Source organism: Chitinophaga varians (assembly GCF_012641275.1).
In the GTDB taxonomy this organism is placed as follows: Bacteria; Bacteroidota; Bacteroidia; order Chitinophagales; family Chitinophagaceae; genus Chitinophaga; species Chitinophaga varians_A.
In genome coordinates this window covers 1,672,470-1,730,140 of the sequence record NZ_JABAIA010000001.1, presented here as the reverse complement: position 1 = coordinate 1,730,140, position 57,671 = coordinate 1,672,470, and the positions used below count along the sequence as shown (strand labels likewise).

General features: G+C 49.7%; 45 protein-coding genes (2 of these 45 cut by a window edge). 25 read left to right on the top strand and 20 right to left on the bottom strand.

The features are described 5' to 3' along the window. The 3 genes from HGH92_RS06960 to HGH92_RS06950 all read left to right on the top strand — a co-directional run. A protein-coding gene (locus HGH92_RS06960) for a hypothetical protein (RefSeq protein ID WP_168870005.1) crosses the window boundary here: on the top strand, positions 1-345 show its 3' portion. It extends 24 nt beyond the left edge of the window; the window shows 345 of its 369 coding nt (coding positions 25-369); the start codon falls outside the window, past its left edge; it ends in the stop codon at positions 343-345. Positions 346-549: 204 nt separating this feature from the next. Continuing rightward, positions 550-2,835 (top strand): TonB-dependent receptor, encoded by a 2,286-nt coding sequence (locus HGH92_RS06955; protein WP_168870004.1) that lies wholly within the window; start codon positions 550-552, stop codon positions 2,833-2,835. Between the two features lie 11 nt (positions 2,836-2,846). Further along, on the top strand, positions 2,847-4,055 hold the full coding sequence (locus tag HGH92_RS06950; protein WP_168870003.1) for a sialidase family protein: 1,209 nt from the start codon (positions 2,847-2,849) through the stop codon (positions 4,053-4,055). Positions 4,056-4,128: 73 nt separating this feature from the next. On the opposite strand, the gene HGH92_RS06945 is transcribed toward HGH92_RS06950, so the two are convergent. The 6 genes from HGH92_RS06945 to lnt all read right to left on the bottom strand — a co-directional run bounded on the left by HGH92_RS06945 (position 4,129) and on the right by lnt (position 12,451). After that, entirely contained in the window at positions 4,129-4,284 is a 156-nt protein-coding gene (locus HGH92_RS06945) for a hypothetical protein (protein ID WP_168870002.1), read from the bottom strand. Between the two features lie 156 nt (positions 4,285-4,440). Beyond that, positions 4,441-5,196, bottom strand: a complete 756-nt coding sequence (locus HGH92_RS06940; RefSeq protein WP_168870001.1) for an SDR family NAD(P)-dependent oxidoreductase — start codon at positions 5,194-5,196, stop codon at positions 4,441-4,443. A 99-nt stretch (positions 5,197-5,295) separates the two neighbouring features. Beyond that, positions 5,296-7,224 (bottom strand): gliding motility-associated C-terminal domain-containing protein, encoded by a 1,929-nt coding sequence (locus HGH92_RS06935; protein ID WP_168870000.1) that lies wholly within the window; start codon positions 7,222-7,224, stop codon positions 5,296-5,298. Between the two features lie 153 nt (positions 7,225-7,377). Beyond that, positions 7,378-10,029 carry a PKD domain-containing protein gene (locus tag HGH92_RS06930; protein ID WP_168869999.1) on the bottom strand — a complete coding sequence of 884 codons (2,652 nt, stop codon included), beginning with the start codon at positions 10,027-10,029 and terminating at the stop codon, positions 7,378-7,380. 36 nt (positions 10,030-10,065) lie between these two features. After that, positions 10,066-10,857, bottom strand: coding sequence for an alpha/beta fold hydrolase (locus tag HGH92_RS06925; RefSeq protein WP_168869998.1), 792 nt, complete (start codon positions 10,855-10,857; stop codon positions 10,066-10,068). Continuing rightward, positions 10,838-12,451 carry an apolipoprotein N-acyltransferase gene (gene lnt / locus HGH92_RS06920; RefSeq protein WP_168869997.1) on the bottom strand — a complete coding sequence of 538 codons (1,614 nt, stop codon included), beginning with the start codon at positions 12,449-12,451 and terminating at the stop codon, positions 10,838-10,840. Before lnt ends, HGH92_RS06925 begins: the two co-directional genes overlap by 20 nt. 751 nt (positions 12,452-13,202) lie before the next feature. Between lnt and HGH92_RS06915 the strand changes: the two genes are divergently transcribed. Then, complete coding sequence (locus HGH92_RS06915; protein WP_168869996.1) at positions 13,203-16,256, top strand: SusC/RagA family TonB-linked outer membrane protein; 3,054 nt, start codon at positions 13,203-13,205, stop codon at positions 16,254-16,256. A gap of 23 nt (positions 16,257-16,279) precedes the next feature. After that, a complete protein-coding gene (locus HGH92_RS06910; RefSeq protein WP_168869995.1) occupies positions 16,280-17,680 on the top strand; it encodes a SusD/RagB family nutrient-binding outer membrane lipoprotein in 1,401 nt (466 codons plus the stop codon). A 70-nt stretch (positions 17,681-17,750) separates the two neighbouring features. Here HGH92_RS06910 and guaB read toward each other — a convergent pair whose 3' ends face one another. Both guaB and dprA read right to left on the bottom strand, forming a co-directional pair. Then, positions 17,751-19,223 (bottom strand): IMP dehydrogenase, encoded by a 1,473-nt coding sequence (gene guaB / locus HGH92_RS06905; protein ID WP_168869994.1) that lies wholly within the window; start codon positions 19,221-19,223, stop codon positions 17,751-17,753. A 131-nt stretch (positions 19,224-19,354) separates the two neighbouring features. Continuing rightward, positions 19,355-20,455, bottom strand: a complete 1,101-nt coding sequence (gene dprA, locus HGH92_RS06900; protein ID WP_168869993.1) for a DNA-processing protein DprA — start codon at positions 20,453-20,455, stop codon at positions 19,355-19,357. Positions 20,456-20,545: 90 nt separating this feature from the next. Here dprA and HGH92_RS06895 point away from each other — a divergent pair, with 90 nt between their 5' ends. Next, a complete protein-coding gene (locus HGH92_RS06895) occupies positions 20,546-21,358 on the top strand; it encodes a 5'-nucleotidase, lipoprotein e(P4) family (RefSeq protein ID WP_168869992.1) in 813 nt (270 codons plus the stop codon). 125 nt (positions 21,359-21,483) lie between these two features. Here the strand turns inward: HGH92_RS06895 and HGH92_RS06890 are convergent, their stop codons facing one another. The 4 genes from HGH92_RS06890 to pckA form a co-directional block, all read right to left on the bottom strand. Next, a complete protein-coding gene (locus tag HGH92_RS06890; protein WP_168869991.1) occupies positions 21,484-23,373 on the bottom strand; it encodes an OmpA family protein in 1,890 nt (629 codons plus the stop codon). 90 nt (positions 23,374-23,463) lie between these two features. Continuing rightward, a complete protein-coding gene (locus HGH92_RS06885) occupies positions 23,464-24,090 on the bottom strand; it encodes a 7-carboxy-7-deazaguanine synthase QueE (protein WP_168869990.1) in 627 nt (208 codons plus the stop codon). Between the two features lie 36 nt (positions 24,091-24,126). Continuing rightward, complete coding sequence (gene folD / locus HGH92_RS06880) at positions 24,127-25,014, bottom strand: bifunctional methylenetetrahydrofolate dehydrogenase/methenyltetrahydrofolate cyclohydrolase FolD (protein WP_168869989.1); 888 nt, start codon at positions 25,012-25,014, stop codon at positions 24,127-24,129. A 293-nt stretch (positions 25,015-25,307) separates the two neighbouring features. Further along, complete coding sequence (pckA, locus tag HGH92_RS06875; protein ID WP_168869988.1) at positions 25,308-26,909, bottom strand: phosphoenolpyruvate carboxykinase (ATP); 1,602 nt, start codon at positions 26,907-26,909, stop codon at positions 25,308-25,310. A 330-nt stretch (positions 26,910-27,239) separates the two neighbouring features. On the opposite strand from pckA, the gene HGH92_RS06870 reads away from it, so the two are divergent. From HGH92_RS06870 to HGH92_RS06850, 5 genes are all read left to right on the top strand, one after another. Further along, entirely contained in the window at positions 27,240-28,529 is a 1,290-nt protein-coding gene (locus HGH92_RS06870) for an aminopeptidase P N-terminal domain-containing protein (protein ID WP_168869987.1), read from the top strand. A 148-nt stretch (positions 28,530-28,677) separates the two neighbouring features. Beyond that, a complete protein-coding gene (locus tag HGH92_RS06865; RefSeq protein WP_168869986.1) occupies positions 28,678-29,445 on the top strand; it encodes a CDP-alcohol phosphatidyltransferase family protein in 768 nt (255 codons plus the stop codon). Positions 29,446-29,588: 143 nt separating this feature from the next. Next, positions 29,589-29,834: a phosphoribosylformylglycinamidine synthase subunit PurS gene (gene purS, locus HGH92_RS06860; protein ID WP_078668804.1), complete on the top strand. Its 246-nt coding sequence runs from the start codon at positions 29,589-29,591 to the stop codon at positions 29,832-29,834. Positions 29,835-29,931: 97 nt separating this feature from the next. Beyond that, positions 29,932-30,600, top strand: coding sequence for a 16S rRNA (cytidine(1402)-2'-O)-methyltransferase (gene rsmI, locus HGH92_RS06855; protein WP_168869985.1), 669 nt, complete (start codon positions 29,932-29,934; stop codon positions 30,598-30,600). Between the two features lie 139 nt (positions 30,601-30,739). Then, positions 30,740-32,626 (top strand): M1 family metallopeptidase, encoded by a 1,887-nt coding sequence (locus HGH92_RS06850; RefSeq protein WP_168869984.1) that lies wholly within the window; start codon positions 30,740-30,742, stop codon positions 32,624-32,626. Positions 32,627-32,680: 54 nt separating this feature from the next. On the opposite strand, the gene HGH92_RS06845 is transcribed toward HGH92_RS06850, so the two are convergent. The 7 genes from HGH92_RS06845 to HGH92_RS06815 form a co-directional block, all read right to left on the bottom strand. Continuing rightward, a complete protein-coding gene (locus tag HGH92_RS06845; protein ID WP_168869983.1) occupies positions 32,681-33,700 on the bottom strand; it encodes a patatin-like phospholipase family protein in 1,020 nt (339 codons plus the stop codon). Positions 33,701-33,866: 166 nt separating this feature from the next. Beyond that, positions 33,867-34,433, bottom strand: a complete 567-nt coding sequence (locus HGH92_RS06840) for a DinB family protein (RefSeq protein ID WP_168869982.1) — start codon at positions 34,431-34,433, stop codon at positions 33,867-33,869. A gap of 196 nt (positions 34,434-34,629) precedes the next feature. Next, positions 34,630-34,839, bottom strand: coding sequence for a hypothetical protein (locus tag HGH92_RS06835; RefSeq protein ID WP_168869981.1), 210 nt, complete (start codon positions 34,837-34,839; stop codon positions 34,630-34,632). Positions 34,840-34,860: 21 nt separating this feature from the next. Next, positions 34,861-35,247, bottom strand: a complete 387-nt coding sequence (locus HGH92_RS06830; RefSeq protein WP_168869980.1) for a hypothetical protein — start codon at positions 35,245-35,247, stop codon at positions 34,861-34,863. A gap of 18 nt (positions 35,248-35,265) precedes the next feature. Beyond that, positions 35,266-35,823: an RNA polymerase sigma factor gene (locus tag HGH92_RS06825; protein WP_168869979.1), complete on the bottom strand. Its 558-nt coding sequence runs from the start codon at positions 35,821-35,823 to the stop codon at positions 35,266-35,268. Between the two features lie 124 nt (positions 35,824-35,947). Beyond that, positions 35,948-36,577 carry a 16S rRNA (guanine(527)-N(7))-methyltransferase RsmG gene (gene rsmG, locus HGH92_RS06820; RefSeq protein WP_168869978.1) on the bottom strand — a complete coding sequence of 210 codons (630 nt, stop codon included), beginning with the start codon at positions 36,575-36,577 and terminating at the stop codon, positions 35,948-35,950. An 83-nt stretch (positions 36,578-36,660) separates the two neighbouring features. Further along, complete coding sequence (locus HGH92_RS06815) at positions 36,661-37,797, bottom strand: glycosyltransferase (protein ID WP_168869977.1); 1,137 nt, start codon at positions 37,795-37,797, stop codon at positions 36,661-36,663. Between the two features lie 111 nt (positions 37,798-37,908). Here HGH92_RS06815 and tgt point away from each other — a divergent pair, with 111 nt between their 5' ends. The 14 genes from tgt (at position 37,909) to HGH92_RS06745 (ending at position 57,657) form a co-directional block, all read left to right on the top strand. Next, positions 37,909-39,054, top strand: a complete 1,146-nt coding sequence (gene tgt, locus HGH92_RS06810; protein ID WP_211092609.1) for a tRNA guanosine(34) transglycosylase Tgt — start codon at positions 37,909-37,911, stop codon at positions 39,052-39,054. 38 nt (positions 39,055-39,092) lie between these two features. Further along, the gene (locus HGH92_RS06805; RefSeq protein WP_168869975.1) at positions 39,093-40,172 is read left to right on the top strand and encodes an LptF/LptG family permease; all 1,080 of its coding nucleotides are present in this window, start codon (positions 39,093-39,095) and stop codon (positions 40,170-40,172) included. A gap of 551 nt (positions 40,173-40,723) precedes the next feature. Continuing rightward, the gene (locus HGH92_RS06800) at positions 40,724-42,049 is read left to right on the top strand and encodes a citrate (Si)-synthase, eukaryotic (RefSeq protein WP_168869974.1); all 1,326 of its coding nucleotides are present in this window, start codon (positions 40,724-40,726) and stop codon (positions 42,047-42,049) included. A 107-nt stretch (positions 42,050-42,156) separates the two neighbouring features. Beyond that, positions 42,157-44,271, top strand: a complete 2,115-nt coding sequence (gene recG / locus HGH92_RS06795) for an ATP-dependent DNA helicase RecG (protein WP_317166409.1) — start codon at positions 42,157-42,159, stop codon at positions 44,269-44,271. A 164-nt stretch (positions 44,272-44,435) separates the two neighbouring features. After that, entirely contained in the window at positions 44,436-48,098 is a 3,663-nt protein-coding gene (locus tag HGH92_RS06790) for a gliding motility-associated C-terminal domain-containing protein (RefSeq protein WP_168869973.1), read from the top strand. Positions 48,099-48,104: 6 nt separating this feature from the next. Beyond that, positions 48,105-49,130, top strand: coding sequence for a PorP/SprF family type IX secretion system membrane protein (locus HGH92_RS06785; protein ID WP_168869972.1), 1,026 nt, complete (start codon positions 48,105-48,107; stop codon positions 49,128-49,130). A gap of 77 nt (positions 49,131-49,207) precedes the next feature. Continuing rightward, positions 49,208-49,789 carry a porin family protein gene (locus HGH92_RS06780; protein WP_168869971.1) on the top strand — a complete coding sequence of 194 codons (582 nt, stop codon included), beginning with the start codon at positions 49,208-49,210 and terminating at the stop codon, positions 49,787-49,789. A gap of 151 nt (positions 49,790-49,940) precedes the next feature. Further along, complete coding sequence (locus tag HGH92_RS06775) at positions 49,941-50,618, top strand: phosphonatase-like hydrolase (protein WP_168869970.1); 678 nt, start codon at positions 49,941-49,943, stop codon at positions 50,616-50,618. Positions 50,619-50,638: 20 nt separating this feature from the next. Beyond that, positions 50,639-51,769 (top strand): TIGR03364 family FAD-dependent oxidoreductase, encoded by a 1,131-nt coding sequence (locus tag HGH92_RS06770; protein ID WP_211092550.1) that lies wholly within the window; start codon positions 50,639-50,641, stop codon positions 51,767-51,769. 419 nt (positions 51,770-52,188) lie between these two features. Next, positions 52,189-52,887, top strand: coding sequence for a TIGR00730 family Rossman fold protein (locus HGH92_RS06765; protein WP_168869969.1), 699 nt, complete (start codon positions 52,189-52,191; stop codon positions 52,885-52,887). 128 nt (positions 52,888-53,015) lie between these two features. After that, positions 53,016-53,654: an O-methyltransferase gene (locus HGH92_RS06760; protein ID WP_168869968.1), complete on the top strand. Its 639-nt coding sequence runs from the start codon at positions 53,016-53,018 to the stop codon at positions 53,652-53,654. A gap of 39 nt (positions 53,655-53,693) precedes the next feature. Then, positions 53,694-55,193, top strand: coding sequence for a glucosaminidase domain-containing protein (locus HGH92_RS06755; protein ID WP_168869967.1), 1,500 nt, complete (start codon positions 53,694-53,696; stop codon positions 55,191-55,193). 52 nt (positions 55,194-55,245) lie between these two features. Continuing rightward, complete coding sequence (gene hpt / locus HGH92_RS06750; RefSeq protein WP_168869966.1) at positions 55,246-55,791, top strand: hypoxanthine phosphoribosyltransferase; 546 nt, start codon at positions 55,246-55,248, stop codon at positions 55,789-55,791. A 120-nt stretch (positions 55,792-55,911) separates the two neighbouring features. Continuing rightward, complete coding sequence (locus HGH92_RS06745; protein WP_168869965.1) at positions 55,912-57,657, top strand: YfbK domain-containing protein; 1,746 nt, start codon at positions 55,912-55,914, stop codon at positions 57,655-57,657. A gap of 3 nt (positions 57,658-57,660) precedes the next feature. Here the strand turns inward: HGH92_RS06745 and HGH92_RS06740 are convergent, their stop codons facing one another. After that, positions 57,661-57,671 carry the 3' end of a class I SAM-dependent methyltransferase gene (locus HGH92_RS06740; protein WP_247654839.1) on the bottom strand. 931 nt of this gene lie beyond the right edge of the window, so 11 of the gene's 942 nt are visible here — the last part of the coding sequence; the start codon falls outside the window, past its right edge; it ends in the stop codon at positions 57,661-57,663.

The window sequence follows — 57,671 nt, the reverse complement described above, 5'->3', positions numbered from 1 at the left end:
ATTTCTTTGGGCCTCTTGCTGCAGACTTTCAGCAAAAGCCTCATTGTGCTGCAGTTCAGGGCGCAACAGTCCTTTATTGCACAGGTGCTTTGCGAAAACCGCAATAAGCCCGAAATGCATTGTAATGGTAAATGTTACCTGAAAAAGAAACTGGATCGCGATGCCAGCCAGGACAAAAACAGCAACAGTAACAAGGAACGTTACGAAGTAATGTTTGTCAATGCCCTGCCTGAGCGGCTCACAGCGCCGTCTGCAGCACCTGTGGCGCACGTCATCTTCTATGCAGATCCATTCCTCGAAACTCCCGTCCAAACAATTTTCCACCCGCCGCAGTCCCTGAGTTGACCACTTGTTTCAGCATGCCTTTTTAGTTAGACAACCTGACGACCAAATGATCGTACGGCCTGTCTGCGTGCATGTTCCATCCTTTCCGGGCTAAAGTTCCGGATCAGATATCAGCAGGCTTTTCGACCAGCCTGATGAAGTCTGGTATTTCCTGACAAACCAAAGATGTGCGCCTGCGAAGGCATACATCCAACTGACGAACTGATGAAACAAATTTATTTACTGCTCATCGCCTGTTTGGCGATGCGGGCAAGTTATGCCCAGGAGCTGGCCGGGCGCGTGGCGGATGCAAGGACAAGGGAAGCCCTGCCCGGTGTAAGCGTGAACCTGATGGCAGCCGGAAAAGGCTGCACGAGTAATGCACAGGGACGGTACACATTGCCTGCTACAGCAGGCCCTGACTCCCTGAAAATATCCTATGTGGGTTATATCACCCGGAAAATAGCCGCGTCAGCGGCAGCCCAAATGCCGGTCATCTACCTGGAAGCGAGTTCTACCAACCTGAATGAAGTCATCGTTTCTTCTTCCAGGGAAAAACAACTGCGAACAGAGGCACCGGTGGCCATCAGCACCATTTCCCCGCAAACACTACAGGAAACCAAAGCCACTACCCTGGATAAAGTGCTCAATAAAGTCAGCGGCGTATACATGGTGGACCTGGGCAATGAACAACATACCATGGCTATCCGTCAGCCTATCGGTTATAAAAGCCTTTTTCTGTATCTCGAAGACGGTATTCCCATCCGCACCGTGGGAGACTTTAACCATAATGCCCTGATAGAAGTCAACATGGCGGCGCTGCGTAATATTGAGGTGATCCGCGGCCCGGCTTCCTCTCTGTATGGCAGCGAAGCCGTAGGCGGCGCAGTGAATTTTATCACGGCAGCGCCTACACTGGTGCCTACTGCCAAAGTGCAGCTGGAAGCCAGTAACTGGGGATATAAACGCACCGATTTCAGTGTGTCCGATACCAAAGGAAAAGCCGGCTTTTATGTAGGCGGTTATTATGCAGACCAGCGGAACGGCTATATGGACCACAGCGATTTTCATAAGCTCGCTGTCACCGCCCGTACGGACGTGCAGCTGAATGAAAACAACAAATGGACGACCACGGCCACACTGGTCAATTATAAAACAGACCAGACGGGCGGCCTCGACAGCACCCATTTTTACGCCAAAGACTATACGAACTTTCAGACATTCAGCTATCGCGAGGTAAAAGCATTGCGTATCCGCAGCACACTGGAGCATGCCTGGAATACCAGCAATCATACCAGTGTTACTGCCTTCTTCCGTCATAGTACCATCGGACAAAATCCTTTTTATGCGATAAAGGATATCCGTAACACCCTGAAGGCGAGAGGAGAAATCAACAGCGATGCATTTTACAGCTATGGGGTAATAGCGCAGCATAAAAAAGATTTTAACTGGCGGCAGGCATCGCTGATAGCCGGTGTGAGTGCGGATTACAGCCCCGCTACCTATCATGCCGATTACATCGATATCACAAAAAACGCCGCCGGTTATTATACCGGTTATCAGGCTACAGACTCCCTGTTGACCAACTACCGGGTGGGACTGCTGAATACGGCCGTATACACTCAGTTTGCGTTTGCCCCTGTGGAGAACATGCGGGTAGTGGCAGCATTGCGGTACGACAGGATGGATTATAACTTTGATAATTACCTGCCGCCATCTGCCTTTACCGGCGCTCCCAGTGAAAGAAACAATTTTAATGCACTGACGCCCAAGCTGGGGCTGACGTATAACCTGCAACACAATCGTGGTCTGTATGCCAACTATAGCAGAGGTTTTGCGCCGCCTAATATTTCCGAGCTGTACAGAGGGGTGAAAGTGCCGGTGCTGAAGTCCGCTACTTATGATAACTACGAAGCAGGTGGGTGGTTTGCTTTTGCTCAGCAGAAAGGTTATGTGGATGTAAGCATCTACCAGATGAAAGGTACGAATGAAATTGTGAGTGTGCGTGATGCGGACGGTTCTTACACCAACCAGAACGCCGGCGCCACCACACACCGCGGCATAGAATGGAATGCCCGATATACGCCGGTTAAATCAGTGTTCTTACGTACCAGCGGTACCTATGCGCGTCATATCTTCGACGCCTATACGGAGAATGGAAAAACATACGATCATAATGATATGAATGGTGCGCCTAAATGGATCACCAATACTGAGATCACCTGGAAACCTGTTTCCCTGAAAGGTTTTCGTATTGGCGGCGAATGGCAGCATATCAGCGGGTACTATATGGATGCAGCCAATACAGCCTGGTATAGGGGGTATGATTTGTTTAATATCCGTACCGGCTACCAATGGAAAGGATTTGAATGCTGGTTGAACTGTATGAATGCAGGCGACCAGTTATACGCTACTACCGCAGAAAAATCTGCGTATGGCAAGAGTTATCGTGTAGGTCCCCGGCAGACGTTCAATTTCGGCGTGGCTTATACATTTGTTGGCAGGAAATAAAAACACTGTACATGAAAAGAAGAATATTATATATCGCTATTGCTTTGCTGGGAATGGCTTCATGCCGGCCTAAAGAGGCAGTGCCGGCAGGTGCGGTGGTATTGTCGCAGGCGGGTAAGGACGCGTCTTGTCCATATATCACCAAAGACGCCCGGGGGCGTACCGTGATCAGCTGGGTGGAAAAAGACAGCACTGCTGATACCGGCATGATGTATTATGCCGTATCTAACGATAACGGGCATACGTTTTCAGCGCCGGTAAAAATAACTTCCACTGCCGGCGTCTACCCTCATGCGGAAAATCTGCCTAAGCTGTTGTTTCAGCCCGATGGCGGTATCATTGCCTTGTTTGGCGTGGAGCAGCATGATCCGCGGAACAAGTACGCCGGAAAGGTGATGTACGCGGTATCGGCTGATAGTGGCCGTACCTGGGGAGCGCCGGTGCCGCTGGTGACGGATACGGCCGGGTATGATCAGCGTTATTTTGATATGGCTTTGTTGCCCAACGGCGAAGCCGCGGCTATCTGGCTGGACAACCGTAAGGACACCAAAGCAGAGGGTTCTACCCTGTACTGGGCTGTGACGAATGGCAGAAGCGGTTTTCAGGCTGCAAAGCCAATTGCCGGTACAGTGTGCCAGTGTTGCCGTACCCGTTTGTATGTGGCCGGCAATGGCGATATTCATGTGGCTTATCGTGATATCATCAACGATTCTATCCGCGACATGGTACACCAGGTGTCTGTGGATGGCGGCAGGTCTTTCAGTGAGCCGGTGCGTATCAGTGCAGATAACTGGGTGGTGAACGGATGCCCGCATACCGGGCCGGCCCTTACAGCCAATAAAAACGGGCTGCATTTTGCCTGGTTTACCATGGGCGGCGGGCAGGGTGTTTTTTATGCTTCTTCAAAAGATAACGGTAAAACCTATACGCAGAAAGAATCGCTGAGCAAGGCTCCGATGGCCAAGCACCCGCAGATAGTGACCATTCCGGACGACCGGGTGGTGATTGTATGGGACGAACCGGTGAAATGGCAGGGTGATTTCCGTAGCCGCATTGGGATAGCGATAAAATCGCCCGAAGGGCAAACCCTTACCAGCCGGGCGTTAACGGCAGACAGCGTATATGCTGCTTATCCGGTGGCTGGTGCGGTTGACAGTAAAACCATATTAATTGCGTATACCCGTAAGGGTGAGGTTGTGTACGAGCGGGTGAACATCTGAATATCAAAATCTCTAAAAGAAAGAGGGCCAGACATTCGTCCGGCCCTCTTTCTTTTGATAATTTCTTACTCAGTCAGCTATAGCTCCAGCTATAACCCTCACTCCAGTCTTTGCGGGATGCCCAACGGCCATAAGAGCCTCTGCGGGTCTTTCCGAAATAAAGGCGCCAATGTGCTTTCCATCTTGGATAATACAGGCGCAGTACGTACATAGTTAAGAACGTAAGCATAGGGATATGGTTTTCAGTAAGAGGATAGTCTTATCGTCTCGAATTTAGTCTGATGATGGCATTGGTATAAACTTTTTACACATAGGGCATGTAAAAAATATATTAATGATTTCAAATATAGAAAAACGCACTTAACTATGTACTCACATAAACGTGTTAATTTTTATCTATATAATAGGCGTTGGCCTGTTGTAGCGGTGTTAACACCAGGTCATTGATACACACATGCGGCGGCAGGGAGGTACAGTAATACACGACATCGGCCACATCTTGGGCGCTCAACGGGATAAAGCCTTTATACACGTCCTTCGCTTTGTCTTCATCGCCTTTAAAACGTACCAGGGAGAACTCTGTTTCAGCCGCACCGGGATGGATGGCGGTCACCTTGATCCGGTAAGGCAGCAGGTCTATCCGCATGCCCTGTGTGATGGCGTCTACAGCGGCTTTGGAGGCACAATACACATTGCCTTTGGCATATACGTGTTTGGCGGCGGTAGAACCGATATTGATAATATGGCCGTGAGTACGGGCACGCATCCACGGAATCACCACACGCGATACGTACAGCAGGCCTTTTACGTTGGTGTCCATCATATTGTTCCAGTCATCCAGGTCTCCTTCATCAATGGTGCTGAGACCCGCAGCCAGTCCGGCATTGTTGACCAGTATGTCTACCGCTTTCCATTCTTCAGGAATACCATGCAGTGTTTCCTGTACGGCCTTTTCATCGCGTACATCGAAATTCAGCGCCAGCACATTGGCGCCGTACTCCTGTGACAACTGTGTCTGTAAAGCCTCCAGCCTCTCTTTGCGCCGGCCGGTGATGATCACATCATATCCTTTTGAAGCAAATGTTTCTGCGCATGCCTGGCCAAAACCAGCGGTAGCACCTGTGATAAGAACGATTCCCATAATATCTGATTGATGGCGCCCACCAATGGGTGAATGCCTGTTGAAACAATACTGTAAAATTAGCGTGATATTGCCTAAAAACGATACTTTTTCCGATAGTCAACGGATGAGCGTGACAGTTCCCTTTTTTAGGATCTCCCGGCCGTTAAAATCAGTGCCCTGCAATATCCAGAGATAGGTGTCCACCGGAGCGGGCATTCCCCTGTAAGTGCCGTCCCAGCCACTTCGGAAGTCGGTGGAGGAATAGATTTCCTGTCCCCAGCGGTTAAATATCCGGAAGAATTTATAATTGACGATGCCCACGGGGATAAAGCGGAAGCGGTCATTAACACCATCGCCATTAGGCGTAAAAGCGTTGGGGATGTACATCTCCGGACCGGTATAATATTTTACGTTGATGGTATCGTACCCGGTACAGCCCTGCTGATTGGATACCCGCAGCACATAGGTTATGTCTTTGTTGTAGTTCAGCAAAGGGTGCGCTATGCCGGGATCGCTCAGGCCATCGGAAGGCTGCCAGGAATAAAGATCGCCGCCGCTGCCCTGCATGAACATGGTCTGTCCTTTGGCCAGAATGGTATCATTACCGGCAAAGGGAAATACTTCGTATATGCGTATGCTTTGGGTAACCGTTTTATCGCATTGTTTATCGGTATGCAGTGTGAGGGAAACGGTGTACAGGTTGCCTTTATCGAACCGGTGCGTGATGTCGCGTGTATTGCCGGTGACCAGTACGCTGTCAGCTATGCCAAATTCCCAGGTGCGGCTGATAATATTGCCCCAACGGTAAGAAGACGTGTCGTTGAAGTTGATGGGATCTCCCTTGCAAACCCCGCTGCTGGTAAAGCCAGCCCGTAACCCGGGATAGTTGTGTACTTCTCCGGTAATACTGTCGCTGCAGGAGAGGTGAGGATTGACCACCAGTTTTACTTTATATACACCGGTGTCGGGATATTGATGAAAGAAAATGGTTTTGCTGTCTGTAGTGGTGTCTGTACCATCTCCGAAGGCCCAGTAATATGAGGATGTGTAGCCCGCCACGCTGTAATTGGGGAATGCCACCTGTAGCTCGGGCGATTCAGCACAGTTGTTGAGCACTGACGGAAAACCGGCCACGATCTTTGTAGTGCAGTCAAATACTGTGAGCAGGATATCTTTGCTATGGGTGCCCAGTAATCTTTTGGTCACCCTGTCAAACTCGTTCACGCATACCGTGACCACAAATTTGCCCGGCCTGTCGGGCGTACAGGTGATCATGCCCTGGTTATCGATGGTAATGGCCGGACTGCCCCCCATCGGGTTGGCACCTGAATACGGTGGGATGTACCGTACCGTGGCATTGTAGGGCGGAGGGGTGGTGGAATTGGTTTCATTGTTCACTGTTCCATCTGTCAATGCGCTGCAGAGATGATAGGTCAGGCTGTCGCCATCTTCATCAAAGGCGGCATAGTTTATTTTGAACGGCATCTTATTGCAAATCACGATAGCGGAGTCCTTGTTGAAATAGGCGCTGTTGTTGTTAGGCCTGGATTCCGTACCTGGAATGACGGTATAATAAGTAGAGCCTTCATGTTCGGAATCGTATATATTGGTTAGTTTCTCTCCCCGGCAGCAGCGTTGTGACGCCACGTAATACCCTCCGGGGATGGGCGCCAGTTCTATAGTGGCAGTATAAAAGGCTACTTCCAGGTGTTGCGCCTGTGGTGCAAGGCAGGGGTTTTTAAGCGTATCGATGAGGGGTACTACTTTACTGATATAAAGGTATACCGAAGACAATACGCGGGTGCCGTTGGCAGTGTACACGTTGGCCGCTACCGGGTTTTCAAACCTGTCAATACAACCCTGACGGTCGCCGCAGGTAAAGTCTGCGTCACGGTATAGTTTAAGGGTGATGAGATAATGGTAGCGGGAATTATCTCCACTCATACCTATCGTCTTGTAATAAATTTCGCCACCAATGATGTGGTAGGCGGCTGTGTGGAGATGAAACAAACAGCAGCCAAGTACCAGTAACAGGGTGCTCTTCATATTTCGGGGTACTGCTATCTGAATTTAACAAAAAAAAAGCAGACCCGGTTCAGTCGGATAAGGTATTATTTCCCGGTACTACAGAGGGTTTGAGGTGAGTTGATTATATGCAATTAAATATCGGAATACCTAATGAGCTACCTGTCAGCAGATTTATCTGATAAGTGTGACAGTGCCTTTCCGGAGCACAGTTTTTTGGTTGATGTCCCTGCCTTGTACCACCCATACATAAGTGCCTACAGGCGCAGGCTGACCATTAACCCTGCCATCCCATCCTTTCATATAAGTGGTATTGTCGTACATCAGTTTTCCCCAGCGGTCAAACACGCGGAAGAAGTCCATTTGCACCATGCCTACCGGTATCGGCCGGAATACGTCGTTCAGCCCGTCGCCATTCGGTGAAAAGGCATTAGGGATATAGATTTCCGGGCCTGCAATAAAACGGATGAAGATATCGTCGGTACCGGTACATCCTTCCTGGCTGTAGGCTGTAACGGTATAGGTAACATCACGGTTGATCAACGTCACCGGATTGGGGAGATTAGGATTGTTTAAACCGGTGACCGGTGTCCAGGTATACCGCACGCCTCCGGTAGCCTGTAACTGGAACGGCACATTGAGCATGACGATCGTGTCGTTGCCTGCAAACGCATGTACCTGGGGCACTACCTTCACCAGCACACTGGCGGTCACTTTTTTAGGGCATCCCAGTGTATCCGTCACCGTTACCGTAAAGCGGGTAGTGTCAACGGGATAGGCAAAAGTATTGGGCAGGGCAGGGTCTTTCACATAGAAGGACGGGCTCCATCTGTAAGAAGAGCCGCCTTCGGCCCGCAGGAGAACGGGCATACCGAAACAGATGGTCGTATCCGGGTAGGCGACGGCTTTCGGCGGATCCACGACTTTCAGGTTAAGGGTATCGGCGGTAAAACATTTCCCAAGGCTGGCCAGTACCCGGTAGGTCTGCCGTGGCGGCGCCGGCGTCACAAATGCATCTATCAGATTGCTGACCACCTGGTTGCCACCCAGGTTGGTCCACTGATACGCATAGGCGCCGTCTGTTTTTACGGAGAGATGGACTTCATCACCGGTACAAACGGTGCTGTCGCCGGGCACTGTCTGTATCAGCAGCGAGTCTTTTACGTCTACCGCTACTCTTTTTTCGTTGGTGCATCCCTGTTGGTCGGTGAACTTAACGGTGTAAGCCGTGTCTACCTTGGGAAATACGATGGCATTGGGCGTATTGGGATTCAGTATTTTATAGTTGTCCGGTGTCCATTGGTAGGTGCCGGGCATATCGGAAGCGGCCCACAGATGCAGGCTGTCCCTGTAGCAGAGCAGCGTATCAGCAGTGGCGCTGAACGGTGGCCGGTCGTATACGGTAAACGGATGGACGATATTTTTTTCGCAGCCTACGGTAGAACGTACAAACAGTTGCACATTATAGGTGCCTGGTTGTTTGTACTGGAACCGGGGAGCGGGCGTGTTGGTGGTATCATCGGCATTGCCGGTGCCGAAATCCCATTTGTAGTAGGATACCAGGCCGCGGTCTACCCGCGTTACATCCGGCGTGAATGCAGAGGGTTTTTCGGTACATAGACCGGCAACGCTAAAGTCCGGATCAAATTTCGGATAGGCGTATACGGTAGCCAACGCGCTGTCTCCACAGTTACTGTCTTTGTCCACCCACAGTTTTACGTGATAGGTGCCTTCCTGGGCGTAGGTATGTGGAAGAGGGTCAGGGGAAGTGACTGTCAGCAGCGGTGTGCCGTCACCGAAATCCCAGGTGTAGGGTTTGCCTAAGGTGCTGTTATTGATGAAGGTGATGGTAAGGCTGCTGCAGTCGGCGTATTTTTCCGGCATGGCGGCAGTCACCAGTTTTACACAGGTAGTCACCGTGATATGAAAGTCCTTGCGGAGGGTGCCTATTTTTTTCCCGTTGCGGTATTCATTGACGCAGACGGTCACCACGTATTTCCCGGCGGCGGGCGCGGTACCGGAGATCATACCGGTTTTGCGGTCGATGGTGACTTTAGCGCCCAGGGGGGACTGACCGCTGAAAGGAGAAACGTATTGCACAAAATCATAGGGAGGATTCTCTGCCATAGGAGGGATACCGTTTTGCGGCGTCAGCGCACCGCCTTTATAGGCATCACAGAATTCATATTCCAGCTGGTCGCCGTCGATGTCCGATGCGGAAAAATCGTATTCGAATTTTTTGTCGGCGCACACCAGGATGGCTTCTTCTTTGTTGAAAGCGGGACTGGAATTTTTTACGGTATTGGTCACAGGATCTACTGCGCCGCTGGCGGTGCCGGGGATTTCTGCGAAATAGGTGGCGCCGGTACCGCGGTCGGTAGATCCCTGAATAGGTTCGGCCACTATATTCATCATAAAAGGATCACGGCAGCAGCTCTGGAAGGCAATCGTATATCCTTTTTCGTTACTGGGCAACGTGATGGTGGTTTCATAGGTACCTACCTGGAAACAGATTTTAGGCGGGTTGACGATGCAGGGATCTATCTGGGTGGCTGATTTAACTTCGAAGGCGGTGCGGTCAATCGGGTATTGGGCCACATAACCGTTGTCTTTTTTATCGAAAGAAGCCAGGATAACGCTCCTGGGCATTTCCGCAATGCGTTCGCCGGTTTCACAGATGCGGTATAGCTTCAGTGTCACCTGGTAGGTGTTCATGCCGCTTTCGGACCGAAGTAGTTTATAGAAAATCTGGCCGCCGATAATATGGCTGGCATACACAGGAAGGGTGCATACAAAACATATCAGGAGAAGAGTTATTTTCTTCAAAACAGGGCGATTTTGGTTGTGGTGATAAAAGTCTTGTCAAAGTTGACAGAACTCCACGAACTGCTGCAAGACCAGGTTGGCGGTTTCATATATTTCCCACATGCCCATATGTCCCACTTCATCAAAAATATGAATGCTGCTTACCCTGGGGAGGGTTATCTGCGGCAATATGATGTCTGTCGGTACGGCTGCATCATCTTTCCCGATGATGAACAGCACAGGTGTCGTTGTGTTTTTGAGTATGCCGGTGCGGTCCGGGCGCTGCATCATAGCTTCATAGTAGGCTATCATAGCTTCACCGGAGCACTGCATGCCCATTTGTACATAGGCGTCTGTACGGTCAGGCTGCGCGGTTTTGAACTTTGGGCTGAACATGTTGGGCAGTGTTTGTCTGGCAAATGTTTCAGCGCCATATTGTTGTATCATCCGGATGGATTTTGCCCTGGCTTCTTTTTTCTCTTCGGTGTCCGCGGTGGCGGTAGAATGGAACAGCCCCAGTCCCTGTACCAGCTGCGGATATTTCTCCAGGAACGCGAGGGCTACATAGCCGCCCATGGAGTGACCGATGATCGTTGCTTTATCCACATTTTCGGCTAACAGGATGGCATACACGTAATCTGCCATGGATTCCATGGTCAGTGGCGTTGTCAAAGGTACATTGCCCGCACCCGGAAGATCGGGGGTGATAACACGGAAGCGGTCTTTAAGATAGGCCTGCTGGATGTCCCAGATATGGGCGTTTTCTGCAAAACCGTGAATGAGCACTATCACCGGGCCGCTGCCCTGGTCCTCGTATTGGCTGTTTCCGTTATCCGTTGTTTTCCGCATGTCTTAAGCCGGGAATAAATCGTGAAATAAAAGCATGTACCAGCAACAAGATACAAAATATTACCGCTCCTTTGGACAGAAGATCGCCATTTCTGACGTAGAACGTTTGTTCCCGCCTGGGAGTTACATCTGCTTTAAAAACGGCTTCTTCCCAGTAGGGTTGCGGTTGGTACACGTTGCCTGCAGGATCTATCACCGCGGAGATGCCGGTGTTGGCGCTTCTCACCACCCATTTGCGGGTTTCGATGGCACGTATGCGGGCATATTGCAGATGTTGCCGGTGCCCTTCGGTACGGCCCCACCAGCCGTCATTGGTGATTACCATCAGCAGATCGGCGCCGGATTTGGTATGGTCGGCCACATAGTCACTGAAAACAGACTCATAACAAATGGTGGGGAATATATTGATGCTGTCTGCCGGGTTGGTCAGCAGGGTAACGCCGGGCGTGCGGCCATAGCCTCCGGTGATGCCGCCAAAATCCAGCGCCAGTGTTTGCATGAAGGAAAGGTACCGTACATAGGGTATTAATTCTACGCCGGGCACCAGTTCATATTTATGGTAAACCTGGATGTTTTGCGAGGTGTCAATTTGCAGGGCGGTGTTGAATGGTTCCCATGCCGTACCGTCTTCCATGCGGCGGGCGGTGGCAGGTACCTCCTCTGGTTCGCGGTACTGTTTCATGGTCACAGCGCCGGTGATCACTTTGGCTTTGGGGTACCGCTGCAGCATTCGGCGGATGGCCTGTATCTCAGGCTGGTAGTTCAACTGGTGTTCCCAGGCGCCCTGGGGGAACAGGGCCGTTTCCGGCCATACGATATAACGGGTATTACTGTCTGCTTTGGATTCCGAAAGACGGATGAACTTTTCCAGTTGCTGCATCACAGAGCTGGCTGTAAACTTTTCATCATAGGGATCAATGTTGGGCTGCACCACTACCACACCGATTTTTTGTGCCGGGTTGTCCGGAGTGGGATGAATGAATACGGAACAGAGCAGGGGCAGCAGGATGATGGCTGCCGGTTTCCATATTTCCTGGCGGAGCAGCTGGCCCCAGCTGAGGTCGTATATCCGTGCCCGTTTCCATACCTGGTAGATGGTGATATTGGCCAGCAGCACCCAGAGGGTGCCGCCGCTGGCGCCGGTGAACTGGTACCATTGTATCCATCCCGGCCGCAGGGCGAAGGCGTTGCCCAGTACCAGCCAGGGCCAGCTCAGTTCCCATGTCTGATGTATCAGTTCAAACGTGAGCCAATATACGATCAGGGCAAAGTAAGACATCGTTTCCGGCAGGCGCCGGCGGCTGTTTTTGTAGGCCAGCCAGGGAATGCTCATCAGCAGGGCATTAAAGCTGTTGGCAAATACGCCGCTGGCCGGTACGGTGGTGTTGCCCACCCACCAGGTGGTGGCCACGTTCCATATCAGCAAAGAGAAAAATATCCATCCGAAATATTTTCCCCTGTGATGTACTTTTTCAGTCAGGTATAATAATGGTGTGAAACCAATGAAGACCAGCGGGGTCAGAGGCATGGTAGGCCAGGCCAGCCATAACAACAGGCCGCTGAAAATACTGCAGAGAAAAGCGGATGATTTCATGATCGGATATAAATCAAAACAGGGGCGAAGATAAGGAAAGCACCCGCGCTATTTTAAGTAGATTTTAATGATTTAATTCAATATTAAAACGGACATTTATTATAAGTACAAGATAAAAAAAGTGAAAAGTTCTTGATAAGTAGAGAATATAGATTATAAAAAATCATATATATCTGCTCTTGAAAAGTTTAACAATTTTTTCATAATTTAGGCCATTCGATGATACATATCGGACTGATCGCATAAAAAGTATGTCACTGTCCACAACGCGTTTATAAAGTCAACTGGAGAGCCGTAGAAAGGAACGATGAAATGCAGGGCTGCAGGACGCAGCCATCAACCGAAGCAGTGGAACTTGTTAGAGTTAATGAAGGAAAGACGCAGGCTGGGCGTCATTATTTTCCAGCCAGGTTACGTTACCTTACTCGTGAAGCGACGATATAGGCCCGGTCCTCCCGGACCAGGTTTCCAATATTGTGCTTAAAAGGTTTTTGCATCATCTAAATCAAAAAAAACAACATCTAATCTAAAACAGCGACCAATTATCTGAACACTTAAGCCAAGTGCTTACCTAAAAACACCATTTTCCCGGATCATCACTGTCACATAACTGGCACTACGTCCCGGATCAGGATTTTATTGTCTACTAAAACCTTTTAGTATGTATAACCATAATGGCTATACGAACTAAGAGATGGCTATGCCATTGTTATCTGGTATCAGAAATCATCTTTCAAAATCTAAATTGCTCATGAAGAAAGGGTTATTCCTTTGGTTGTTCGTGACCATCTGTATGCTGCAGGCATATGCGCAAACACGGACCATTACCGGTAAAGTAACCGACGCAAAGGACGGTTCTCCCTTGCCTGGTGTAAACGTACTCATTAAAGGCACCTCCAAAGGCACCATTTCCGGACCGGACGGAAATTTCAAACTGGAAGCACCTGCGGGAGCTTCCCTCATTTTCTCATTTGTGGGATATGCCAACCAAACAGTGGCAGCGGATGCCAGCGGCAACCCGCTCGTAGTTAGACTGACTGGCAGCAACCAGTCACTCAATGAATTAGTGGTAACGGCACTGGGCATCAAACGCGACAAACGTACGCTCACGTACGCTACACAGGAAGTGAAAGGAGCCTCCATCGTGGAAGCTAAACAAAACAACCTGGTAAACGCATTGTCCGGTAAAGTGGCCGGCGTTCAAATCACCAACTCCAGCGGTATGCCCGGTAGCTCCGCCAGGATCGTGATCCGCGGTAACAGCTCCCTCACCGGTGAAAACCAGGCCCTCGTGGTAATCGACGGTATCCCTATGGATAACGGCGAAGCTGGTAACCCTGACGGCGCGCTCAGCGGTGGCGGTACCTCCAACCGCGCTGCTGATATCGATCCAAACATCATCGAAAGCATCAACGTGCTGAAAGGCTCCGCAGCGACTGCCCTCTATGGCTCCGCAGCGGCTAAAGGCGCGATCATCATCACCACCAAAAACGGCATGGGCGCCGGCGCTGGCAAACCTACAGTATCCGTAAGCTCCAGCTACTCCTTCGAGAATCCTATCCTGCCTAAGTTTCAGGATAAATACGCGCAAGGGTCCGGTGGTAAATATGTAAACGGTAACGCCGGTCAACTGGGCTCTGCTTCCTGGGGACCACTCATCGATACCCTGAAAGTAGGCGGTGTGCCTGTTCAGAAAAGAGACAACATCAAAGACTTCTTCCGTACCGGTCATACTACCGATAACAACGTGTCTGTAAGTGGTTACTCTGATAAGTCCAATTACCTGGTGTCTTACTCTTTCGTGAAAACCGACGGTACCATGCCGAATACCGATTATTCAAGGCATGCGCTGTTTGCTAAATATGGTATCGAGCTGGCTAAAAACCTGCGCCTCACCACACAGTTCAACTACATTCACTCTGACAACGACCGTCTGCTGGAAGGTAACGGCCTCGCAAATCCACTGTGGACCGTTTACGCAGCACCCATCTCCTGGAACCCGTTCCCGACCACTAAAGCCGACGGTTCCCAACAGGTGTACCGCGCTGCCCGTAACAACCCTTACTGGCTCGTAGACAACACCGGCCTGACAGATAAAGTAAACCGTATCATCCCGGTGATCAACCTGTCTTACTCTCCGCTTTCCTGGTTGACCATCACCGAAAGATTCGGCGCCGATATGTATGTGAACAACACCGACTATCATGAAAATATGGGTATCATCGGTTCCAAATCTGTTGACGGAAGATTATATAAACGCGATATCCAATACCAGCAGTTCAACCATGACCTGATCATCCAGGCACATAAAAACTTCGGTACCGACTGGACTACTGACCTGATCCTGGGTAACAACATCCTCTCCAACTACAATAACAACAACTATGTGGAAGGTGTCGGCCTGTCTGTTCCCGGTCTGTATACAGTGGCCAATACCAGCAATGTGACTTCCAACTATTACCTGTATAAATCCAGGAAAGTAGGCTTCTATGCACAGGCAAACGTAGAGTGGAGAAAAATGCTGACACTGGCGGTGACCGGCCGCTACGACGGTACTTCTGTATTGTCCAAAGACAAACAGTTCTACCCTTACGGTTCCGTAAGCGGCGGCTTCATCTTCACCGAAGCACTGGGCATGTCTAATAACAAGATCCTGAACTTCGGTAAACTGAGAGTGTCTTATTCTGCCGTAGGTAACGATAACGTAGGTCCTTACAGTTTAACCACTCCTTACATCAAAGCTTCCGTAGGCAACATCAATTTCCCCTTCCAGGGACAGAACGGTTACCTGCAAAGCACCACTTACGCTTATCCGCTTAAAAACGAAAGCGTAAAAGAATTTGAAGTTGGTCTGGAAACCAAATTCTTCCAAAACAGGGCCGGCCTGGAAGTGAGCTACTTCGACAGGAAAAGTGCCGACCTGCTGACCACCAGCACGCCGATTTCCGGTGCTACCGGTTATCCTGCTGCCAGCATGAACTCCGGTGACATGCGCAACAAAGGTGTGGAAGTAGTATTGAACATCACACCGATCAAAACCAAAAACCTGACATGGGACATCGGTGTTAACTATACCAAAATTGACAACAAGGTTACCAGGCTGGCGCCAGGTCTCAACAGCATCTTCCTGGCAGGTTTCACCACACCAGGTATTTATGCCTTTGCTGACCAGGCTTATGGCGTAATCATGGGCACACACTTCAAACGTAACGACGCCGGCCAGATGTTGCTGAGCGATGATGGTTACCCGCAGGTGGCTGATGATATTGCTCCTATCGGCCACGTAACACCGAAATGGCTGGGCGGTCTTACCAGTACCCTCACCTGGAAGGCGTTTACTTTCTCCTTTGTGCTCGATCACAAACATGGTGGCGATATCCTCAATCTGGACAATCACTACCTGTTGTTCTACGGTACACCAAAGGTTACTGAAAACCGTGGCTCTAACGTGGTATTCCCAGGTGTGATAGAAAGCACTGGCAAACAGAACACGCTGTCAGTACCATATACACAGGCCTATTATACCAACATCTATTCCGCTGCTGATGAAAGCTCTATCGAAGACGGTTCTTTCCTGAAATTAAGACAGGTATCACTGGGTTACAACTTCGGTCATATGCTGAAAGGAACACCTTTTAAATCACTGGCAGTGAATGTTACCGGTACCAACTTTATCCTGCATAAAAACTATACCGGTTCCGATCCTGAAGTGAGCCTCAACGGTAGCGGCAATGGTCAGGGCTTCGCTAACTTCATGGTGCCTTCCAACCATACCGTGATCATCGGTTTAAAAGCAACCTTTTAGTAGTATTTAAAAGCATAACAATCATGAGAAGATTACATATAGCCACCATATTTTTAAGCACCGTGCTGTTGGGTAGCGGCTGTAAAAAGTTCCTGGACGTAAACCAGGACCCTAATAACCCGATGCAGGTATCGGAAAAACTGGTCCTTCCGCCAGTGGAAGTTACTATGTCCACACAGGTAGTAGGTGGTTTCAATGGCGTAAACGGCGCTTATTGGATGCAACAGTTGTCCCAGAACCAGCCATCACCTGGTCAGGAAACCTACCGTATTTTCCCGGTAGATGTGGACAATACCTGGACCTTCTACATTTATCCCAACATCCTCAACAACCTCCGGTTGATGATGGACCAGGCCAGAGCTGCCGGTCATAACGAATACATGGCGATCGGTAAAACGTTGTTTGCCTTCAACCTGGCTATTGCCACAGACGTGTGGGGCAACGTGCCTTACACCGACGCAATGAAACTGCCGGCTATTTCCCGTCCGAAATACGATAGCCAGGAATCTATTTACCAGGTGTTGCAGTCTACGCTTGACAGTGCCATCTATTTTGCCAGTCAGCCGAAAAGCGCTGTGGCTCCCGGTTCAGATGATTATATCTACCAGGGTAATATGGCCAAATGGAAAAAACTGGCTTACATGCTGAAAGCCCGTTTTTATCTGCGCCTCACCAAAGCGCCCGGCCATACGGCCGCTGCACAGGCAGACCTCGCCCTGGCGGCGCTGGCCAACGCTTTTGCTGATAACAGCGATAACGCTATGGTGACTTACACCGGCGCTGCACAGGCAGAAAGCCCCTGGTTTAAAAACACAGAACCAGGCGCCGGCGGCGTAGTGATGAACAAAACCTTCGTCGATTTCCTGAAGAGCAATAATGACCCGCGTCTGCCAATCATCGCTACCACCGATGCGGATGGCGGTTATACCGGCCGTACGCCGGGTGCCACTACTGTTCCCGATCCGACCGTATTGTCCCAGGTGAACAGCTTCTATGCATCCGCTGATGCACCTTTGTACCTCGCTACTTACACAGAAGCAATGTTCATCAAGGCAGAAGCTACTTTCCTTAAATCAGGCGCCACTGCTGCCACTCCAGTATATCAGGCAGCTATCAAAGCGCATATGGACATGCTGAAAGTAGGTGCAGCTGATGCACAGGCTTATATCAACAGCCGCCCCGCACTCACAGATGCCAATGCTTTACAGCAGATCATCTATGAAAAATACGTGGCAGGCTTCCTCTCTATCGAAACCTACAATGACTGGAGACGTACCGGTTATCCGCAGCTGTCACTGCCGGAAAATCCATTCGTGAACTACATCCCGAGAAGATGGCCTTATCCTTCCAATGAAATCCTGGCTAACCCGCAGCCGGACCAGAAGGTGACCACCGCTGACCGGGTATGGTGGGACGCGAAATAACGTTACCGCATAAACGAAAAAGACCGAAGCACATTGCTTCGGTCTTTTTTTGTTTATATACGATCTTGAATTAACGGCTATAGTTCGGTGCTTCCTTGGTGATCACCACATCGTGCGGGTGATTTTCTTTCACGGTAGCAGCAGTGATTTTCACAAACTGTGCAGCTTGCAGGGCTTTCACGTCTTTAGAACCGGTGAGTCCCATACCTGCGCGCAGACCGCCAACAAATTGCTGGATAACTTCAGACAGGTAGCCTTTGTAAGGTACACGGCCTACGATGCCTTCCGGGACCAGTTTCTTGATATCGTCTTCATCCTGGAAGTAACGGTCTTTACTGCCTTCCTGCATGGCTTCGATAGAGCCCATGCCACGGTAGGATTTGAATTTACGGCCTTCGTAGATGATGGTTTCTCCGGGGCTTTCTTCCACACCGGCGAAGATAGAGCCCGCCATGATACAGGAAGCGCCGGCAGCGATAGCTTTTACCATGTCACCGGTATAACGGATACCGCCATCGGCGATTACCGGGATGCCCAGTTTCTTCAATGCTTCAGAAGCTTCCAGGATAGCCGACAGCTGAGGGAAACCAGCGCCGGTTACGATGCGGGTGGTACAGATAGAACCTGGCCCTACACCTACTTTCACTGCGTCAGCGCCCGCCTGTGCCAGTGCCAGCGCACCTTCTGCGGTAGCAACGTTACCAGCGATCACCTGCAGTTTAGGGAATGCTTTCTTTAATTTTTTGAGCGTATTGATCACTGCGATAGAGTGACCATGGGAGCTGTCCAGGCAAACGACGTCAACACCTACATTGATGAGGGCCTGGGCGCGGTCCAGTACATCGGGGGTAATGCCCAGTGCAGCACCTACCAGCAAACGGCCGAATTCATCTTTTACGGCATTGGGATAGCTGGTGAGCTGCAGAATGTCGCGATAAGTGATCAGGCCAACCAGTTTGCCTTGTTTGTTAACAACCGGCAGCTTTTCAATTTTATATTGCTGAAGGATTTTTTCCGCTTTTTTCAGATCGGTGCCTTCTGGTGCTGTGATGAGTTTTTCACTGGTCATAACTTCAGCTACCAGGCGCTTTTTGTTTCTCTCGAAACGCAGGTCCCTGTTAGTCAGAATACCAACCAGTTTGTTATTGTCATCGATAATGGGAATACCACCAATGCCGTTTTCTTTCATGAGCTTCAGCGCCTGGCCAATAGTGGCATCGGCTTTCAGGGTAACGGGGTCCATAATCAGACCGCTTTCGCTGCGTTTTACCCTTCTTACCATCTCCGCTTGTCTTTCGATGCTCATGTTTTTATGGAGAATACCTATACCCCCTTCTCTCGCCAGCGCGATAGCCAGATTGGCTTCTGTCACAGTGTCCATAGCCGCTGATACCATCGGAATGTTCAGACGTATGTTCTTGGTGAGTTGCGTAGAGATGTTTACTTCTTTAGGCAGAACTTCGCTGTAGGCCGGCACGAGGAGCACGTCGTCAAAGGTAAGGCCGTCAGCTACAAATTTGGGTTTAGATTTTCCCGCAGGCATGATGCAATTATTAATCAGTTAAAAAATAATTGCACGCAAATGTAGCTCTATTTTGCCAATAAATAAAATATTCACCACCAGCAGCATCCTGATCGCATGTTAATATTACGTTATTAACACTGATCGCGGACTTATATAATCAGCTCGTAACGCTGTCCGGGCAAGCTTTTGAGTACTGTTTGCATTTCAAGTCTGAACAACGCTTCCGCCACCTGGCTACCGGTAAGGCCGGTCAACAGATACAATTCTTCTACGTGCCGTGGCGACTTCTCCCGGAATAACAACAGCAGTTTTTGTTCATTGTCTGACAATTGTAAAAACAATTCCCTTTGGACCGCCGCAGGCTTCGACTTCTCTTCCCATCCCATCATTTGTAATACATCCGCCGCTCCGGTGATCAACATGGCTTTATTATTTTTTATCAGATGATTACAGCCTGCTGCCAATGGATCATCTGCCCGCCCCGGGATACAGAACACGTCCCGGTGGTAGCCGCTGGCCAGATCTGCCGTGATCAGCGAGCCTCCCTGTAGCCCGCTTTCTATCACCACGGTGGCATCACAGATACCAGCCACAATACGGTTGCGCTTGGGGAAGTTCTGCCTGTCCGGCAAGTGCCCGCTCATAAAATCGGTCAACAACCCGCCCTGTGCCATCATGGCCACTGCCGTGCCTTTATGGGCCGCCGGATAGATACGGTCCAGCCCATGCGCCAACACGCCAATAGTAGGCGTACTGGCCTGTAAAGCGGTTTCGTGGGCCAGTATATCAATACCATAGGCCAGCCCGCTGACAACTGTCACCTGCGCGGCAGCCAGCTCTTCCGTCAGTTGCCGGCAAATACGCCTGCCATAGGCCGATGGCCTCCTGGTGCCCACCACACTCACCATACGCGTGGCATTCAGCGAAGCAGCGCCTTTAAAATATAACAGCACGGGACTGTCATAACAGTGATGCAGCCGCTGTGGATAGTCGGGGTCTGTACAGAACAATGCCCGGATACCATACCGCTCCATAAAAAGTATCTCTTTCTCAGCTTCGCTGAAATCACGGAAGCTGCGGATGGCATTGGCCCTGATACTGCCCACTGTTTCGATGCATTCCAGCTCCCGCCGCCGCGCGCGGAAAATATCACCGGCACTGCCAAATGTCTCCAGCAGCTTACGGATAATCACATCGCCAATTAAAGGAATACGGGTTAAAGCTATCTGGTATAGCAACTCCTGGGGCATAACAAACAATTTCCTTTTAAATTACGAATTTCCCGTCAGCACACATGTTGCCGGAACCATTTATTTTTGCAGTCAACAACAGTAATTTTTATGATGAAAAGGTTATGGACAGGTACACTGCTGCTGGGAATGCTGGCCTGTAAAACAACAACGCCGGTAGCTGTACAAACACCCGCTGCCCCGGCTACGCAACTCACACCTTACGGCCCCGCATGGGCTGCCTTGTGGCAACAGCAGTCTGGCGAATACAAGGCCCTCTGCCTGCAAGCCTATCAGCTGGCGGCTTTGCGGCTCGATCAGTACCTGGCGCAACCCCATCATTTGCCACTGGCGGTCGTAACAGACATCGATGAAACAGTGCTCGACAACAGCCCCTATTCGGTACATCAGGCGCTTAACGGCAAAAGTTATGATGAGAAAAGCTGGATGGAATGGACTGCTAAAGCCATGGCTGATACAGTGCCAGGCGCTCCCAACTTTTTTAAATACGCAGCCGCCAAAGGCGTGAAAGTGTTCTATATCACCAACAGACTGGAAGCTGAAAGGGCCGCTACGCTGAAAAACCTGCAACGCTACGGCTTCCCTGACGCAGATGATCAGCACCTGTTGCTGAAAACCGCCGGCTCCGGTAAGGAACCCCGCCGCCAGCAAGTGTTGCAGCAGTACGAGATTGTGCTGCTATTCGGGGATAACCTCAGCGACTTCGCCGCCGCTTTCGATAAAAAAACTGTTGCGGAAAGAAATAGTACGGCCCTGCAATCCGCTGCCAGCTTCGGTAGCCGGTATATCGTGCTGCCCAATCCGATGTACGGCGACTGGGAAGGGGCATTGTATAACTATCAATATAAACTCACGCCACAACAGAAAGACAGCGTGATGAAAGCACAACTGCGGAACTATTAAAATATCTACGGATCTTTTGATTTCGTGTGTTGATAAAGCGAAGGCCGAAACAGGTTGATACACAACTTGCTTCGGTCTTCGCTTTTATCCTTGTTATTGATTCACGAATCAAAAAATTCCTAAATCTATTCTACGCTGACGATACGAAACACCGTTCTCCTGTTGGTGGCGCGTCCTTCCTCCGTGTCGTTGGTGGCAATCGGCTGTGTTTCCCCATAACCTTTGAAGGTGAGCCGGTTCACCGAGATACCCTTGTCTGTCAGGTATTTCACCACTGCCTTGGCCCGATTGGCGGACAGCACCATGTTGTCTTTATCGGAACCTATATTGTCGGTATGACCGGCGATTTCAATTTTAATCGCCGGGTTGTCCTGCATCAGTTTCACCAGTTTGTCCAGCTCTGTCACGGATGCCGGTTCAAGACTGAACTGGTTGCTCTGGAAGAAAATGTTATGCAGGACAATGCTGGCGTTAACGGCCAGTGGCTGCAACGGAATATTTTTCTCAAAAGGTGTTCCGGGGTGATGATCTTTCAGGGAGAAGTTATCAGAATAGAACAAATATCCTTTCTTGTTCACATGGAAAGCATAGTCCTTTCCTACCGGCAGCGGCGCCAGGAAATCGCCGTTATCGTTTGTTTTAACGGCGGCGATAGTGTAACCGCCTTGCAGGTCTATCACGTCAATATTGGCGGTCAGTCTTTTGTGGGTAGTGGTATCATACACATAGCCTTTTACGTAAAGGGTTTGCAGTGGCCGTGCTTCAGGATAAAGTTCAAAGCGGTAGATGTCCAGGGCGCCGCGGGTGTCGGAACGGTCGGAGGCAAAATAAGCGGTTTTGCCATTGGCTTCTACTACGAGCGAGGCATCTTCATCGATGGTATTGATAGGATAACCCAGGTTGGTGGCGGGTCCCCAGCTGCCGTCAGGCTGACGGCGGGAGTAAAAAATGTCGAGGCCACCGTAGCCGGGATGCCCGTTGGACGCGAAATACAGCGTTTGCCCGTCTGCGTGGATGAAAGGCGTGGTTTCCCTGCCTGGGGTGTTGATATTGGGACCAAGGCGCTCCGGCACGCTCCAGCGGCCGTTTTCCTGTCGGCGGCTCATGAAGATGTCGGCGCCTGCATCGGTTGTTTCGCGGGCGAAATAAAGCGTTTGTTTATCGGCAGACAGGCAGGGCTGAGATTCCCAGTCCCGCGTATTGATCGGTGCGCCGATGTTCTGTGGCGCTGTCCAGCCGTCGGGCGTTTTCTCGGAATAGTAGATGTCGCAGCTGCCTTTGCCTTCGGGAAATTCGCAACCGGTAAATACCAGCAATGTACCGTCCTGTGAGATGTTCTGGGCGCCTTCATTGAACGAGGTGTTTACCGGTTCGCCCATATTCTGCGCGGGCTGCCAGCCGCTGCTGTCGCGGCGGGAGATGAAAAAGTCTTCATTGCGGCCATTTACACGGCGGGTATAAATCAATGTTTGTGCGTCGATGGTGAGCGACGGAAAATATTCAGGGTCTTTACTGTTGATATTATCTCCCAGGTTTTCCGGATGAAAAGGCACCTGTTGATGCTGGCTGACGGCAAACTCATAATTGTCCCTGAGCCTTTCGGCGTTTTTATTCAGTGTTTTGCTGGTGGCAAGATATTGGCGGATGACATTCAGGGCGCTCTGAAAATCGCCGGTGCCGGCCAGTGAGCGGGAATAAGCTACCATCACCGGTTTGAGCCCGCTGCTGTCCAGTTGTTTCAGTTTGGTGAAACTTTCTTTGGCCGCGGAATAATTTTTCAGATCGATATAACAAAGGCCCATCTGGCCATAGGCGTCGGTGAAGCCCGGCGCCACTTTGATGGCGTTTTGCAGCTGGTCGATCGCATCTTTGCTTCTGTACATGCGGACGGCGTCTACTGCCTCGTCAAAGAAGGCTTTTGCTTTTTTAGGGGCTGTCTCGTAAGTAACTGTCTGGGCTTGTATTTGCAGGCAACAGCACCATAAACAGGCGGATAATAACAGCGTACGTTTCATAAATGTTTCTGGGTTGTGTAACGAAGATAGAAGATAAAACGAAGAAGCCACTGCTTTCATTGCAGTGGCTTCTTCGTTTTATCTTCTCCCCTAAGGTACATTGATGTATTTATGTACCTGTAAAGACAGGCCCCATTCGGGATGGTCTTTGATATAGTCAATGATCAGTGGCGTCATTTCTGCGCTGCGGTCCCATTCCGGCGCGAGGTACAGCTTACATTGTTTGCTGACCAGCGCTGCATATTTTTCTGCCCAGGCAAAGTCGGATTTGTTGAAGATGACCACTTTCAGTTCGCTGGCCACTTTACATACTTCCGGCAGCGGCGCCTTGAATTTTTTGGGCGACAGGGTGATCCAGTCCCAGCTGCCGCTGAGCGGAGAGGAGCCGGATGTTTCCATATGGGTGCGGAACCCTTTTTTATGCAGGGCTTTGGTGAGCGCGTCCAGGTTATGCATCAGTGGTTCGCCACCGGTGATAACGGCAAGCCGGCCCGGATGGGCAGCAGCCTCTTCCACGATCTCCGTGATCTCGCGTTGCGGGTGTTTTAAGGCATCCCAGCTCTCTTTTACGTCGCACCAATGGCAACCTACGTCACAACCGCCCAGCCTGATGAAATAGGCTGCCTTGCCCTGATAGTAGCCTTCTCCCTGAAGGGTGTAGAAGCTTTCCATCACGGGCAGGGTGCTGGTTTTGATATTTGTTGTTATTACTGACATGATTTACGGCACAAAGTTCGGGTATTACCGCAACTTTTAGTTCATACTTCCTTTCAGGCCGATGTTGGCGTGATAGGTATTTTTCAGCAGGGCTGCGATGGTCATCGGACCTACGCCGCCAGGCACTGGCGTAATGAAGCTGCATTTAGGCGCTACTTCATCAAATTTAACGTCTCCCTTGAGGCGGAAACCGCTCTTTTTGGAAGCGTCAGCCACCCGGTTGATTCCTACGTCCACTACTACGGCGCCTTCTTTGACCATATCGGCGGTCACAAAGTCCGGTTTACCGATGGCAGCAATGATGATATCGGCCTGTCGGCATATTTCTGCCAGGTTTTGTGTGCGGGAGTGGGTGAGGGTAACGGTGCAGTTGCCAGGGTTGGTGTTGCGGCTCAGCAGGATGCTTACCGGTGTGCCCACAATATGGCTGCGGCCTATTACTACCGCGTGTTTGCCGGCAGTAGGAATGTTATAATGTTCCAGCATCAGCATGATGCCATAAGGAGTAGCAGGGATAAAGGCTGGTAAACCGCTCACCATTTTACCCACGTTCATGGGGTGGAAGCCGTCTACGTCTTTGCTGGGATCGATAGTGTTGATCACCAGTTCTTCGTTGATGTGTTTAGGTAAAGGCAGTTGCACCAGGATACCGTCCACATCTGCATTTTCATTGAGCAAAATGATCTGGTCCAGCAGGTGCTTTTCGGAAATCTGTTCGTCGAAACGGAGCAGGGTGGAGTTGTAGCCACATTCTGCACAGGATTTTACCTTGGAAGCCACATAAGTTTCGCTGGCGGGATTGTTACCTACCAGTATGGCCGCGAGATGAGGTACTTTTTTACCAGCAGCCTTTAATTCAGCCACCTGAGCGGCTAATTGGGCTTTAATAGCCTCAGAAACGAGTTTACCGTCTAAAATTTGCATGTGCAAAGGTACAAATGAATTGCGAATTACGAATTACAATTACGAATTGAGGGCTGCTTTACGGAAAGGCTACTTAATAACCGTCCCATAAAACAGCCCTCAATTCGTAAATGTCATTCGTAATTGATTGCGCGGCATTCGGCAAAACAAGCGACCAGGGGCAGCGCTTGTTTTGCCCGGGCATTGCGCCCGTCAGAATGCGCGATAGTGGAAATTATAAGGCAAAACTTGCATATAAATCTCCCTGCTGCCCACGGGCGGCAGGGAAAGATTTTTGATCACATCGGAAAGCATTAGATTTTTGGTGCGGCAGCGAGGATTTCAGCGTCTGCAGCGGCAGCATATTTCTCAAAATTGCGGATGAACTGGGCGGCCAGGTCTTTCGCCTTTTCGTCATAGGCTGCTTTGTCATTCCAGGTATTACGCGGGTCCAGGATTTCAGCCGGAACACCGGGGCAGCTGTCAGGCATCGCCACGCCGAATACAGGATGAGGATGGAAGGTGGCGTTGTCCAGCTCGCCTTTCAGGGCGGCAGAGATCATCGCACGGGTGTAAGACAGTTTGATACGGCTGCCAATGCCATAAGCACCGCCGGTCCAGCCGGTATTGATCAGCCATACGTTCACCTGGTGACGGCGCATTTTCTCACCGAGCATCTGGGCGTACTGTGCCGGGTGCAGCGGAATGAAAGGCGCGCCAAAGCAGGCGCTGAAGGTTGATTTAGGTTCGGTGACACCTGCTTCTGTGCCGGCTACCTTGGCGGTATAGCCGGAAATAAACTGGTACATGGCCTGGCCGGGCGTCAGCCGGGAAACTGGCGGTAATACGCCGTAAGCGTCGCAGGTCAGGAAGAATATGTTTTTAGGAATGCCTCCAATGGAAGGTTCCAGTGCATTGTCAATATAAGACAGTGGGTAAGACACCCGTGTGTTTTCCGTAATGGTACAATCAGTGTAGTTAACAGTATTGGTGCCGGGGAAGAATTGGATGTTCTCCAGCAGGGCGCCAGGGCGTACTGCCCGGAATATCTGCGGCTCTTTTTCTTCAGAGAGGTCGATACACTTGGCATAACAACCGCCTTCAAAGTTAAACACGCCGGTGGATGTCCAGCCGTGTTCATCGTCGCCGATCAGTTTACGGGAAGGATCTGCACTGAGGGTGGTTTTACCGGTGCCGCTCAAACCGAAGAAGATGGCAGTATCGCCTTCATCTCCCTGATTGGCGGAGCAGTGCATGCTCAGCACCTGTTTGTCATGTGGCAGCACATAGTTAAGGATGGTGAAAATGCCTTTTTTGATTTCTCCGGTATAAGCGCTACCACCGATAATGATGGTTTTACGGGAGAAGCTTACCATGCTGAAGTTACCCTGCCGGGTGCCGTCAACGGCAGGATCTGCCAGAAAGCCCGGGGCCTGGATAACGGTCCAGTCGGTATGCATGTAGTCCAGTTCTTCTTCCGTGGGGCGCAGGAACATATTATAGGCAAACAGGCTTGACCAGGGCAGTTCCGTCACTACCTTGATGTTAACCCGGTAATCCTGGTCCGCGCAGGCATAGCAGTCACGTACCCATATGTCTTTGCCGGTAAAATAGGCAGTGATTTTTTTGTACAGGCGGTCAAATACGTCTGCAGAAACGGGAATGTTAAAGTCGTTCCAGTTAACAGTGTCAGCTGTAAGGTCGTCTTTTACAATAAACTTGTCTTTGGGTGATCTGCCGGTAAATTGGCCGGTATTGACGGCCAGCGCTCCTGTGTCGGCCAGTACGCCTTGTTTTCTGGCTAATGTCTGTTCAACCAGTTTCTCTGGAGACAGCTGGTAATATACATTCGACACATTCTCTATGCCCAGTTCCCGTAAGTCAGCAACAGGGTTCCTTACGCTACTCATTTGCATAAAAAGCAAGATTGTTTTGGTGTAATGGCAAAACTAGGCATTTTTTGATATCGTCAAATTTTATCGGTGTTACACCACTAAAATTTAGATAAATTGAGTGGTACCCGGGGTTATTGTTGATGGATTTTTAATTTGGCTGCGTTTCCTTGCAGTATTTCAAACGACGGCTGTGTGAATATAACATTAAGTATTCGCAAGGGAGTATCAGTATTTATCCGGCTCTTCCCGCTTTTTAACCAGTTTTCCTGAATTTAAATTTATCACACAGCGGATTCATGAAATCACAAAATTTTGGCCTAGGTTTGGAGCCTCATTTGAAATACAGACGATATGAAGAATCTGCCCTTGGACTCGCAGCTGTTTGTTAAAAACCGTGCGCGTTTTGTGGCCAAAATGCAGCCACAGTCAATAGCTATTATCAACTCCAATGATGAATTGCCGACCAACGGCGATGCGTTGCATAAGTTTAAACAAAACTCCGATCTGTACTGGCTTACCGGCATCGATCAGGAGGATACCATGGTGGTATTATATCCGGACAATCCCGATCCGAAATACCGGGAAGTACTGGTACTGGTACGTCCTAATGAGTTGAAAGAAAAATGGGACGGCCACCGCCTGCGCAAGGACGAAGCCTTTGCCATCTCCGGCATCGGCACTGTAGTGTGGCTCGACAGCCTCGACGCCCTGCTGCAGCAATGGATCAATGATGCTTCCAACATCTACCTGAACTCCAATGAAAATAACCGCAAAGCCAGTCTGGTGCCGGTAAGGGATTACCGCTACGCACAGGAAATGAAGCTCCGCTACCCGCTGCACAACTATCTCCGGGCCGCCGTTATCTTCAAGGAACTGCGCGCGGTGAAAACAGCAGAAGAAGTGAAAGTGATACAGCAAGCGGTAGACATTACGGAAAAAGCATTCCGCCGCATCCTGAAATTTATTAAACCGGGAGTATGGGAACACGAAATCCATGCTGAAATTGTACATGAATTTCTGCGCAACCGCTCCGCCGGTGAGGCTTATGGCTCTATTATCGCTTCAGGTGACCGTGCCCGTACCCTGCACTATGTGTCCAACAACCAGGAGTGTAAAGATGGTGAACTGATCCTGATGGACTTCGGCGCGGAATACGGCGGCTATAACGCTGACCTTACCCGTACTGTACCTGTAAACGGTAAATTCACCGACCGCCAGCGCCAGGTGTATAATGCCTGCCTGCATCTGCATAACTATGCGAAAAGCATTCTCCGCCCCGGCATTACCATCGCTAAATACCACGAAATGGTAGGAGAGGAAGCCGGTAAAGAATTCGTAAAACTGGGACTGATTACGGAAGCGGACATCAAAAACCAGGACCCTGAATCCCCGGCTTACCGCAAATACCTGTATCATGGCATCTCCCATCACCTGGGCGTAGACGTGCATGACCTGGGCCCGTCTTTACACCAGCCTATTCCGGAAGGCGCGGTGATGACCGTTGAACCAGGCATCTACATAGAAGAAGAGAAAATGGGCGTTCGCATTGAGAATAACATATGGCTTACTGCCAGCGGCAATGTGGACCTTTTCAAAAATATTCCTGTCACTGCTGAGGAGATCGAAGCACTGATGAAATAATCCAGTTAATTACGAATTACGAATTACGAATTACAAATTACGAATGGAGGGTTTCTTTACAGAGCGGTTAGTTATTAACCTTTCGATAAGGAAACCCTCCATTCGTAATTTGTAATTCGTAATTTGTAATTGTTTTAAAGCCATTTGAATGCGACAACTTCCTAACATTATTACCCTATGTAACCTTTTTTGTGGTGCGCTGGCCATTATCTGTGTGCTGCATGCGCCGGAGTTCCGGGTGGAATTTAACGGCAATGATTATACGGTGACCAACCCGGAGCCGGTATACTGGGCTTCTGCGTTGGTGGTATTGGCAGCAATTTTCGATTTTTTCGACGGGCTGGCGGCCCGTTTGCTGAAGGTGCAATTGCCCATGGGCAAAGAGCTGGACTCTCTTGCAGATGTGGTGACTTTTGGGGTGGTGCCCGGTATGATGTTGTACCGGCTGCTGCGGAGTGCCTATTACCAGATGCCCGATGCGTTTGAAGTATCCATGGTGAATCTGGCGCCGGCCTTGCTGGTACCGTGTTTTGCGGCCTACCGCCTGGCTAAGTTTAATCTCGATACCCGCCAGTCTGACAACTTTATAGGCGTGCCTACGCCGGCTGTAGGACTGCTGGTGGCTTCTTTCCCGATGATCGTGTTGTACAATCCCTATAATCTGGCCCACTGGTTACAGAACATCTGGGTATTGTATGGCATCATTGCAGTACTATGCTACCTGATGGTGTCAGAAATTCCTATGCTGAGCCTGAAAATAAAGGAGAAATCGCTGAAGGCCAACTGGACAAGGCTCTTGCTGGCAGTGCTGGTGATTGTCAGCATTCCCTTCCTTAACTATGCAACAGCTCCGTTTATATTCATCTGTTACGTACTGCTCTCGCTGGCCGTACCTCCGAAAGTAACACCCATATAGAATTACGAGCTACGAATTACGAATGGAGGGTTTCTTTACAGAGCGGTTAGTTATTAACCTTTCGATAAGGAAACCCTCCATTCGTAATTCGTAATTCGTAATTCGTAATTTTTTTTAGTAGGTTTGCGCCAAATTTTAGCACAATGACTTTTACTGCACATATCAATGTGATGCCACTGAAAGAATTATTGGACCCGCAAGGTAAAGCGGTGATGAGTGGTCTCAAAAACCTTGGCATGGGCCAGGTACAAGATGTACGGATTGGCAAACACATTACCCTGCAAATTGAAGCCGCCAGCAAGGAAGAAGCACATCAGATCGCTGAAAGTGCCTGCCAGAAGCTGTTGGCCAATCAGGTAATGGAATACTTCGAAGTACAGATACAATAAAAATAATTACGAGTGACGAATTACGAATTACGAATTGCCCGAGCCTCATTGGGAAATCTATAATTCGTAATTCGTAATTCCGTAATTCGTAACTCACATGAAATTATACCTCATTCCATCTCCTATCGGCAATCTCGCCGATATTACCTACCGGGCTGTTAAAGTACTGGAAGAGGCGGAATTGGTGCTGGCCGAGGATACCCGAACCTCCGGCGTGCTCCTCAAACATTACCAGATCAACAAACCGGTAACTCCCTACCATCAACATAACGAACACAAAATAGTGCAGCACCTGCTGCAACAGCTGCAATCCGGCAAAACCATGGCCCTGCTCACTGATGCAGGCACGCCTGGCGTTTCTGATCCCGGGTTCCTGCTGGTCCGCGAATGTATCCGTGCCGGCGTGCCTGTGGAATGCCTGCCCGGCGCCACCGCATTTGTGCCCGCACTGGTCAACAGCGGCATCCCCATGAACCGCTTTACTTTTGAAGGCTTCCTGCCGCTCAAAAAAGGCCGCCATACACTGTTTACCCAACTGGCCACTGAAGAACGCACCTTCGTTTTTTATGAATCGCCCATGCGGCTGGTAAAAACACTGGCCGATCTGATACAGTACCTCGGTCCCGACCGCCCCTGCTGCGTTAGCCGCGAACTCACCAAAATGTTCGAGGAAAATAAACGCGGTACCCTTCAGGAAGTGCATGACTACTTCCTCGAAAAAGGCGTAAAAGGCGAGATCGTAGTCGTTGTACAAGGCGCCGGCTGACCCATCTACCGATATCCCGTAACATCTTCCCCCAATAACCGCCCATACAGGCGGAAGACCTGCTGATGTATATTTTGACCAATTTTACGGGATAGCTATCCCGAATTGTTTATTTTAGCCCGGAATAAAAATATACTGAATGAAGCACGGGGTATTAGGAAGCTGCCTGGCCCTTACTATGATGACAGGCAGCTGGTTACAACTAAATGCACAGTCAGACCGCTGGCAACAAAGGGTAAAGTATACAATGGACGTGGCAATGGACGCCCCCGCCAACAAACTGACCGGCACACAACATCTGGAGTATTTCAATAACTCTCCTGACACGCTGAAGAAAGTCTTCTATCACCTGTACTGGAACGCCTTTCAGCCAGGCAGTATGATGGACGTGCGCAGCCGCGACCTGGGAAAAATCGTGCTCGGTAAAGACAAAAACGGCAATCCCCGCCGGGACTGGGACGCCCGGGTGCAGGACCGCATCTCCAAACTGAAACCGGACGAGATAGGCTACCAGAAAATCATCTCCCTGAAAAGAGATGGCAAAGCACAAGCATTCAAAGTAGTGGAAACTATCCTGGAAGTGCCGCTGGACAAACCTATCCTGCCACATTCAAAAGCCGTGTTCGACATGGAATTTGAAGCACAGGTACCAGTGCAGATCCGCAGAAGCGGCCGCAATAATTCAGAAGGGGTGGACTTCTCCATGGCCCAGTGGTATCCTAAAATGTGTGAATACGACTACGAAGGATGGCATCCCACTCCCTATATCGCCCGTGAATTCTACGGCGTATGGGGCGATTATGATGTGAAAATAGCCATCGATAAAAAATATGTGCTGGCTGGTACCGGTTACCTGCAAAACCCTAACCAGATCGGCTATGGTTACGAAACACCAGGCGCCAAAGTAAACCGTCCTGCCGGAAATACACTGACCTGGCATTTTGTGGCGCCTAACGTGCATGACTTCGTATGGGCCGCAGATCCGGACTACAAACACATTACGCAAAAAGTAGACGGCTTTACGGCACACTTCTTCTATATCGAAAATGAAAGCACCCGTGAGTCATGGCCGGAGCTGGCTAAATTGATCCCCGGCGCCTATAAGTACATCAAAGCGCATTACGGGGCCTATCCTTATCAGCAGTACTCCTTCATCCAGGGCGGCGACGGCGGTATGGAATATCCAATGGCCACCCTGATCATGGGCAACCGGAACATCTCCGCACTCTATAATCTGGCATTGCATGAATGGATGCATACCTGGTACCAGGGCATGCTGGCCACCAATGAAAGCCTCTATCCATGGATGGACGAAGGTTTTACCACCTTCGGAGAAGATGCTACCTACTATAACACCGTTGATTCCCTGAAAGGAAAAAATCCGCATGAAGGCTCCTACAATGGCTATTTCGCCCTTGTAAACAGCCCTTATGAAGAACCGGCATCCACGCATGCAGATCACTTTAACAGCAACTACGGCTACAGCCTTACCGCCTATTCAAAAGGCGCCGTATTCCTGGAGCAGCTGGGTTACGTGATCGGTAAAGACAACCGTGATGCTGGCCTGTTACGCTATTACAACGAATGGCGATTCAAACATCCGAATGTCAACGACTTTATCCGCGTAATGGAAAAGCAGAGCGGTATTCAGCTGGACTGGTACAAACAATACTTTATCAATTCCACCAAACATATTGATTACGGTATTGACAGCGTATATAGCAAGGGCAGCAAAACCGTTGTACGCCTGCGTCGTGTTGGTTTGTTCCCGATGCCGGTAGACTTTATGGTGACCGATAAAAAAGGCAATCAGGTGATGCACTATATCCCGATGTCGCTCATGTTTGGCGAGAAGCCCAATGAACAACCCGGGGTAAAACGTATAGTCGATCCCGTTTGGTACTGGACCAACGCTACCTATGAGGTGGAACTGGACCTGCCACTGTCTGAAATAAAAGAGCTGGAAATTGATCCCAGCCAGCGTTTGGCAGATGTCGACAGAAGTAATAATAAAGCAGTGTCCTAAAATAGGATACAGTATAAAAGCGGAAGACCGAAGCATAGCTTCGGTCTTCCGCTTTTATACTGGTTGAATATGTAGCTGTTTAAATGTTTCGGCAGCTTTTGTTTCCCCATCGGCTATCATGCTTCTGATAGCACGGTTGATAAATTCCAACCCACCCATGCCGGCGGCCGGTGGCGTATCGGGCCTTATCACATGCAGGTTTACTATCTTCTTTCCTTTGAAGGGCGCGGCTTCCGGCAGGTCAAAACACTGGTGGACAGTTTCCGGTGATACGCCGGCAGCCAGTAACTGGCGCTGTATAGCTTCCAGGTAACGGAGCGACTGATTGTACACCATGGGCACAGCGATATCTTTTTCAGACATATTGATCGTGGCCCAGTCCATAGTACGTTCCAATACATCGACCAGGTTTTTAAACTGGATATGATAGGCTTCCTGTTCCACCGGCGTGTGCAGTACCAGGTAGATATCTGTTGCGCCCCTGTCTATGGCGAGTTTTATCGGAGCGTACAAAGGGCCGCCGCCATCAATGAGTTGCTGCAGCGGCTGGTTGGGTTCCGTAATATCTACCGGCGGCATAAATGCCGGTTGCGTGAAAGAAGCTACCATTGCGTCACGCAGCGTATATACGTCACCGATTTTTTTTACCGTATAGCCGTTGCTGTTGGACTCGCGGTTGGAGTAATAGATATTGCTGCCGGTTTGGAGGCTTCTGGTAGCAATGAACAGTTCACGTGGCGAAGCCATCAACTGGCGGTAGCGGTCTTCCGTAACGATAGCATTGATTTTATGCAGTAACGGAATAATGTTATACAGCGAAAGGTGGTTGTTGGCCAGCCGCTGGATAGCATGGTTGGTAGACAGGAAATCGGGTGTGACATTGGCGGTAAAGATCTTTTCTGCCAGTTCATTGTCTCCGATGGCTGCCAGCAGTGCGATCAGCGAGCCGGTGCTGGTGCCGCAAACGATATCGAATTGAATGTCCGGATGATGTTGCTGGATATACCTGACCACTCCTATGGCGAAGGCGCAACGGGCACCGCCTCCTCCTAATACTAATGCTGTTTTCGTCATGATAGATTTTTCAAAAATAATGTACGGTTTGTACTGCTAAACTGGCATGGGGTTATGCGTATGACAAATTGGTGGTCATCTCTCAAATTACAAAATCCGGGCAAAAAAAAATCAGGACGGCGTCGCAGTCCTGATCAGGCGTAAAAATAAGTTGGGTATATAACGATTAAAAGATGAGTTGTTGTAATTGATTTTCCCAGTTATGGCCTTGTAATTCATGGAATTTCAATTGTTCCAGATGATGTTCTGTATGATAGGCCGTGAAGTACAGCATTTCCCGCAGGGTGATTTTCCCCAGCAGGGGATGAGGCAGGCGATACTTATCTAGCTCGTTTTCGGACCATCTGCCCAGATTCTCTAGCAGTCTGTTCTTTTGTTTAAGGAAGGCCTCTATGAGTATGGGCCGCTGGGCGCCATAAACAATGCCGGGCAGGTAAGTGATGGTGGATTTGCCGCCCTGTGCCAGCAGCTGACGATAGTCTTCCACCAGTTGATGGTAGGAGCGTGACGGCTGGCGGCTGGTGCCGAAGTAATGCAGCAGTATTTTTGGATAGCCCATGGCGGTAGCTACCGGCCTGGACGATTTAATGAGATGTTGGAGCTGTTGTCCTGCAGACCATTTGCCATAGGGCGTAGCGGTAAAACGGTGATCCGGCAATGTCTGCACAAAATCAACGAAATTATCGAAGCTGCTATTTATCTGAGAATGGATCTCATGCTGGTTCAGGTACATAGGAAATGATTTAAAGGGTGCATAAAACACAAAACCGGAAGCTTCCAAACTGATACCCGGGCCACTTTGCATTCTTCCTGAAGTTACGCCGGTTTTGCGACCTGTCCAATAAAATGACAGATATAAAATATATTAATGTTTACTTTTCGGGTGCTAAACCCGATAAATGGATCATTTCTTCCTGTAAAAAACTCACTTATTCCAGTACTTCACACAAAAAACCCTGCTGTTGTACGAAATCAATGATGATATTCTCAGCTACCCGGAGGTCACCAATTCTGAGTACCCTGTCGCAGTCATCGAGGTCCACGTGGCAGCTGGCCACCTCAAAGCGGGAGGTGATTGCCTGTATCATGGCCTGTTTTTCCTGTGTGTTCCCGATATTGGTTTTGAAGATGCCTATCATAGCGGAATGGATTTAGTTGGGTTATACTTGTTTGTCCTCTTTTTCGCCGCGGTCCTTCTGCTGGTCAAATTCGTCCTCATGCCAGTTAAATCCACGGGGATCGCAGTACTGGCGGAAGCGTTGTTTTATTTTTTCCCGTTGTTCGGGAGTCATGTTGGCCAGTTTTTCTTTCCATTCTTTGCGTTGGCGCCATCCGCCGCCCCATTTGCCGCCGCCGGGTTTGTGGCCATGCCAGCCAAACAGCAGTTTACCGAGTACGAGCAGGCCGAGGGCTTGCCAGTAGGAGATAACGGGGCCGTGGAAAAGTTCCGGAATCAGGTTGTTCCATAAAACCTGCGTCAGCAGGATGACAAGGGCAAAAAAGGCGATGCCTAAGAAAACCAATCCTATTTTTTTGATGGGTCGCATATCTTGAATAATTTGATGTTAGTTATTAAATAGTTCCTGATAAAGTTCTGCCAGCCGTTCCCGCAGATACAGCACTGCATAGCGTTTCCTGGACAACAGCGTATTGACGCCGATGCCTGTTTCTTCGCTCATTTCCTTAAATGATTTGCCTTCCAGTTCGTGTTGCAGGAAGACCTGTTTTTGTTCGGCAGGTAATTCATCGATAGCCTGTGTAATCGCTTCCGATATGATCTTCCGCGTTAACGGGGTGTCGGCTTGTAAGTTTTCATCAGCAAGGATTTCCGGCAGAAAAAGGACTTCCTCTCCTTCTATTTCGCGCGTAAAGTCGGTGAAAGGTGTTTCTTTTTTCTTGCGGAACCAGTCGGTGATCCGGTTGCGCGTCACCGCAAAGAGCCAGCCCGTAATGGAGTCTATCTGACTGCCGAGGCGCAGGTATTCGGTGAACTGGTACAGTACGTCCTGCAATATGTCCTCCGCATCCGACGCGTTGTTGACACGCTGCCGGATGAAGTGCAGTAAACGCTTGCGTTCCTGCTTTACCGTAGCCTGTATGCGGTCGTTTTGCTCTTGGGCCATTATGCTGTTTGTGAGGAGCAACTGTTTCATCGTAATAAGGAAGACGAAACAGTAAAAACGATATTTTATTTTTCTTGAAAAAAATATCAGGGGCAACAAAACCAGCGTCCATGGCGGGTAATCCTCAGCTTTTAACCATCACAATGTATTTTTCCTTAAAACTTTCTTCCGGAAAAATATCATAAATGTCTATTAACCGCGGTTTTACGCCGCTTTCAGAGATTTCCTGCGCCAGGTCGCCGCCTTTCAGGCATATCAGTCCTTTTTCGAACTGTTTGCCGGGCACGGCCGATTTTTTCAGTAGGGGCTTGCTCCACCGCCACAGGTCGGCCAGCGGGGCTACTGCCCTGGACACTACGATATCGAATTTACGGTTTTTAATCTCTTCTACGCGGCTATGTGCGCTGGTAACGTTTTTCAGGCCGAGGGCTTCTGCAACGCCCTGTACCACCTTGATTTTTTTGCCGATGGAGTCTACCAGGTGGAACTGTACTTCGGGGAAGAAGATGGCCAGCGGAATGCCGGGGAAACCGCCTCCGGTGCCCAGGTCCAGTATCTGGGTGCCCGGCTGGAAATCTGCGATGGCCGCTATGCTCAGGGAATGCAGCACATGCCGCTCATACAAAGAATCAATATCCTTCCGGGAAATCACATTGATTTTCCCGTTCCATTCCTCATACAATCCTTTCAGGGCTTCCAACTGTTGTGACTGGGCAGGCGTAAAATCGCTGAAATACTTTAAAATAATCTCCATGGCGCAAAAGTAAAGAATTGGCCCTTATAAAACGACGAATGGCGGAGTATCTCCGCCATTCTGTTATCATTCAGGTAGATGACCTACCATTTGTTTTTGGAGCGGAACATCAGCGCCGGCGTAAAGATGATATAATATAATACCATGAAGATGTCCATCAGCCAGCTGAACTTGAAAAGATCGCTTTCATCGAGCCTGCGCATGGCGGCGTAGGTGATAATGGACTGCACCAGTACCTTGGTCGCGAAGATGCCCAGCACGTACCACAAAATTGGCGGCGGGAAAAACAGCGCGAAAATAAGGGCCGGGTAAAAGAGGAAATGTGTCAGGGAAAACAGGCCCAGCACAAACTTATGCCCAAAGCGGTAGTGTTTGCCGGTGGACATATGCCTTGTTTTTTGCCTGAACCAGCTTTTCCAGCTCAGTTTAGGCTCTGAATAGGTAAATGCCTGCTTATCGATGACCACTCCCACATTTTTGCGGTTGGCGGCGGAATTGACAAACAGATCGTCATCGCCGCTGGCCAGGTGCTGATGGCTGGTAAATCCTTTATGGCGGAAGAACAGCTCCCTCTTGTAAGCCAGGTTGCGGCCCACGCCCATGTAGGGCATGCCGCTCATGGCAAAGGACAGGTGCTGCAGGGCACTGAAAAAGGTTTCGTAACGGATCACTTTATTCAGGAAGCCCGGTTTTTTATGGTAAGCGCCGTAACCCAGCACGATTTCCTTATTATCGTCAAACCCCTGGCTCATTAACGTCAGCCAGTATGTGCTACCCGGTTTGCAGTCGGCGTCCGTAAGCAGTACATTATCGTACTGGGCGCCTTTCAGGCCTATGGACAGCGGATATTTTTTCCCGGGGATGAATTTGGCGGCCTGTTTGATTTCAATATGACGGTAGTGTGGATAACCCGGCTCTATGGAGCGGAGATAATATTTGGTATCATCTTCAGAGTTATCGTTGACCACAATCACCTCATATTCCGGTTTATGATGCACATGATAACGCTGCTGTAATACGCCCGGCAGATTTTTCTGCAGGTTAAGTTCTTCATCCTTGGCGCAGATGATCACTGAAAAAGGGCCGCCAGGCGCTTGGTCCAGGTCAAACTTACGACGATAAAAAGCTACCCGGGAAAAGACAAACAGATAATATATCGTTTGAATTCCTGCTACGGCAGCGAAAAAGTATAAGGCAATTTCACCCAGATTGTCAAGCATAATGCTGGCAAAAATATAATATTTTTATTATCTGTAAAATAATAAAAAATCCTGCTTCGAAGGATAAAATCATCAAATGAGAAAATAGCCAAATAATCCGATCTTTGCACGCTGAAATTAAGAGCTGTGAATTTTGAACTGATAACTACAGATAAAGGCAGTAATGCCAGGGCAGGTAAGATCACCACGGCCCATGGGACCATAGAAACGCCGATTTTTATGCCGGTAGGCACAGTGGGCAGCGTGAAAGCCGTTACCCAGGACCAGGTACGTGACGATGTACAGGCACAGATCATCCTGGGCAATACTTACCATCTGTACCTGCGCCCGGGGCTGGAAGTGTTGTCACTGGCCGGCGGCCTGCATAAGTTCAACGGCTGGGACCGCCCTATACTGACCGACAGTGGCGGGTATCAGGTATTTTCCCTGGCCGCCAACCGCAAAATCAAGGAAGAAGGGGTGGTGTTTCAATCCCATATCGATGGCTCCAAACACCTGTTCACCCCCGAAAACGTGATGGATATCCAACGGACCATCGGCGCCGATATTATCATGGCATTCGATGAATGCCCGCCGTACCCTTCAGAATACCGCTATGCACGTAAATCCATGGAGCTGACGCACCGCTGGCTGGACCGCTGCATTCAGCGACTGAAAGACACACAGCCCGCCTACGGCCATGAACAGACCCTGTTCCCCATCGTACAGGGCAGTACCTATAAAGACCTCCGTAAGGCATCTGCGGAGTATATCGCCTCCCGTGGCGCCGCAGGCAATGCCATCGGTGGTTTGAGCGTAGGCGAACCGGAAAATGAAATGTATGAAATGTGCGGCCTGGTGACCGAAATCCTGCCGCAGGACAAGCCCCGTTACCTCATGGGCGTAGGCACGCCCTGGAACATCCTGGAAAATATCGCCCTCGGCGTGGATATGTTCGACTGCGTAATGCCCACCCGTAACGGCCGTAATGGCATGCTCTTTACCTGGAACGGCGTGATGAACATCCGTAATAAAAAGTGGGCCACCGATTTTAATCCGATCGACGCCAACAGCGAATGTTTTGCCACCCGTGACTACTCCCGTGCCTACCTGCGCCACCTGTTTGTGGCCGGTGAAATTTTAGGCATGACATTGGCGAGTATCCACAACCTCGCTTTTTATCTGGAGCTGGTCAAGGAAGCCCGCCGCCAGATACTGGCCGGTACTTTCGCTACGTGGAAAACAGGAATGGTACAGCAACTGAAAACGCGACTGTAAAAGTTCAGACAATAAAATAAACTAATATCTTTGGGCTCATGACTAAAATAGACTGGTACATTTTACGCAAGCTCATTGGAACTTTTATTTATTCCCTGATGATATTGCTGGTCATTTCCGTAGTGATCGATATCACAGAGAAGATAGATGATTTCATTAAGTATCATATATCCCTGCACGATGTGATCGTGGACTATTACTTTGGTTTTATCCCGCATATCGCAGCCTTGCTGTTTCCCCTGTTCATATTCATCTCGGTTATTTTCTTTACCTCCAAAATGGCCTACCGGTCGGAGATCATTGCCATCCTGAGCGCCGGCGTGAGTTTCCGTCGCTTCCTGCGCCCCTACTGGGTAGGTGCGTTCCTGTTTGGCGGCATCCTCTGGCTGGCCAACTACTGGGTGGTACCTAACGCCAACCGTATCCGTACCACTTTTGAAAATACCCGGATACATACGCCGGACAATGAGCAGTCGCAATACGACCGTACCAGCCGTATAGACAGCTTTACCTACGTGACTTTCGGTACCTACGATCCCAACTATAAAAGCGGCAGCAACTTTACCATGGAAAAAGTGGATAAACAACTGATGACCGTGAAACTGCGTGCCGACCGTATCACCTGGGATTCCACCAAAAAGGCATGGAGACTGGACTACGTGTCTGTGCGAAATATGGATGGCTTAAAGGAGAAATGGTACAGTCGCCAGGATTCCATCTTAAAGATCGCCCTGAACCCGAAAGACCTGCTGGAGGTGAAGAACCTGCAGGAAGCCATGACCACGCCTGATCTGCGTAAATATATCAAACGGGAAGCCATCCGCGGCTCCGAAGGACTGAACACCTATTGGGTGGAATACTACCGGAGAACGGCCGCAGCTGCTGCGGTGGTGATCCTCACCCTCATCGGAGGCATTATTGCCGCCAAAAAGGTAAGGGGCGGCAGTGGCCTGCACCTGGCCGTGGGCATTGTGATCAGCGCCAGCTATATTATCCTGATGCAGTTTACCACTGTGTTCAGTACCAAAGCCGACCTGAACCCGTTGGTGGCCGTATGGATACCCAATGTGCTTTTCGGAGGGCTGGCGTTTTACCTGTACCGCCGTGCGCCTAAATGACCCCCGTCCCAGGGCTGAAGCCCTGGGCTACGATGTGTGTCAGGGTGTTTATTTTTCATAGCTTATAAGTATTGGCTATATACTTTATTTTCAAAAATGGGCTCCTTTAAGGGGCCTTTTTAATTTGATGGCGCTCCGGTCGGGATGGGAGAGACTTAAATCTGCCTCATTTTTACCCGGACGCAAAAAAAATCTGCTTTGTTTTCTCCCTGCGTTATATCCGCTTCCAATTCTGTTTCGATAAACAAAAATTGTCCATGTTGATGAACAAAAATGAAATTTTGAAGCCTATGCTTTCAATATTTTCAATTGGTTCTGAAAAAATTTACATTTCTTTAACGTCGATATCTTGCGGTTTATTTTTTATTTATAAGTTGATGGTTTTCAAGTGTGTTATGTTACGGGGAGGTGGCTTGTTACACGGGTTCTTTGGATGTGAATTGCTTATTAAATTGACATTAAATACTGCTAAATGGTGGTAACTTCGTTAACAAATCATTACTTTTGACAATTGATCGATTTTGTTTCATTTTATAAACAATAGCAGTAAAATGGGGTACATAAAAGAAAAGTTCAAGGTTAAAGCAGATGATCTTAACGTTGAAGTAAAGGACCTGGTAAAGAACCACGGCACAAAAAAAATTGAAGACGTAACAGTGGCGCAGGTTTATCAGGGGATGCGCGGTATTACCGGCATTGTAACGGAAACTTCCCTGCTGGATGCAAATGAAGGTATCCGTTTTCGCGGATATTCCATTCCGGAGTTGAGAGAACATTTACCCAAAGCGCCAGGTGGTGCTGAACCACTGCCGGAAGGGCTGTTTTACCTGATGTTGATTGGTGAGTTGCCGAATGAAGCAGACGTACAGTATTTATCCAGCATGTGGGGCCGCCGTTCTCATGTACCTAATCACGTATTTGATGCTATTGAGGCATTGCCTATTACTACTCACCCGATGACGATGTTTACTGTAGGTATTATGGCGCTGCAAACCGAATCCGCGTTTGCAAAAGCTTATGCCGAAGGTATCAATAAAAAAGACTACTGGAGCTACATGTATGAAGACACGATGAACCTCATCGCCCGTCTTCCCCGTATCGCTGCTTACATCTACCGCCGTAAATACAAAGGCGGCCAGCATATCCAGCCTAACGGCATGCTGGACTGGGCAGGTAACTTCGCACATATGCTGGGTTACTCCGATGAAGGCTTCAAAGAACTGATGCGCCTCTACATGGTGATCCACGCTGACCACGAAGGTGGTAACGTGAGCGCACACACGACGCACCTGGTAGGTTCCGCCCTCAGCGATGCCTACCTGTCTTTCGCTGCCGGTATGAACGGTCTGGCTGGTCCGCTGCACGGCCTCGCCAACCAGGAAGTGATCAAATGGATTCTCTCCATGCGTGAAGAACTGGGTGGTGGCATGCCTACCAAAGAACAGATAGAAGCGTATGTACGCAAAACCCTGTCTGAAGGTAAAGTGGTACCAGGCTACGGTCACGCCGTACTCCGTAAAACAGATCCCCGCTTCACCGCGCAGATGGAATTTGCTAAAAAACACCTGCCTAACGATGAACTGGTGAAAATTGTGTGGACCGTATACGAAACCGTACCGCCAATTTTACAGGACCTGGGCAAAGTGAAAAACCCATGGCCTAACGTGGACGCACATTCCGGCGCATTACTGGTACATTACGGCATGGTGGAATATGAATTCTACACCGTACTGTTTGGCGTATCCCGCGCACTGGGCGTACTGGCTTCCCTCTGCTGGGACAGAGGTCTGGGACTCTCCCTCGAAAGACCTAAATCCGTTACTACTGAATGGATGAAACAGTTCGTTGAAGGAAAGGTAACTGCTGACGCTGAATAATTCAGGATACTGACCGAAAATAGAAGATTAGCGAAGATGAAAGCTGTGGCAGCTTTTATCTTCGCTAATCTTTTTAAATTATCTTCGTGGCTTATTAAAACCGGTTTATTATCTCAACATTCACACCCATATTATCCAATCCGATAGAATATCTCAAAGGCGTAGGTCCGCAGAAAGGAGAGCTGCTGCGCAAAGAGATCGGCATACATACTTTTGGCGATCTGTTGCAGTATTTCCCTTTCCGGTACGTGGACCGTACCAAGATAGACAAGATCGCTTCCCTGAGCGGTTATGAGGATTTTGTGCAGATACGCGGCCGTATCCTGCGCATGGAAGTAATAGGTGAGAACAGAGGAAAACGACTGGTGGCCACCTTCAAGGACGAAACCGGCGTCATTGAACTGGTATGGTTCCAGGGATGGCAATGGATGCAGAAATCACTGCGGGAAAATGTGGCCTACCTGGTATATGGCCGTATCTCCGTATTCAACGGCGTTCCACAGCTGGCGCATCCGGAAATGGACCTGCTGACGGAAGAGATCGCGTCAGGAAAACAATACCTCGAACCGGTGTATTCCACCACCGAAAAACTGAAAGCCCGCGGACTAACGGCAAAGGCTATCGGAAAACTGACAAAGACGCTGCTCGAACAGATGTCGCCCGCAGAAGTCAGGGAAAATATTCCGGTGGAAGTATTACAGCAGTACCGGCTGATGCCCCGTTCCAGGGCGTATTTTAAGATACACCTGCCCGGTAATGAAGACGAGGCGCACCAGGCCCAGCGCCGCCTGAAATTTGAAGAACTGTTCATCGCACAGATCAGAATATGCCGCCTTAAAATCAAACGGCAAAAGTTGTCGCATGGTTACGTGTTTGGCGCCGTCGGCGAATCTTTCAATGAATTTTACAACAACCATCTGCCGTTTGACCTTACCGGCGCACAGAAACGCGTACTGAAGGAAATCCGCATGGACACCGTGCATGGCCGTCAGATGAACCGCCTGTTGCAGGGAGACGTGGGCAGCGGCAAAACCATGGTGGCATTGCTGACCATGCTGCTGGCGAAAGACAACGGTTTTCAGGCCTGTCTCATGGCGCCTACAGAAATTTTAGCACAGCAACACTATAAAGGGCTGGCAGACCTGCTGCAGCATATGCCCGTGAAAATCGCACTGCTGACAGGCAGCATCAAAGGCAAAGCCCGCAAACAAATACTGGCCGGCGTAGCCGATGGCAGCATCCACTTCCTGGTAGGCACACATGCCCTGCTGGAAAAAGAAGTGGTGTTCCAGAACCTGGGCATGGCCATCGTAGACGAACAGCACCGTTTTGGCGTGGCCCAACGGGCACGGCTATGGGAAAAAAACACCATCCCGCCACATATCCTTGTCATGACGGCAACGCCTATACCGCGTACGCTGGCAATGACCATCTACGGTGACCTCGACGTGTCCGTGATCGATGAGATGCCTCCCGGCAGAAAACCCATCACCACCGTTCACCGCACAGAATTTCAGCGCCCACAGGTGATGAACTTCATCAAAGATGAACTTAAAAAAGGCCGCCAGGCCTATATCGTATATCCACTCATCGAAGACAGCGAAAAACTGGACTACGAAAACCTCATGAAAGGTTATGAGGAAGTAAAAGCATTTTTTCCTGAACCGCAGTTTTATATCAGTATGGTGCATGGCCGCCAGCCGGCAGAAATGCGGGAAACCAACATGCAGCGCTTCGTTTCCGGCGACACACATATCATGGTGGCCACTACGGTGATCGAAGTAGGCGTTAACGTGCCCAATGCATCTGTCATGGTCATTGAAAGCACCGAACGGTTCGGCCTCTCCCAGCTCCACCAGCTCCGGGGCCGCGTAGGACGCGGCGCAGAACAGTCCTTCTGCATTCTGATGACAGGCAGCAAACTGGGGAAAGTCTCCAAAGAACGTATCAACGTAATGGTACAGACCAACAATGGTTTTATCATCTCGGAAAAAGATATGGAACTGCGTGGCCCGGGTGACATAGAAGGCACCCGCCAAAGTGGGATACTGGATTTCAAACTGGCAGACATTGTACAGGACAGGGCCGTGCTGGAAGCCGCCCGCGCCAGCGCCGAAAAAATATTATCAGAAGATCCTGATCTCGTCCTCCCTGAAAATCAAGGCTTAAAAGAATATTTAGCGCTTCAGCGCGGGAAATCTCAATGGAGTAAAATTTCCTGACGCTTTTAACGTTTATTAATTTATACCGTCTGAATATATGATATAATCCCTAAAACGTATCGTCAGGACAGCGGTATTATAGCTAGTGCCCGTAACAATTTAATGGGCTTCTGCGTTTATAGATGTATATTGGTTTTTTTGGCATTAAAATAAATCTTATCCCGTTGAAATTTACCCTCCCGAGCGGCCTTATTGGAATGATGATCCTCCTGTTGTTTACCGGTTTTATTGCCCGGGGGCAACAGTCAACCAATTTCACCCCATTGAACTTTATCGAAAATAAAGGCCAGTGGGACCCTCAGGTCTTGTATAAATCAGACGTGGGCACCGCCGATATCTGGCTGAGAAAAACAGGCTTCACTTTCATGCTGTATAACAAGGATGATATGCATGACCTGTATGAATATATGCACGGTCATGGTGAAGCTGCTGATTCCGGTGCCGTGGTGGTACCCAAAAATAGTGCTGCCGGTAAATCCGCTGCAGATGCCAGAAGCGGAGAACCATCGCCCGGAAGGCCCCGTCGCCTGCCGGATGTAAGAGGTCATGCTTACCAGGTTAATTTTATCGGCGCCAACGAAAACCCGGAAATCATCCCGGAAAAAGCACAGGAATCACTGAGCAATTATTTCATAGGTAACGACCGCTCCAAATGGGCTTCCAATGTAAAATCCTATCAGGGGCTGTTGTATAAATCACTGTACCCTGGTATCGACGCACATGTGTATTCCGATGCCTCCCAACTGAAATACGATATCATCGTGGCAGCAGGCGCCAATCCTGATAAAGTTCAATTATCATATGAAGGCGCCAGCGGCATGGAAATAAAAAAAGGACAACTGCTGGTACATACTACGGTAGGTGATGTCATTGAACAGTTGCCATATGCTTACCAGTATGTGAATAACCAACGCGTGCCCGTAAAAGTGTCCTACCGCCTGAACGGTAATAAGGTAGGATTTAAGATTTCCGGTGAATATGATCCTGCTTACCCGCTGGTGATAGACCCGGTATATGTGTTCTCCACTGTTTCCGGTTCCCGGGCAGATAACTGGGGGTTTACCGCTACCTATGACGATGCCGGTAACTTCTATGGCGGCGGTATCGTGTTTGGCGCCGGTTATCCTACCACCAACGGTGCTTATAAGACAGCGTTCAATGGCGGAACTTTTGATATCGGCATCTCCAAATTCAACCCCAATGGTACGAGGTTGATTTATGCCACCTACATTGGCGGCGACGGACAGGAACAGCCACACAGCTTGTTTGTGGACAAACAGGGCAATCTGGTGATTTCCGGCAGGACCACTTCCGCCAACTACCCTTATGATAAAGTGGAAGGCACCAATCGTGGTGGCTGGGACATAGTGGTCACCAAACTCAATGCCACAGGGAGCGCGCTGATCGGGTCATTGATTGTTGCCGGCAGCGCCGATGATGGCGTTAATATGCGTGAAAACCGCGCCGGTGGTGACTGGGTGCTGTTGCGTAACTACGGCGACGACGCCCGCAGTGAAGTCGTAATTGATGATGCGGGTTATATCTATGTGGCAGGCTGTACCCGTTCCAACGATTTCCCGGTGACAGCAGGTGTTTTCCAGGGCACCTTCGGCGGATCGCAGGATGGCGTGGTGATGAAGATCAACCCATTGTGCCAGTCATTGGTATGGTGCAGTTATCTCGGCGGCTCGGCAGAAGATGCTGCATATGTGATCGCGCTCAATAAGCTCAATACATTATACGTGGCTGGTGGTACGGCCAGCAGTAATTTTACCGTCACTCCCGGCGCCATTTATCCTAATTATCGCGGCGGTGTGTGTGATGGCTTTATCACCCATATCACCAACGACGGAACAAAAATATTACAGAGCACTTACCTCGGCTCCGATGATCCGTCGGCCGACCAGGTATACGGTATTCAGCTTGATAAGAACGGGTTTGTATACGCGATGGGCACTACGGAAGGCACATGGCCCATCAAACTGCTGAACCCCGGCGACTACAATGATAACTCGTTGCAGTATATTGTGAAGTTGCAATCCGATCTGAGTGCGTTTGTTTATTCCACTACTTTCGGCAAACGGCGGCAGCTGGCCTCTACACCGTCTATTTCTCCTACCGCTTTCCTGGTGGACCGTTGCGAAAACGTGTATGTGTCCGGCTGGGGCGGAGGTATCAATAACTCATTGCATTACCCGAACTCCGGTACTTTCGGGCTGCCGGCGAAAAATGCTATCCAGAGCTCCACTGACGGCATGGACTTCTACTTCTTTGTGTTGCAGCGTGATGCCGCCGCTCAGCTGTTTGGCAGCTGGTTTGGCGGTAACGGCCTGTATGAACACGTAGATGGCGGCACCAGCCGCTTTGACCGTAACGGGGTGATCTATCAGGGTATTTGTGCCTGGTGTAACGTAAGCCAGAACGGCAGCAAGCCCCGTTATCCCACTACGCCGGGCGCTTATTCCAGCACGCCGCCGCCGGCCTGTAACTATGGCGCCCTGAAAATCGCCTTTAACCTCGACGGCGTAAAAGCAGGTATTAAAACACTGAACCGCAGATCGAATTTCTGTGTGCCCAGTGACATCACCTTTGTAGACACCACCCGCCTGCCGGCAGAAAGATGGGAATGGCATTTCCCGGATGGAAGCGTGGTAAACGGAAAAGATACGATCAAGCATACCTTTAACCAGGCGGGCACTTTCACCGTCATGCTGGTGAAAGTCGACCGTGCCAGCTGTAACGGCGCAGATACGGCCTACATCGATGTGAAGCTGGGCAACAACGAAGCCAAGTTTGATTTTGATGCACAAAGAAAGCTGCCCTGTACCGACCTGGCCTATGAGTTTACCAGCAACGCCACACCTGTCGGTGCATTCGGCGACAGTTCCTTCATCTTTGATCTGGGCGATGGTTCCAAACCCGAGTACGTAGGGCCGTCCAAGTTCCCTTATACGCATAAGTTCGCCGCACCGGGTGTCTATAACGTGAGCCTCACGCTGGTGGACAGTAACTTCTGTAATGCGCCTGAAACCATAACGAAGCCGCTACGTGTGGCCGTTAATGTTACTGCGCAGTTCACCATGCCGGACACGGTTTGTGTGGGCACGGAAATACAACTGGATAATACCACCCTGGGCGGTGACAGCTTCCTGTGGACATTTGAAGATAATGGTGATCAGTCCACAGAACCTTACCCGATACACAAATTCAATGTGCCGGGATTGTGGAAAGTGAAGCTGCTGGCGCTGGATGAAAATACCTGTAACAAAAAAGACAGTGTCACAAAGCAGGTACTGGTGGCTGCACCACCGGTCGCTGATTTCGATTTTAATCCTACCAAGGCTACCGAGAATACACCTGTAACTTTCACCAACCTGACGCAGGGACAAGAACCGCTGCATTTCCTGTGGAACTTCGGCGATGGTGATACTACTTCTGCCCGTAACCCGCAGCACCAGTACCTTAAAACCGGTACTTACAACGTGTGCCTTACCGCTGCTAATCAGGAAGGATGTACCCACACTGTCTGCAAACAGGTGAGCGCTATTGTGGTGCCGTTGTTTGATGTGCCTTCGGCATTTTCTCCCAACAACGACGGTATGAACGATGTATTCTATGTGAAGTCCTTTGGTGCGACCAAGTTTAACCTCAAGATATTTAATCGCTGGGGACAATTGATTTTTGAAAGTACTGACCCCAGAATAGGCTGGGATGGCACGTTTAAGGGAGCTGTGCAACCAATGGACGCATATGCTTACGTGGTAAGCCTCGAGTTTACTGACGGTACGAAGGCCAATAAGACAGGAAATGTAACCTTGTTAAGATGATGAGTCATGAAGAAGCTGATTGTTAACATCACCGCAGGGTGGGTGATCGTAATGTTGCTCACAGTGAGCGTGTCCGCACAGGACCTGCACTTTTCGCAATATTACAATTCGCCTTTAACCACCAACCCTGCCAATACCGGTTTTATCCCCGACGGAAATTTCCGGGTGGGGGCCAATTATCGCGACCAGTGGACCAGTATTCCGGTGCCTTACCGGACCATGTCGGTATATGGTGATTTCCAGCTGTTGAGCGACCGGCTCATCTACGGATGGCTGGGCGTCGGCGGTGTTATTCTTCGTGATGTGGCGGGTAGTGGAAATCTGACTTCCACCAAAGGCTATGCCTCTGTTGCCTATCATCAGTTGCTGGGTGAAAGCAGCCTGTTGTCAATGGGTTTCCAGGCCGGATCTGCCGGCAAGCGGGTGGATATTACCAAACTGACTTTCGGGGACCAGTGGAACGGAAAATTCTTCGACTCCCAGATGCCCACCGCAGAGCCGTTTACGCAGTCCGCCGTGAATTATTTTGATCTGAACGTAGGAATGAATTATGCTTATTTCCCGACAGAAAATCTGTACATCAATACAGGTTTCGCGGTACAGCATGTCAATACGCCCCGGGAAACCTTTTATAACGGTGATAATAAAGTACCCCGTCGTTATACCGGCTTTCTGAATGCGAGCATCAAAACCAGTGATCTGCTGATCATCAACCCCAGTGCTTATTACTCCCGTCAGGCCAGCACCAGCGAGTTTGTGATCGGGCTGAACGCGGCGTACAATCTTTCCGGTGATGGCACCAAGCAGGTGTCCGGTGGTATTTACTATCGCGCCAAAGATGCTGCTATGTTCATGGTGGGTTATCAGTTGAGTAATATTAAACTCCAGTTCAGTTACGATGTCACTACTTCCAACCTGGCCGTGTCTAACAGCAGGAGGGGGGCGTATGAGATCGGCCTGGTTTACAGTGGATTATATTCTAACCGTAGTTTTTCCAATGCGAAAAAGTCTACCATTTGTCCTTCTTTCTAAAGAGAATCAGTAAATGGTTATTTTTGCCCGGATACATGCTTTTACCCCTAACATTAGTTAAACATAACAAACCAGGTATGAAACGTTTATTGATAGGTATCTGTCTTCTTATCTCCGCCCAGCTGGCGCATGCACAGTATTATAAAACAGACACCAGTGCGCCGCGCGGTTTCGACCGTTCCCGGCTGATACTGGGAGGTTCGCTGGGCATGGTTTTCGGCGATTATACCAATGTGGAGGTGTCCCCGCTCGTGGGCTACCGTTTCAATGATTACATCGCCGCCGGTATCAACGTAAACGCGCAGTACGGACAATTCAAAAGCTATAATGGTTATGGCGAAGTAGCCCAGCGTGATAAATATACCATCTTCGGCGGCGGTATCTGGGGACGTGTATATCCTATCCCGATGCTGTTTGTACACATTCAGCCGGAGTATAACTTCGTTTCCCAGAAATCAACGGTGTATTATACCAATCCGAAAAGTGATTTCAGTACCAACTACAGTGTGCCCAGCCTGTTGGTGGGCGCAGGTTATACCCAAAGCGTAGGTGGCCGTGTAGGTATCGGCATCTCTATTATGTATGATGTGATCCAGGACAACCGCTCACCTTACCGTAATAACCTGATCTACCGTGTAGGCGCCGGTTTGGGCTTCTGATTCCCCCGGAAAATATTAATATGACCCGTCTGGCGTGAGCCGGACGGGTTTTTTTTATTCCTCCTCATGTTACCTCCTTGTTAAATTTGTTTATAAATGCTAAACTTATTTTTACAACTTTTATACCTTTGTTCCATCAATTTTTAAAGAGATGGAGATTAAATTAGCTGTTTTTGATATTGCGGGCACCACGCTGCACGACGAGGCCAATGTGGCCAAAGTGCTGCAACAGGCCATTCAACTGGCAGGCGTGCAGGTATCCCTGGAAGAAGTGAACGAAGTGATGGGGTACGCCAAACCATTTGCGATCCGTTATTTGCTGCAACAAAAGAACGATGTGCGGCATGCAGACGATCAGTTTATTGACCAGCTGCACACGCATTTTGTGGAAAACATGAAAGCCCATTACGCTACTGATACTTCCGTAAGGGAGAAGCAGGGCGTGTCCGCGGTCTTCACTGCATTGCGGCAAAAAGGAATCAAAGTAGCGCTGGACACTGGTTTTGACCGCGATATCACTAACGTGATCCTGCAACGCACCGGCTGGCAGGAACAGGGGCTGATCGACGCGGTAGCCACCAGCGATGAAGTGCCTCATGGCCGTCCTTATCCTTATATGATCTACCGCATCATGGAAACACTGGGCGTGCGCAGTATAGAAGAAGTGATGAAAGTAGGAGACACTATTTCCGATCTGGAAGAAGGTACCAATGCCGGCTGCCGTTATGTGGTAGGTGTGACTACCGGCGCCTATAGCAGGGAAGAACTGGCGAAAGGCCCGCATACCCACCTGGTAGCTTCTATTGATGAACTGTTATCTATATTATAAACTCTTGCTCAATAGCGATCATGCAACAACAACAAGCGGATGTAGCCGTAGTAGGCGCCGGCATCGTAGGACTGGCCATGGCGTACAAACTGGCGTCCAAAGGGAAAAAAGTAGTTTTATTTGAAAGAAACAGCAGGGCGATCAGTGCTTCCATCCGCAATTTCGGACTGGTATGGCCTATCGGCCAGCGTGCCGGTAAGATGTACCAGCGAGCCATGCATAGCCGCAGCGTGTGGAAAGAGCTGGCCGCAGCCACAGGGCTGCAATGCCAGGAAACAGGTTCACTGCACCTCGTGTACGAAAAAGATGAACTGGCCGTACTGGAAGAATTTGCAGCCGCGGCGCCTGCCAATGGATTTGACTGCCAGCTGGTAGCACCGGAAAATATTGGTCAATATACCCGGGCCATCAAAACAGCAGGCTTGCAGGGCGCCCTCTGGAGCCCGACAGAAATGACGGTCAACCCGCGACAGGCCAGTGCCACCATCGCACGCCACCTCGAGGAGAAAATGAATGTGGCCGTCCGGTTTAATACAGCCGTTAACGGTATCAGCATGCCCTATGTCGAAACCAAAGATGAAAAATGGAAAGTAGACCAGGTATATGTTTGCAGCGGAGCGGATTTTGAAACACTGTATCCTGCAGCCTATGCTGCGGCCCCGCTTACCAAATGCAAACTGCAGATGATGCGCACCGTTCCGCAGCCGGGCGACTGGCAGCTGGGCCCGGCGCTGTGTGCCGGCCTCACCCTGGCCCATTATGCTTCGTTCAACGATTGCGCCGCACTGGCACCGCTGAAGGAACGGTTTGCAGCAGAAATGCCGGAGTACGTGAAATGGGGCATCCACCTGCTGATTTCGCAGAACGGCGCCGGCGAACTGACCATCGGTGACTCACACGAATATGGTCCGGACTTCGAACCATTTGATAAGGCATTTATCAATGACCTCATCCTGAAATATATGCATACTTTCCTGGAGGCGCCCACCTATACTATCCAGGAACAATGGCATGGCATCTACCCCAAACTGACCAACGGCGGTACCGAACTGATAATGAGCCCTGAAAAGGACGTCACTATCGTAAACGCCCTCAGCGGAGCCGGTATGACGCTGTCATTTGGTCTGGCAGAAGAGCTCACCTCCCTATAGTGCAGTGAACGATATAAAAAGGGAAACCATTTCGTATAGGCGAAATGGTTTCCCTTTTTAGTGTCCGGGGCCGGATGTTAAAATATCAAACAACAAAAGCATAAAAGGATTAGGATTTTGTATGAATTATTAATAAATTAAATGCAGATCAAACGTTATGAAAACAATTATCCACGATGACCTCATATTGTGCTGAACATATTCACCAAATTGTATCACCCAACTTTAGCAACGTTTCTGCAGCCAGGTTTTAACAACATGGCTGCATGTTCATAACGTGTTAAATGTAAAGCGGGTTTCTTTTAAGTTACCTGCTTTTATTACTTTATATGCCAAAAAGCCAATAATTCTATAAATTACAGGGTATCCCTGCCCGTAAGCGGAGGACAGCATTTCTTTACAACAAAAACAGCAATGGCATGAATGGTAGTTTAAAAAACCTCAAGGAAAGAGACTGGACAGAAACAAGAGCGCATTCCAGCTGGCAGATATTCAAGATCATGGCGGAATTCGTAGAAGGCTTTGAATCACTTGCCAAAATAGGCCCCTGTATATCTATATTCGGATCTGCCCGTACTAAACCTGGTAACCGCTATTATGAACTGGCCCAGGAAATCTCCCGCAGACTGGCCGAGGAAGGATTTGGTATCATTACCGGTGGTGGCCCGGGTGTAATGGAAGCCGCCAATAAAGGCGCACAGACTGCACATGGTAAATCCGTAGGCGCCAATATCACCCTGCCCCATGAGCAGAACCCCAATGACTTTATTGACCCCGACAAAAGACTCAACTTCGACTATTTCTTTGTCCGCAAGGTAATGTTCACCAAATATTCCCAGGGGTTTGTGATGATGCCCGGCGGATTTGGCACCATGGATGAATTTTTTGAAGTGGCCACCCTTATCCAGACCAAGAAGATGGAAGAAACTCCGATGGTACTCGTAGGTCGTGAATACTGGAGCGGCCTGCTGGAATGGATACGTACCGTAATGATGGAAAAGGAAAGCAATATTAACCCGCAGGACCTGGGCCTGTTGAAGCTTTTCGATACCGCAGACGAAGTAGTGGAGTATTTCCGCGTATTTTATACCACCAATAAACTCAGACCTAACTTTTAATACGGCCGCGCCCGTCAGGCGCGGATATACCTGCCCGTTAGCCGGAAGAATAAATTCCGGCCGGGCAACGTTATGTTGATGGGTGTCGCCGCAACCGCTTTTTTCATAGCTTTGCAGAAATTTTATATATGGAGCTCCTACCGGCAGTTGAGGCATATGCTGAAAAATACACCAGCCCGGAAAATCCGCTGTTGTACAAGTTGAACCGTGAAACGCACCTGAAAGTGGAATTGCCGCATATGTTGAGTGGCCATGTACAGGGTAAATTCCTGGAGATGATCAGCCGTATGTTGCGCCCCCGCCGGATACTGGAACTGGGAACATATACAGGGTATTCCGCCATCTGCCTGGCCGCAGGCCTGCCTGATGACGGCATATTACACACCATCGATATCAACGAAGAACTGGAGACCCTTTGCCATCAATATTTTGAGGCATCCGGGTATGCTGATAAAATAAAAATGCATATCGGAAAAGCAGCCGAGGTGATGACATCACTGGACGAGGTGTTTGATTTGGTGTTTATTGATGCTGATAAAGCCGGTTATGTGCATTATTATGACCTGGTTTGGGAAAAACTGCGCCCCGGCGGATTTATTCTGGCTGATAATGTATTGTACCATGGACAGGTATTACAGCCGGAAAACGAGCAGGGAAGCCAGGCCAAAGCCATGGTCAGATTTTGTGAAAAAGTGCTGGCAGATGACCGCGCAGAACAGGTGTTGCTCACCATCCGCGATGGTATCCTCCTGATCAGGAAAAAGTAAACCGGCATCAACACCCACGCCCATTAAATTCGATTATACATGCAAGTAAGAAAATTTTTGTTGGTAGTCAGTTTTCTTATTGGCTGCATGCCTCTGCTGAAGGCACAGAAAATGACCACCCAGCAATACATCGCTACTTACAAGAGTATTGCCATGGAGGAAATGCGCCGCACCGGCGTGCCCGCAGCCATCAAACTGGCACAGGGCATTGTGGAAACCCAATCCGGCAACGGGACGCTCTGTCTGCAATCCAACAACCACTTCGGTATCAAATGTAAAAACACCTGGACCGGCAAAACCATCCGCTATGATGACGACGCCGCCCAGGAATGTTTCCGCGTATACGACAACGCCAGGGACTCTTACCGTGACCACTCCGATTTCCTGCGCAACAATCCCCGGTACGCTTTCCTGTTCCAGTTTGACGGCGACGATTATAAATCCTGGGCCTTCGGACTAAAACAGGCCGGATACGCCACCAATAAAACCTATCCGCAGCAGCTGATCAAGGTGATCGAAGATTACAACCTGCAGCAATACACGCTGATAGCGATGGGCAAAGCCGCTCCTGAACAGGATTATAACGAAGAAAAACCACCTGTGTACGCGGGTAACAACAGCCGTCCGGACAACCGCCCGGCTCCTTCCTCCAGGCCTCAACAGGGTGGCGGCAAACCTGTGGCCGGCAACTATCCCAAAGGCGTATTTGAAATCAACGGCCGCCGCGTGGTATATGTAAAAGCCGGTACCTCCCTGATACAACTGGCCAGCAAACACGATATCCGCCTGAGCAAACTGGTCCGCTTCAACGACCTGGAGAATGACAACCCTCCCCGGAAAGACATGTTTATCTTCCTGCAGAAAAAAGGTAAAAAAGGTAATAAGGAATTCCATAACGTCAGCAATGGTGAAACCATGCACGATATTGCACAGGCAGAAGGTATCCGCCTGAGATGGTTGCGCCGCCGCAATAAAATGCATGAAGGGGAAGAACCCGCCGCAGGCCAGCGCATGGCCCTCGATGGTTTTGCCTCCCGCACGCCCGCACTTGCGAAAAACACCCGTATCATCAGAGAAGAAGACCAGGAACCGCCGGAAGATTTTTCTCCCCGCAAAGAAATTGAAAAAGTAAAGGAAGAAGTGGCTAAAAATACCGGTGCCGGTACTGCTGCTCCGGAACCACAGCCTGCACGCCCGCAAGAGGGCGGCGTTCCCGCCGGTATGGTGGACGATCTGAAGAAAGTAGGGGAAGTAGGCAATAACAACGGCACTGCCAAAAACACCACACCGCCGCCGGCTGCACAACCGCCGGTCTACAGGCCTGCTCCCGCTCCTCCGGTGCCGGCTACACCGCCTCCGGCATACAAACCAGCCCCGGTATCAACTGCTGCGGGCGCCAGGTACCACGAAGTACAGCCCAAAGAAACACTGTACGGTATCTCTAAAATGTACAACAAGTCCGTAACACAGTTACAGGAATGGAATAATTTGCAGGGCTTCGATATCAAAATTGGACAGCGCCTGTTAGTGAATAAATAAGCAGTAATCCTTTTCGGCTTATTATTGTTAAATATGGAAATGAAGTAGTATTATGTCGGTTATTCAGGTGCATGACAAGAAATTCCAGCCCTATATTGGTGCAACAGAGCTGCAGCAGCGTATTAAGGAAATAGCTGCAGACATCAGCAGGGACCTTAAAGATGAACGCCCGCTGTTTATCGCTATTCTCAACGGTTCTTTTATGTTTGCCGGTGACGTGTTCAAATATCTCAACATTCCCGCTGAGATATCCTTTATCAAACTGGCTTCTTACAAAGGGACCAAATCTACCGGTAACGTGGTACAGGCCATCGGTCTGGACGAAGACCTCTTCGGCCGCACAGTGGTGATCCTCGAAGATATTGTGGATACCGGCAAAACACTGAGCCAGTTCCTGCCACAGCTGGAACATCAGCAACCTAAAAAACTGCTGGTGGCTTCCCTGCTCACCAAGCCGGAAGCCATGGTACATCCTATTAAAATCGACTATCTGGGCTTCTCCGTGCCTAATAAATTCCTGCTGGGCTATGGCCTCGATTATGATGGCCTGGGCCGCAATCTGCCGGAAATCTATCAGCTGGTGGAAGGCGAAGAGTAGCATATAAACCAAACAAACAATGCTATAAAGAACGTGGAAAGCGAAGATCAGCCTGGTCTTCGCTTTTTTTACACCCTTTGGGATGCTTGGTTCCTTTACCGGAAATGATTACCTTAACATATGCGAAAATTCCTATTACTCCTGTTGTTATGGGCTGGCGGCGTACATGCACAAACAATCTGGGTATCGGGAGCAGTAGAAGACAGCATTACCCATCGTCCTGTAGCTGGAGCAACTGTCAGTATTGTTGATGATACCACCAGGGTACTTACCAATGCTTTCGGGCTTTTCAGAATAACGATTCCTTCAGCTGTCGCTCAACTGCTGTTTACCCGGGAAGGTTATCGCCCGTTGCAGATGAAGGTGAACGCCACCGACCGTCTGCTGATAACACTGGCGCCTATACGTAAAGCCCCTGATGCCATTGCCCTGGCAAAAGCCAGCGCCCGCACAAGGCAGAACAGCAACCCCAACTACGGCAATGTAGGCATGGGCATACATGCTTTTTACAATGAAACATACGGCACCACTTATGAAAACAAGTTCACCCGCGCACAGACGCAGCCGGTATCGGTATTTGCGGTGGACGTGGACAGGGCTGCCTACAGCAATATCCGGCGTTTCCTGCGGCTGAAAGAACCGGTGCCTGTAGATGCCGTCCGGATAGAAGAAATGGTGAACTACTTCCATTACAACTATCCGCTACCGCCCGAAGGTAAGACCCTGGCTGTTTACAGCCATTATACCACCTGCCCGTGGGAGCCGGCGCACCGGCTGTTGCAGATAGCGCTGAGAGCCAAAGCGCTGCAGACTGACAGCCTGCCGCCCAGCAACCTTGTTTTCCTGATCGATGTTTCCGGTTCGATGGGCGTGCCTAACAAACTGCCCCTGTTGCAGGCGGCCTTCCGTATCCTGGTCAACAACCTGCGTCCGGTAGACAAAGTGGCGATTGTTGCCTATGCCGGCACTCCCGGTGTTAAACTGCCTGCTACGGCCGGCGATCAGAAAGAGAAAATCCTTAATGCCATCGATAACCTCAGCGCCGGCGGGGCCACTGCCGGAGAAGCGGCTATCAAAATGGCGTATCAGATAGCGGCGGAACAGTTTATCCCCGATGGGAACAACCGCGTTATCCTGGCCACTGACGGCGATTTTAACGTCGGGCTTACCAGCGATGCGGAAATGGAGGAGCTGATTATGCAGAAAAAAGAAAGCGGCGTGTTGCTGACCTGCCTCGGTTTTGGTATGAAAAACTACAAGGACTCGAAGCTGCAATCCCTTTCCAGCAAGGGAAACGGCAATTTCGCCTATATAGACGACCTGGAAGAAGCCAGCAAGGTCTTTGCGCGGGAATTCGGCAGTACGCTTTTTACAGTTGCAAGGGATGTACAAACGGAAGTGACCTTTAATCCGGGTACAGTAAAATCGTATAGGCTTATCGGTTATGAGAACAAGGTATATGAAGCCAGTACGGACACTTTATCGAAACACAACGGCGGTATTATCGGGAGTGGGCATTGTGCGGTGGCGATGTATGAAATTGTGCCGCGGGACAGTGTTATGGCGGCTGACAGCCTGTTGGCCAATGTTAGCATTACTTACCGTCATCCGTTGGACACGGTGCTGTGTACCCTGCAAACCGGTGTGAAAGCCAACGCAACAACTTTTGAGGCGGCCCCGGACGATTGCCGGTTTGCCGCTGCGGTGGCTTTATTGGGCATGATTCTTCGCAATTCCGCCTATCGTGGCTGCGGTGATACCGAAATGGTCTCAGAGATCGCCCGCAGGGCCCTGGGAAAAGACAAGGAAGGCTACCGGCAGGAATTCCTGAAGATGGTAAAGATGGTCCGTAAGATGAAACGTTAAGGCTTATTTGATAA

Coding starts and splice junctions, on each gene's coding strand:
- HGH92_RS06925 (WP_168869998.1), bottom strand. CDS start 10,857: ATGCGGAAAACAACGGATAACGGAAACAGCCAATACGAGGACCAGGGC.
- HGH92_RS06915 (WP_168869996.1), top strand. CDS start 13,203: ATGAAGAAAGGGTTATTCCTTTGGTTGTTCGTGACCATCTGTATGCTG.
- HGH92_RS06800 (WP_168869974.1), top strand. CDS start 40,724: ATGGGGTACATAAAAGAAAAGTTCAAGGTTAAAGCAGATGATCTTAAC.
- HGH92_RS06805 (WP_168869975.1), top strand. CDS start 39,093: ATGACTAAAATAGACTGGTACATTTTACGCAAGCTCATTGGAACTTTT.
- HGH92_RS06755 (WP_168869967.1), top strand. CDS start 53,694: ATGCAAGTAAGAAAATTTTTGTTGGTAGTCAGTTTTCTTATTGGCTGC.
- dprA (WP_168869993.1), bottom strand. CDS start 20,455: ATGCCCCAGGAGTTGCTATACCAGATAGCTTTAACCCGTATTCCTTTA.
- HGH92_RS06865 (WP_168869986.1), top strand. CDS start 28,678: ATGCGACAACTTCCTAACATTATTACCCTATGTAACCTTTTTTGTGGT.
- HGH92_RS06825 (WP_168869979.1), bottom strand. CDS start 35,823: ATGGCCCAAGAGCAAAACGACCGCATACAGGCTACGGTAAAGCAGGAA.
- HGH92_RS06885 (WP_168869990.1), bottom strand. CDS start 24,090: ATGTCAGTAATAACAACAAATATCAAAACCAGCACCCTGCCCGTGATG.
- folD (WP_168869989.1), bottom strand. CDS start 25,014: ATGCAAATTTTAGACGGTAAACTCGTTTCTGAGGCTATTAAAGCCCAA.
- HGH92_RS06845 (WP_168869983.1), bottom strand. CDS start 33,700: ATGACGAAAACAGCATTAGTATTAGGAGGAGGCGGTGCCCGTTGCGCC.
- HGH92_RS06935 (WP_168870000.1), bottom strand. CDS start 7,224: ATGAAGAGCACCCTGTTACTGGTACTTGGCTGCTGTTTGTTTCATCTC.
- HGH92_RS06780 (WP_168869971.1), top strand. CDS start 49,208: ATGAAACGTTTATTGATAGGTATCTGTCTTCTTATCTCCGCCCAGCTG.
- HGH92_RS06890 (WP_168869991.1), bottom strand. CDS start 23,373: ATGAAACGTACGCTGTTATTATCCGCCTGTTTATGGTGCTGTTGCCTG.
- lnt (WP_168869997.1), bottom strand. CDS start 12,451: ATGAAATCATCCGCTTTTCTCTGCAGTATTTTCAGCGGCCTGTTGTTA.
- HGH92_RS06770 (WP_211092550.1), top strand. CDS start 50,639: ATGCAACAACAACAAGCGGATGTAGCCGTAGTAGGCGCCGGCATCGTA.
- HGH92_RS06940 (WP_168870001.1), bottom strand. CDS start 5,196: ATGGGAATCGTTCTTATCACAGGTGCTACCGCTGGTTTTGGCCAGGCA.
- HGH92_RS06840 (WP_168869982.1), bottom strand. CDS start 34,433: ATGTACCTGAACCAGCATGAGATCCATTCTCAGATAAATAGCAGCTTC.
- HGH92_RS06870 (WP_168869987.1), top strand. CDS start 27,240: ATGAAGAATCTGCCCTTGGACTCGCAGCTGTTTGTTAAAAACCGTGCG.
- pckA (WP_168869988.1), bottom strand. CDS start 26,909: ATGCAAATGAGTAGCGTAAGGAACCCTGTTGCTGACTTACGGGAACTG.
- HGH92_RS06835 (WP_168869981.1), bottom strand. CDS start 34,839: ATGATAGGCATCTTCAAAACCAATATCGGGAACACACAGGAAAAACAG.
- HGH92_RS06910 (WP_168869995.1), top strand. CDS start 16,280: ATGAGAAGATTACATATAGCCACCATATTTTTAAGCACCGTGCTGTTG.
- HGH92_RS06945 (WP_168870002.1), bottom strand. CDS start 4,284: ATGCTTACGTTCTTAACTATGTACGTACTGCGCCTGTATTATCCAAGA.
- HGH92_RS06950 (WP_168870003.1), top strand. CDS start 2,847: ATGAAAAGAAGAATATTATATATCGCTATTGCTTTGCTGGGAATGGCT.
- HGH92_RS06850 (WP_168869984.1), top strand. CDS start 30,740: ATGAAGCACGGGGTATTAGGAAGCTGCCTGGCCCTTACTATGATGACA.
- purS (WP_078668804.1), top strand. CDS start 29,589: ATGACTTTTACTGCACATATCAATGTGATGCCACTGAAAGAATTATTG.
- HGH92_RS06765 (WP_168869969.1), top strand. CDS start 52,189: ATGAATGGTAGTTTAAAAAACCTCAAGGAAAGAGACTGGACAGAAACA.
- HGH92_RS06830 (WP_168869980.1), bottom strand. CDS start 35,247: ATGCGACCCATCAAAAAAATAGGATTGGTTTTCTTAGGCATCGCCTTT.
- HGH92_RS06785 (WP_168869972.1), top strand. CDS start 48,105: ATGAAGAAGCTGATTGTTAACATCACCGCAGGGTGGGTGATCGTAATG.
- guaB (WP_168869994.1), bottom strand. CDS start 19,223: ATGCCTGCGGGAAAATCTAAACCCAAATTTGTAGCTGACGGCCTTACC.
- HGH92_RS06955 (WP_168870004.1), top strand. CDS start 550: ATGAAACAAATTTATTTACTGCTCATCGCCTGTTTGGCGATGCGGGCA.
- rsmI (WP_168869985.1), top strand. CDS start 29,932: ATGAAATTATACCTCATTCCATCTCCTATCGGCAATCTCGCCGATATT.
- rsmG (WP_168869978.1), bottom strand. CDS start 36,577: ATGGAGATTATTTTAAAGTATTTCAGCGATTTTACGCCTGCCCAGTCA.
- HGH92_RS06895 (WP_168869992.1), top strand. CDS start 20,546: ATGATGAAAAGGTTATGGACAGGTACACTGCTGCTGGGAATGCTGGCC.
- HGH92_RS06815 (WP_168869977.1), bottom strand. CDS start 37,797: ATGCTTGACAATCTGGGTGAAATTGCCTTATACTTTTTCGCTGCCGTA.
- HGH92_RS06745 (WP_168869965.1), top strand. CDS start 55,912: ATGCGAAAATTCCTATTACTCCTGTTGTTATGGGCTGGCGGCGTACAT.
- HGH92_RS06760 (WP_168869968.1), top strand. CDS start 53,016: ATGGAGCTCCTACCGGCAGTTGAGGCATATGCTGAAAAATACACCAGC.
- hpt (WP_168869966.1), top strand. CDS start 55,246: ATGTCGGTTATTCAGGTGCATGACAAGAAATTCCAGCCCTATATTGGT.
- HGH92_RS06775 (WP_168869970.1), top strand. CDS start 49,941: ATGGAGATTAAATTAGCTGTTTTTGATATTGCGGGCACCACGCTGCAC.